This window comes from Streptomyces sp. S.PNR 29 (genome assembly GCF_030386795.1).
In the GTDB taxonomy this organism is placed as follows: domain Bacteria; phylum Actinomycetota; class Actinomycetes; order Streptomycetales; family Streptomycetaceae; genus Streptomyces.
The window spans coordinates 287,391-341,500 of sequence record NZ_JANUQM010000011.1 but is presented as its reverse complement, the minus strand read 5'-3'; the positions used below and the strand labels follow the sequence as shown (position 1 = coordinate 341,500).

The 54,110-nt window shown below is 70.1% G+C and carries 47 protein-coding genes and 1 pseudogene (1 of these 48 only partly in view); 10 read left to right on the top strand and 38 right to left on the bottom strand.

Annotated elements, in window-relative coordinates; all coding sequences use genetic code 11:
- Window positions 1–518 precede the first annotated feature (518 nt).
- Window positions 519–989, bottom strand: a pseudogene (locus NW895_RS28645) (DUF5655 domain-containing protein); the annotation flags it as partial.
- Between the two features lie 142 nt (window positions 990–1,131).
- On the opposite strand from NW895_RS28645, the gene NW895_RS28640 reads away from it, so the two are divergent.
- Window positions 1,132–1,284 (top strand): hypothetical protein, encoded by a 153-nt coding sequence (locus NW895_RS28640; protein ID WP_289939129.1) that lies wholly within the window; start codon window positions 1,132–1,134, stop codon window positions 1,282–1,284.
- Between the two features lie 641 nt (window positions 1,285–1,925).
- On the opposite strand, the gene NW895_RS28635 is transcribed toward NW895_RS28640, so the two are convergent.
- From NW895_RS28635 to NW895_RS28585, 11 genes are all read right to left on the bottom strand, one after another.
- Window positions 1,926–2,888 (bottom strand): amidohydrolase family protein, encoded by a 963-nt coding sequence (locus NW895_RS28635; RefSeq protein ID WP_289939128.1) that lies wholly within the window; start codon window positions 2,886–2,888, stop codon window positions 1,926–1,928.
- 238 nt (window positions 2,889–3,126) lie between these two features.
- Window positions 3,127–4,740, bottom strand: a complete 1,614-nt coding sequence (locus tag NW895_RS28630) for a cation acetate symporter (protein WP_289939127.1) — start codon at window positions 4,738–4,740, stop codon at window positions 3,127–3,129.
- 568 nt (window positions 4,741–5,308) lie between these two features.
- Entirely contained in the window at window positions 5,309–6,466 is a 1,158-nt protein-coding gene (locus NW895_RS28625) for an NAD(P)/FAD-dependent oxidoreductase (RefSeq protein ID WP_289939126.1), read from the bottom strand.
- A complete protein-coding gene (locus NW895_RS28620) occupies window positions 6,463–6,660 on the bottom strand; it encodes a ferredoxin (RefSeq protein ID WP_289939125.1) in 198 nt (65 codons plus the stop codon). Before NW895_RS28620 ends, NW895_RS28625 begins: the two co-directional genes overlap by 4 nt.
- Before the next feature lie 42 nt (window positions 6,661–6,702).
- Window positions 6,703–7,887, bottom strand: a complete 1,185-nt coding sequence (locus NW895_RS28615; protein ID WP_289939124.1) for a cytochrome P450 — start codon at window positions 7,885–7,887, stop codon at window positions 6,703–6,705.
- A 220-nt stretch (window positions 7,888–8,107) separates the two neighbouring features.
- Window positions 8,108–10,264, bottom strand: a complete 2,157-nt coding sequence (locus tag NW895_RS28610; RefSeq protein ID WP_289939123.1) for a SpoIIE family protein phosphatase — start codon at window positions 10,262–10,264, stop codon at window positions 8,108–8,110.
- An 84-nt stretch (window positions 10,265–10,348) separates the two neighbouring features.
- Window positions 10,349–10,702 carry a DoxX family protein gene (locus NW895_RS28605; protein ID WP_289939122.1) on the bottom strand — a complete coding sequence of 118 codons (354 nt, stop codon included), beginning with the start codon at window positions 10,700–10,702 and terminating at the stop codon, window positions 10,349–10,351.
- The gene (locus NW895_RS28600; protein WP_289939121.1) at window positions 10,699–12,666 is read right to left on the bottom strand and encodes an acetoacetate--CoA ligase; all 1,968 of its coding nucleotides are present in this window, start codon (window positions 12,664–12,666) and stop codon (window positions 10,699–10,701) included. The genes NW895_RS28605 and NW895_RS28600 overlap by 4 nt, the downstream gene beginning before the upstream one ends.
- Window positions 12,663–14,246, bottom strand: coding sequence for a bifunctional 3-(3-hydroxy-phenyl)propionate/3-hydroxycinnamic acid hydroxylase (locus NW895_RS28595; protein WP_289939120.1), 1,584 nt, complete (start codon window positions 14,244–14,246; stop codon window positions 12,663–12,665). The genes NW895_RS28600 and NW895_RS28595 overlap by 4 nt, the downstream gene beginning before the upstream one ends.
- Before the next feature lie 12 nt (window positions 14,247–14,258).
- Window positions 14,259–15,197, bottom strand: a complete 939-nt coding sequence (locus NW895_RS28590) for a fumarylacetoacetate hydrolase family protein (RefSeq protein ID WP_289939118.1) — start codon at window positions 15,195–15,197, stop codon at window positions 14,259–14,261.
- Window positions 15,198–15,227: 30 nt separating this feature from the next.
- Window positions 15,228–16,373, bottom strand: a complete 1,146-nt coding sequence (locus NW895_RS28585; RefSeq protein WP_289939117.1) for a VOC family protein — start codon at window positions 16,371–16,373, stop codon at window positions 15,228–15,230.
- A gap of 135 nt (window positions 16,374–16,508) precedes the next feature.
- On the opposite strand from NW895_RS28585, the gene NW895_RS28580 reads away from it, so the two are divergent.
- Window positions 16,509–17,189 (top strand): TetR/AcrR family transcriptional regulator, encoded by a 681-nt coding sequence (locus NW895_RS28580; protein ID WP_289939116.1) that lies wholly within the window; start codon window positions 16,509–16,511, stop codon window positions 17,187–17,189.
- Between the two features lie 331 nt (window positions 17,190–17,520).
- Here NW895_RS28580 and NW895_RS28575 read toward each other — a convergent pair whose 3' ends face one another.
- Genes NW895_RS28575 through NW895_RS28535 form a run of 9 tightly spaced genes read right to left on the bottom strand, consistent with a single transcriptional unit; the run spans window position 17,521 to window position 25,654 of the window.
- Window positions 17,521–17,916 (bottom strand): SRPBCC family protein, encoded by a 396-nt coding sequence (locus NW895_RS28575; protein ID WP_289939115.1) that lies wholly within the window; start codon window positions 17,914–17,916, stop codon window positions 17,521–17,523.
- A 56-nt stretch (window positions 17,917–17,972) separates the two neighbouring features.
- Window positions 17,973–19,433 (bottom strand): aldehyde dehydrogenase family protein, encoded by a 1,461-nt coding sequence (locus NW895_RS28570; RefSeq protein ID WP_289939114.1) that lies wholly within the window; start codon window positions 19,431–19,433, stop codon window positions 17,973–17,975.
- A 44-nt stretch (window positions 19,434–19,477) separates the two neighbouring features.
- Window positions 19,478–20,263: an SDR family oxidoreductase gene (locus NW895_RS28565; protein WP_289939113.1), complete on the bottom strand. Its 786-nt coding sequence runs from the start codon at window positions 20,261–20,263 to the stop codon at window positions 19,478–19,480.
- Window positions 20,264–20,274: 11 nt separating this feature from the next.
- Window positions 20,275–21,123, bottom strand: coding sequence for a fumarylacetoacetate hydrolase family protein (locus NW895_RS28560; RefSeq protein WP_289939112.1), 849 nt, complete (start codon window positions 21,121–21,123; stop codon window positions 20,275–20,277).
- Window positions 21,120–21,992 (bottom strand): fumarylacetoacetate hydrolase family protein, encoded by an 873-nt coding sequence (locus NW895_RS28555; RefSeq protein ID WP_289939110.1) that lies wholly within the window; start codon window positions 21,990–21,992, stop codon window positions 21,120–21,122. The genes NW895_RS28560 and NW895_RS28555 overlap by 4 nt, the downstream gene beginning before the upstream one ends.
- On the bottom strand, window positions 21,989–22,606 hold the full coding sequence (locus tag NW895_RS28550; RefSeq protein WP_289939109.1) for a carboxymuconolactone decarboxylase family protein: 618 nt from the start codon (window positions 22,604–22,606) through the stop codon (window positions 21,989–21,991). The genes NW895_RS28555 and NW895_RS28550 overlap by 4 nt, the downstream gene beginning before the upstream one ends.
- Before the next feature lie 59 nt (window positions 22,607–22,665).
- Entirely contained in the window at window positions 22,666–23,454 is a 789-nt protein-coding gene (locus tag NW895_RS28545) for an SDR family oxidoreductase (RefSeq protein WP_289939108.1), read from the bottom strand.
- On the bottom strand, window positions 23,454–24,110 hold the full coding sequence (locus NW895_RS28540) for an MBL fold metallo-hydrolase (RefSeq protein WP_289939107.1): 657 nt from the start codon (window positions 24,108–24,110) through the stop codon (window positions 23,454–23,456). Before NW895_RS28540 ends, NW895_RS28545 begins: the two co-directional genes overlap by 1 nt.
- Before the next feature lie 8 nt (window positions 24,111–24,118).
- A complete protein-coding gene (locus tag NW895_RS28535) occupies window positions 24,119–25,654 on the bottom strand; it encodes a carotenoid oxygenase family protein (RefSeq protein WP_289939106.1) in 1,536 nt (511 codons plus the stop codon).
- Window positions 25,655–25,851: 197 nt separating this feature from the next.
- Between NW895_RS28535 and NW895_RS28530 the strand changes: the two genes are divergently transcribed.
- Both NW895_RS28530 and NW895_RS28525 read left to right on the top strand, forming a co-directional pair.
- Complete coding sequence (locus NW895_RS28530) at window positions 25,852–26,802, top strand: LysR family transcriptional regulator (protein ID WP_289939105.1); 951 nt, start codon at window positions 25,852–25,854, stop codon at window positions 26,800–26,802.
- Window positions 26,803–26,937: 135 nt separating this feature from the next.
- Window positions 26,938–27,510, top strand: coding sequence for a MarR family transcriptional regulator (locus NW895_RS28525; protein ID WP_289939104.1), 573 nt, complete (start codon window positions 26,938–26,940; stop codon window positions 27,508–27,510).
- A 15-nt stretch (window positions 27,511–27,525) separates the two neighbouring features.
- Here NW895_RS28525 and NW895_RS28520 read toward each other — a convergent pair whose 3' ends face one another.
- The 10 genes from NW895_RS28520 to NW895_RS28475 form a co-directional block, all read right to left on the bottom strand.
- Window positions 27,526–28,236: a gamma-glutamyl-gamma-aminobutyrate hydrolase family protein gene (locus NW895_RS28520; protein ID WP_289939102.1), complete on the bottom strand. Its 711-nt coding sequence runs from the start codon at window positions 28,234–28,236 to the stop codon at window positions 27,526–27,528.
- On the bottom strand, window positions 28,233–29,723 hold the full coding sequence (locus NW895_RS28515) for an aldehyde dehydrogenase (RefSeq protein ID WP_289939100.1): 1,491 nt from the start codon (window positions 29,721–29,723) through the stop codon (window positions 28,233–28,235). Before NW895_RS28515 ends, NW895_RS28520 begins: the two co-directional genes overlap by 4 nt.
- Window positions 29,724–30,172: 449 nt before the next feature.
- Window positions 30,173–31,633 (bottom strand): APC family permease, encoded by a 1,461-nt coding sequence (locus NW895_RS28510; RefSeq protein ID WP_289939099.1) that lies wholly within the window; start codon window positions 31,631–31,633, stop codon window positions 30,173–30,175.
- Between the two features lie 309 nt (window positions 31,634–31,942).
- Window positions 31,943–32,602, bottom strand: coding sequence for a TetR family transcriptional regulator (locus NW895_RS28505; RefSeq protein ID WP_289939098.1), 660 nt, complete (start codon window positions 32,600–32,602; stop codon window positions 31,943–31,945).
- 62 nt (window positions 32,603–32,664) lie between these two features.
- Complete coding sequence (locus NW895_RS28500; protein ID WP_289939097.1) at window positions 32,665–33,510, bottom strand: fumarylacetoacetate hydrolase family protein; 846 nt, start codon at window positions 33,508–33,510, stop codon at window positions 32,665–32,667.
- A gap of 11 nt (window positions 33,511–33,521) precedes the next feature.
- Window positions 33,522–34,457, bottom strand: coding sequence for a 3,4-dihydroxyphenylacetate 2,3-dioxygenase (locus tag NW895_RS28495; RefSeq protein ID WP_289939096.1), 936 nt, complete (start codon window positions 34,455–34,457; stop codon window positions 33,522–33,524).
- Window positions 34,450–35,916, bottom strand: coding sequence for an aldehyde dehydrogenase (locus tag NW895_RS28490; protein ID WP_289939095.1), 1,467 nt, complete (start codon window positions 35,914–35,916; stop codon window positions 34,450–34,452). Before NW895_RS28490 ends, NW895_RS28495 begins: the two co-directional genes overlap by 8 nt.
- A gap of 25 nt (window positions 35,917–35,941) precedes the next feature.
- The gene (locus tag NW895_RS28485) at window positions 35,942–36,754 is read right to left on the bottom strand and encodes an acetoacetate decarboxylase family protein (RefSeq protein ID WP_289939093.1); all 813 of its coding nucleotides are present in this window, start codon (window positions 36,752–36,754) and stop codon (window positions 35,942–35,944) included.
- A 12-nt stretch (window positions 36,755–36,766) separates the two neighbouring features.
- Entirely contained in the window at window positions 36,767–37,975 is a 1,209-nt protein-coding gene (locus NW895_RS28480; RefSeq protein ID WP_289939091.1) for an FAD/NAD(P)-binding oxidoreductase, read from the bottom strand.
- Between the two features lie 3 nt (window positions 37,976–37,978).
- Window positions 37,979–38,167 carry a ferredoxin gene (locus tag NW895_RS28475; protein WP_289939088.1) on the bottom strand — a complete coding sequence of 63 codons (189 nt, stop codon included), beginning with the start codon at window positions 38,165–38,167 and terminating at the stop codon, window positions 37,979–37,981.
- A gap of 351 nt (window positions 38,168–38,518) precedes the next feature.
- Between NW895_RS28475 and NW895_RS28470 the strand changes: the two genes are divergently transcribed.
- The 4 genes from NW895_RS28470 to npdG all read left to right on the top strand — a co-directional run bounded on the left by NW895_RS28470 (window position 38,519) and on the right by npdG (window position 43,102).
- Window positions 38,519–39,874 carry a glutamine synthetase family protein gene (locus NW895_RS28470; protein ID WP_289939087.1) on the top strand — a complete coding sequence of 452 codons (1,356 nt, stop codon included), beginning with the start codon at window positions 38,519–38,521 and terminating at the stop codon, window positions 39,872–39,874.
- Window positions 39,875–39,906: 32 nt separating this feature from the next.
- Window positions 39,907–41,223 (top strand): cytochrome P450, encoded by a 1,317-nt coding sequence (locus tag NW895_RS28465; protein WP_289939086.1) that lies wholly within the window; start codon window positions 39,907–39,909, stop codon window positions 41,221–41,223.
- 112 nt (window positions 41,224–41,335) lie between these two features.
- Window positions 41,336–42,274 carry a TIGR03619 family F420-dependent LLM class oxidoreductase gene (locus NW895_RS28460; protein ID WP_289939084.1) on the top strand — a complete coding sequence of 313 codons (939 nt, stop codon included), beginning with the start codon at window positions 41,336–41,338 and terminating at the stop codon, window positions 42,272–42,274.
- A 99-nt stretch (window positions 42,275–42,373) separates the two neighbouring features.
- Window positions 42,374–43,102, top strand: coding sequence for an NADPH-dependent F420 reductase (gene npdG / locus NW895_RS28455; protein ID WP_289939082.1), 729 nt, complete (start codon window positions 42,374–42,376; stop codon window positions 43,100–43,102).
- A gap of 249 nt (window positions 43,103–43,351) precedes the next feature.
- Here npdG and NW895_RS28450 read toward each other — a convergent pair whose 3' ends face one another.
- Together NW895_RS28450 and NW895_RS28445 are read right to left on the bottom strand one after the other, a co-directional pair.
- Complete coding sequence (locus tag NW895_RS28450; protein WP_289939147.1) at window positions 43,352–44,053, bottom strand: FAD-dependent oxidoreductase; 702 nt, start codon at window positions 44,051–44,053, stop codon at window positions 43,352–43,354.
- 142 nt (window positions 44,054–44,195) lie between these two features.
- Window positions 44,196–45,332, bottom strand: coding sequence for an aldehyde dehydrogenase family protein (locus NW895_RS28445; RefSeq protein WP_289939081.1), 1,137 nt, complete (start codon window positions 45,330–45,332; stop codon window positions 44,196–44,198).
- Here NW895_RS28445 and NW895_RS28440 point away from each other — a divergent pair.
- Window positions 45,303–45,797 (top strand): LysR family transcriptional regulator substrate-binding protein, encoded by a 495-nt coding sequence (locus tag NW895_RS28440; RefSeq protein ID WP_289939080.1) that lies wholly within the window; start codon window positions 45,303–45,305, stop codon window positions 45,795–45,797. The two genes, NW895_RS28445 and NW895_RS28440, sit on opposite strands and share 30 nt — an antisense overlap.
- A 256-nt stretch (window positions 45,798–46,053) precedes the next feature.
- On the opposite strand, the gene NW895_RS28435 is transcribed toward NW895_RS28440, so the two are convergent.
- From NW895_RS28435 to NW895_RS28420, 4 genes are all read right to left on the bottom strand, one after another.
- A complete protein-coding gene (locus NW895_RS28435) occupies window positions 46,054–47,877 on the bottom strand; it encodes an alpha-L-fucosidase (protein ID WP_289939078.1) in 1,824 nt (607 codons plus the stop codon).
- 732 nt (window positions 47,878–48,609) lie between these two features.
- Complete coding sequence (locus tag NW895_RS28430; RefSeq protein WP_289939075.1) at window positions 48,610–49,710, bottom strand: FAD-dependent oxidoreductase; 1,101 nt, start codon at window positions 49,708–49,710, stop codon at window positions 48,610–48,612.
- Window positions 49,707–49,892, bottom strand: a complete 186-nt coding sequence (locus tag NW895_RS28425; protein WP_354670113.1) for a ferredoxin — start codon at window positions 49,890–49,892, stop codon at window positions 49,707–49,709. The genes NW895_RS28430 and NW895_RS28425 overlap by 4 nt, the downstream gene beginning before the upstream one ends.
- A gap of 102 nt (window positions 49,893–49,994) precedes the next feature.
- Window positions 49,995–51,476: an aldehyde dehydrogenase family protein gene (locus NW895_RS28420; protein ID WP_289939071.1), complete on the bottom strand. Its 1,482-nt coding sequence runs from the start codon at window positions 51,474–51,476 to the stop codon at window positions 49,995–49,997.
- Window positions 51,477–52,071: 595 nt separating this feature from the next.
- On the opposite strand from NW895_RS28420, the gene NW895_RS28415 reads away from it, so the two are divergent.
- On the top strand, window positions 52,072–53,241 hold the full coding sequence (locus tag NW895_RS28415) for a cytochrome P450 (RefSeq protein ID WP_289939070.1): 1,170 nt from the start codon (window positions 52,072–52,074) through the stop codon (window positions 53,239–53,241).
- 215 nt (window positions 53,242–53,456) lie between these two features.
- Here NW895_RS28415 and NW895_RS28410 read toward each other — a convergent pair whose 3' ends face one another.
- Window positions 53,457–54,110 carry the final stretch of an RICIN domain-containing protein gene (locus tag NW895_RS28410; RefSeq protein WP_289939069.1) on the bottom strand. The gene runs 942 nt beyond the window's last position, so the window shows 654 of its 1,596 coding nt (coding positions 943–1,596); its start codon lies off the right edge, out of view; the stop codon is at window positions 53,457–53,459.

The window sequence follows — 54,110 nt, the reverse complement described above, 5'->3', positions numbered from 1 at the left end:
TCGACAAGCACGCCGCCGCGTTCCGCGACAGCGTCCCTGTCCTGCGCCCACCGCGGCCGTAGACGGCCGTTCGCGGGCTCTCGGGAACCATGGGCCGCGGCCGTGAGCTCCCGGGTCAGGGCGGCGGCGTCCCGCAGTGGGGTGAGCGCATCCTCCAATGCGCCCTCCTCGCGATCGCGACGGAAGTAGGCCGCCGGGTCAAGGCATTCACCGACGGCGCGGCAACGACCCCGTATCAACTGGCCGTTGGCAGCCGCCGCGCACTGGGACCCCCTGCACACGCTCCGGACCCGCTGGCACCACGCCGGCGCACCGGTACCGGCGACCAGGCCCACGCCCTCCAGAGCGTCGGCGCCGCCACGGGCGGGGCCGCCACCGACAACGGGTCCGTCCCCTTCGCGCATCTTCCGTTGAGCTCCACCGCCACTGCCCGCGCGCACGCCGAGAGGAACTGCCATGGCAACGTCGACAGTTGCTCAGCCACGCACTCGAGCACGTCACAGACGCACGCGGAGGGGCTATGCCGCCGCGTAGCTGGCGCGGAATAGGCCCATAGCCCGCTCCACGTCCCGCTCGGACCGCAACTGCACCTCCAGGTCGCCCATCCCGTGGTGGCCGAGCCCTGTCACGTCCAGGGTGAAGCCGGGCATGAGGTCGATCTCCTTCGGGTCGGCCTTGAGATAGACGAGGAGCTTGGTCTTCTGCGGGGGACAGACGCAGGCAAAGTTCCGCTGGCGCTGATACGCCCAGTACTGCTTGCGCTGCACCCAGCTGGCGCCGTCCCGGAGGCCGAGCAGCACCTCATCGACCGCCTCGGCCAACTCGGCGAGCCCTCCGCCCTGCCTGCAGGCCGGCCGCAGCCTGTCCGCGCTCGGGTGAATCCGCCTGCCGGCTGGCATCCGCCCCGTGACGGAAGCCACGGTCTCAAGCCTGATCAGCTCCCTGCCGAAGAAGCGGTAGCGGAGCAGGTCGATGCTGCACCGTCGGTCGGGGGCCGCGGCCAGCAGATCGGTCATGGAACGTAAGCGGAGTCTTGACGAGTGTCAACAGTGTTCCCATACTCATCGGTAACCGGTCGGGGCCGGTGCTTGTCCGATGCCGTCATTCGTCGCGCGAAGGAAGCCGAACCCCATGACCCTGCTGGTGAAATCCCTGTTGACCTGCGCTTGTGCAGTCACCCTCGCCGTTGGCCTGTCCTTGGGGATCGTCCATACGCTGTCCGCGGCACCTCAGCAGCCCAACGTTCCCCTCGTCTCGTTCCCGGACGGAACTCCGACGCCGTGATCCGCGGGCGGCTCGCTGTCGACCGCCGCGACACCCGCCCAGGTCACCGGGGCGGGTCTCGGCTCCTCCGTATCCATCCTCGGAGTACCTGTCGGCCAGGTTGAAGTTCGGCGACCAGACCCGGGGATCCGGGCCCCACGCCCGGCTGTGTCACAGGCCGTGTCGCGCTGTCTCAAGAACAACGGCGGCATGAAGCCGTCGACCCGGGAGAAGATCGACCGGCGTTCCCGCGGAAGCGGGCTACCCGCCGAACCCCCATCGCACGGTCCATGCGGACCCGGCGGACCGACCGCATCATGCTCGTGTTGCCGAGCTGACGGGGTCTCATGCCCATGCCGATGCTGAGCCCCGGCGGTCCGAGGACGTGCTGTCGTTCGCCCCCGCGGTGCCGCCGGTGCCGAAGTAGCCCAGTCCGGTGGCAGGTTGGCCGGCACCGGGGAGCCGTCGAAGGCATACCGCAGCTCTTCAGGGAGGGCCTGCGCGCTGAGCCGGCCGGCACGGGCGTCACGGTCGCTGTGCTGTACCCGGGGCCGGTGCGCACCGACTCGTCCCCACTCGGCGGAACCGGATGAGTTGCAAGAGAAAGCACCTCAGGCGCTTGGGCGAGATCCATGGGGGGCAGGACTCGGGCGTGGCCCCAGCTACGGCTGCGGCGCGAACCGAGGGAAGAGGGCGGAGGCGGTGTCGCGCAACACCGACTGCCATTGCTCCGTGCTCAGTACCGTGCTGGATACGAGCGTTTCCGCCAAGCCGTGGACCACCCAGTCCGGCGTGTAGGGGTAGTCGCTTCCGTAGAGGATGTGGTCGGTGCCCGTCAGCGTCAGCAGAGCGGGCAGTTGCCGTGGCAGAGGGAAGCCGGCGAGGTCGTAGTAAAGCCGACGCAGGGCGCCTAGAACGTCCACGGGCGGATCGCCCGTGGAGAACGCGAAGGCCGCGACGCGGTCGGCGACTGCCGGAAGAGCGGCTCCGGCATGAGGGACGATGAAGCGGATGCGGGGATATCGGTCGAGGACGCCGTTCAGGACCAGATTGGTGACGGCGCGGGTGGTCTCGAAGGGGAACTCCAGCATGGGGCGCGCATGCCCCATAGTCGTGGCTTCCCAGCATGGCGGTGACGTGGGATGCAGGAAGACGACGGCGGAGCGTTCGTCGAGTTCGGCCAAGAGCGGCTCGTAAAACGGATCGCCCAGGTGACGCCCTGCGTAGTGGGTGTGGAGCGTGATGCCGTCGGCTCCGAGTTCGTCAAAGGAATGTCGCGTCTCGGCAAGTGCGCCGGGCAGATCGGGCAGCGGAAGCGTGGCCAGAAGGCCGAAACGGTGGGCGTGATCGTGGACGAGGGCCGCGCCTTCCTCGTTCACCACCCGGGCCAGCTCCCGGGCGGCCCTGTCGTCGCCATAGTGCACGCCGGGGGATGAGACCGACAGAAGAGCTGCCGCGATACCCGCCCCGTCCATCACGGACAGGGCGTCTTCGGGGCTCCAAGCCGGGATGGCGGCCATGCCGTCGGGCCCACCGTGGCCCGCCTTCTCCATCTCCGCACGCAGTCGCGGCGTGATGAAGTGGGCGTGCACATCAATGGCTCCCTTGAGGGGAGGCTCGGGCATCATCTGATCTTTCCCTCCACGGATGGGGACGGAGGCGCTGAGGCTGGGGTCGTTGGCGGTGGCGGGGCCTGGACATGCCAGAAGAACTCGTTTCGGGGACGGGCAGGAGAGCACGCAGACCGCTGAGCCAAGTCGCAGCCCCCGATCACCGGATGCCGCGATGCCCCCGGCCCCGCCAGGCCCAGTGAGCTGCTGCTCCGACGTGAACCGCGCGATGTCGGTGTCATCCCACAGCACCTCACTGTGGGGTGATCGGCTTGTGACCGATCAGCAGTGCGGTCTGCATCTCGACGTAGCGGTCCTGATCTGCGTGCGACCGACGGCTGAGCAGACTGCCCGCCCAGCCGAGGAAGAACCCGACGGGGACGGTTATCAGAGCGATGTTCTGCAGCGGGAACCAGTGGAAGTCCCGGTCGGGGAAGAGGGCTACGGGGCTGCCGGAGACAGCAGGGCCGAATGCTTCGAGGACAACGCAGCACGCCAGTGATCCGTAGAGCGTCCACAGCAGTCCGGTTCTGGTGAAGCCCTTCCAGAAGAGGCTGTACACCAGTGCGGGGAGAACCACTGAAGCGGTCAGCGCGGCGGCGAACAAACTCAGGACCACGATGCTCCAGTGGTGCAGCACAACAGCCAGGTACACGCTGACCAGGCCGAAAATCATCACCGCCGCGCGTGCCACGTTCACTTCGCTGCGTTCACCGCCGCCGCCTCGACGGCCCACCCGGGCGTACTGGTCGTGCGCCAGCGACGCGGAGGCGGCCATGGTGAGCCCGGCTACGGTGCCGAGGACGGTGACGAACGCGGCGCAGGCGACCATGGTGAACAACAGCCCGGTGCTGCTTCCGGCAAGGTTGTCGGCGAGCAGGAACAGCGCTGTGTTTCCCTGCGGGTCGTGCGCGGCGATGACGTTGGCGCCCAACGTCGCCGCCGCGCTCAGCCCGGTGAGAACCATGGCGCCGTAGAACAGCGTGATCATGACGACGGCGGCAGTGGAGGCCCGTTTGGCCGCCGGCCCGTTCCGGGAAGCGCTCACCCTCAAAACGATGTGCGGAAACACGGCAGACCCCAGGATGACGGTGACGCACAGCGAGACCAGATCCAGTCTGCCCGTCAGCGTGTCCCCGTACAGCAGGCCGGGGGCGTAGAAGGACTGCGCCCCGCCACGGTGGCCGGGAGCGGTCTCCAGCAGGGTGCCCAGGTCCCAGTGGGCACGGCTGAGGGCGGCCCAGCTCACCGCCAGAACCGTGCCGAAGACGAGGATCACCTTGACGATCTCGATCATGCTGCTGCCTCGCATGCCGCCGAACGCGGCGAAGGAGACGATCAACGCTCCGATGAGAGCCGTGCAGACCTCGGCGGCACCCGGCCTGTTCAACCCGAGGACGTATGCCGTCACATCACCTGCCACCGTGAGCTGTACGACCATCACCGGCAGGCATACGGCCACCGTGATCACGGTGCCCGCGACCCTGGTCGCCGTGCCGGTCACACGGCTTTCCAGGACGGCACCGAGGGTGAAACGCCCGGTGTTGCGCAGGGGTTCGGCCAGCAGGAGAAGCACGCCGAGTGAGGCGATGGCGCTGATGGCGACCACCATGCCGTCGTAGCCCGCGAGGGAAACGGCGCCGACGGAGCTGAGCAGGGCGGTGGTGAAGATGAAGTCGCCGGACAGCGCCAGAGCGTTTTTCGTCACGGACAGGGACCGGTTGGCGGTGAAGAAGTCGGCGACCGTGTCGTTGTCCATACCCGCGACCAGGCAGAGCAGGAGGGAGACGATGACGACCAGCAGGAATGCCATCAGGGGTGCGAACAGGCCGGAACCGCCGGCCGCGAGGACCGCGCCGGACGTCACGGTCTCCTCCCCCAGGGGGCCGACTCGGACGCCGCAGCCCGGCCACGCAGTTCCTCGGCCCTTGGGTCGCAGTGGACGCGACAGGCACGCTCGTACCAGAGGGCTGCGACCACCAAGGTCAGCGCAGCGGTGCCGAGCACCAGCAATCCGAGGGTGAACGGGCCGGACACAGGGGTGGCCAGGTCGATCCCCGGGACCAGGTCGAGCAAGAGAGGAACGCCGGCAGCGGCCAGGTTGAGCACGAGCAGGCGGACCCTGAGCCGCCCTGAGGTCCTTCGCAGGTGCTCCAGAGCAAGGTGGTGAGTGGCTGCTTCCAGTGTTCTGGAACCGGGCGGACGGTCTTGGATGTACATGATGATGCGCGGCTCTCTGGATGGAGGGAGGTCGAACTTCCGGGTTGTCTGGGCCTGTGAGCGCAGCATTCGGCGCGCCGCGGCAGGCGTAGTACTCGATCAAGTCGGGCTTGTCCCCGGGGGCTGGGTTGATCGGCCGGGTGCGCCGCGGAAGAGCGCCCCGGCCATGCCCGCGCCCCGTGGCTTCCCTACGTCGCGACGCTCATCTGCCGCCGTCACCGTGACGGCGGCGAAGACGTGGCGGCCAAGGCCCGCAGCGCGGCGACCGGTTTGCGCATTCCGTAGGCGACCGCCGTCGACGTTCCGTCGGCATGGCTCCAGGTCAGCAGCGCGCGCCCGTCGGCCACGCTGCCCTGCACCGTGGTCGGTTCGCCGAGGAGCGGCAGGCGGCCGACGATCTTGACGGTGAGACCGGCGACCTCGGTCCAGAAGTAGTCGTCCTGCGCTGGTCCCGGCGGTGGGAGACCGAGAGCGGAGGCCGCCGCGGTCCTGCCCTGGGCGACGGCGTTGGACCAGAAGGGCGCACGCCGTTCGGGCCGGGTGCCGTCGCCGCGGAGGTAGGTGACGTCGCCGGCGGCGAACACGCCGGGCACGGTGGTGGCGCAGGCATCGTCGATGCCGACGCCGAGGCGGTCGGCGAGGCCGGTCCCTGCCAGCCAGCCGGTGCTGGGTACTTCTCCGGCGCAGGTGACCACCAGGTCCGCGGTGAGTTCGGTGCCGTCGGGGAGCGCCACGCCGCTCACGGGGTCGCCGGTCAGGGTGGCGAAGCCGGTGGCCTGTATGAAGCGGATGCCGTGTGCTGAGGCGCGTGCGGTGATCTCGGCGGACAGGTGGTCGCCGAGGATGCGTTCCAGCGGCCGGTCGGCGTCCACGACGGTGACCGGGATGCCGCGGGCGGCGCAGGCGCTGGCCACCTCCATGCCGAGGAAGCCGGCGCCGACCACGATCGCCGAGCCGGCGTCCGCCAGGCGGGCGCGGAGCAGGCGGGCGTCGTCCAGGGTGCGCAGGACGAGTTCGCCCCGCTGCCCGGGGGCGGCGAGCCGGCGGGCGTCCGCGCCGGTGGCGACGATCAGCGCGTCGTAGCCGACCTGGCGGCCGTCGGCGGTCGTGACGGTGCGGCGCCGGGTGTCGGCGGCGACGGCGGGCGAGCGGATGACGTCGGCGTCGAGGCCGTCGAGGGCCAGGCCCAGGGTCTGGTCCGCGGCCGGGTCCTTCAGGACCACCTTGGACAGGGGCGGGCGGGAGTACGCGCCGTGTTCCTCTGCGCCGATGATCGTGAGGGGTCCGGTGTGGCCGAGAGTGCGCAGGTGGCGGGCGGCGGTGGTGCCGGCGAGTGACTCGCCGACGATGAGCACCGAGCGCGGTGCGGTCATGACAGGAATCGCAGGGCGGCGACCGGACAGGCATTGACGGCCGCGCGGGCGGCGGGCTGATGCTCGTCGGGGACGTCGGTGCCCTCGAAGCGGTAGGTGAGTTCGGCGTCGTCGTCCAGGCTGAAGATGTCTGGGGCCTGGTCGGCGCACAGGCCGTGGCCTTCGCAGCGTGGATGGTCGACGGAGATCTTCATGGTGCTGTCCTCAGCTGTCCTCGAACGGGCGAGCGGCGGGGTTCAGGCGGGTATGAGTTCGAGCGGCAGGCGCTCGAGACGGTGGATGACGTTGTTCAGGGCCCACTCGGGTGTGCCGGTCGGCTCGATGCGGTCGACGCGTTCGATCAGGGCGCGGAGCATCGCGGAGGTTTCCAGGCGGGCCAGGCCCTGACCGGCGCAGCCGTGCGTGCCCTGCCCGAAGCCGAGTTGGCGGGCGGCGTCCCGGCGGATGTCGAAGGTGTCCGGGTCGTCCCACTCCAGCGGGTCGCGATTGGCGGAGCCGTAGAGGACCAGCACCCGGGAGCCCTTGGGGAGGGGCACGCCCGCGAGTTCCGTGTCGCAGGCGGCAGTGCGGGAGAAGGCGCGGATCGGGGATTCGTAGCGGACGATCTCGTTGACCGCTTTCGGGACCAGGTCCGGGTCCGCCTTCAGCAGGCGCCACTGTTCGGGGTGGGTGGCGAACAGGTACAGAGCGCTGGAGATGGCGCTGATCGTGGTGTCCAGGGAGGGTGCCAGATAGTCGATCATCATGGTGACGCACTCGGCGGGCATGATCCGGCCCTCGTCGGACGCGCGCAGCAGGTCGTGGCCCATGCTGCCGTCCAGCACGGACCGGTCGCGGACGACACCGCGGGCATAGCGCATCATGCCGAGGGAGGCGGGGAGGGTGCGCACCGCCTGGCGATTGAGCGGACCCAGGGCGTCGAAGGTGGCGCCGGCCCAGCGCAGCAGGTGCTCACGGCCCTGCCGGGGCCAGCCGACCAGGTCGGGGACGACCGACATCGGCAGCGCCGTGGCGACCTCGACGGCATCCACCGTCCGGCGGGCGACGGCTCCCGCGACCACGGCGGCGGCCTGCTGGTCGACCGTGTCCTGCATCGTGCGCAGCGCCCTGGGAGTGAGGCGGTGCGCGAGGAGGGAGCGGCGGCGGGCGTGCTCATCGCCGTCACTGAACAGCGTGGTGCCCTGGCCCACGCGGTTGGCGACGGGGTTCAGACCGACACCGCCCGAGGAGACGAAGGTGTCGTCGTCCAGCAGTACCTGCTTGCACTCGGCGTATCGCGGCAGGGCGTAGACCTTGTGCTTGCTCAGCCACACCACGGGGCCGAGTGCGCGCAGCGCTGCGTAGTGCGGATAGGTGTCGCGGATGGCCGACGCCGAATACAGGTCGGGGTGGTAGACGGGAATCTCCGTACGCATGGGCATGAGGAGCCCTCCTGAAGAAACTGTGAGAAGCGTGGACGGCTGACGAGAGCACGGCCTCGGGCGCAAGGGTGAGTGCCCGCTCCTCATCCCGTTGCGCGGGCGGGCGCCGTCAGTGCAGCAACGCCATGATGAGGAAATACTCAAGCCTGATGGAACGCATCGTCAAGGGTTACGACAGAGAAGAGCGATGGTTTCATCAGAACTGCGGGTTTCCTTGCCGTTAAAGGAACGAGGCCGGGTCCGAGAGCCCGGCGTGCTTCTCCTCGCCCAGCTCGGCCCAGACCGTCTTGCCCTGCCGGGCATGGCGCGTTCCCCAGCGCTCGGCGAGCTGGGCGACGAGGAGCAGGCCGCGTCCGCCCTCGTCGAACGCGCGGGCCCGGCGCAGGTGGGGGGTGGTACTGCCGGCGTCGGACACCTCGCACAGGAGGGACTGATCACGGATCAGGCGCAGGCGGATGGGGGGCCGGCCGTAGCGGACGGCGTTGGTGACCAGTTCGCTGACCACCAGTTCGGTGATGAAGTCGAGGTCCCCCAGTCCCCAGGACGACAGCCGCCGGATGGCGCTCGAACGGGCCCGGGCGACGGCTGCCGGGTCGGCGTCCACGTCCCAGGCGGCGACTTGGTGGTCCCCCAGGGTGCGGGTGCGGGCGAGCAGCAGGGCGGCGTCGTCGTGGGGTCGGCCCGCGGGCAGCAAGGCCTGGAGCACGGTGTCGCAGGCGGCCTCAAGGGATGCGGAGGGCTGTGCGAGGGCGTGGCGCAGGAGGGTGAGGCCTGCCTCGATATCGCGGTCGCGGGCTTGGACCAGGCCGTCGGTGTACAGGGCCAGGAGACTGCCTTCGGGCAGGTCGACCTCCGCCGCCTCGAACGGCAGTCCGCCCAGGCCCAGCGGCGGGCCGGACGGCAGGTCCAGAAGATCGGCGGTTCCGTCGCCGCTCACTACGGCGGGCAGCACGTGCCCCGCGCGGGCCAGGGAGCAGCGGCCGTCGACGGGGTCGTAGACGGCGTACAGGCAGGTGGCGCCGATGTCCCCGGCCACTTCCCTGTCCGGGTCGGCCGAGGCTTCGGCGGACAGGCGGATGACGACGTCGTCCAGGTGTGTCAGCAGCTCCTCCGGCGGCAGGTCGATGTCGGCGAGGGTGCGGACCGCGGTGCGCAGGCGCCCCATCGTGGCGGCGGCGTGAATGCCGTGGCCGACCACGTCGCCCACGACCAGGGCGACCCTGGCTCCGGACAACGGGATCACGTCGTACCAGTCGCCGCCCACACCGGCCTGACCACCGGCGGGCAGGTAGCGGCAGGCGACGTCGACGGCGGACTGCTCCGCCGTACGCCGTGGCAGCAGACTGCGCTGGAGAGTGAGGGCCGTGGCACGGGCGTGTGTGTAGCGGCGGGCATTGTCGATGGCCACGGCCGCCCTGGCCGCGATCTCCTGCGCGAGGATCAGATCCTCGTCGTCGAAGGGAGCCGGGCTCCGGTGACGGCAGAACCGCGCGACGCCGAGAGTGGCGCCTCGGGCGCTCAACGGCACCACCAGCGTCGAGCGGGCAGAGTGGATGTCGAGGGCGTCGACCGGATCCGTCGGCGTCGCCGTGTGCCTGGAGGACCGGCCGGTGGCCAGGGCGCGAGCCATGACCGATCCGTCCGAACAGGCGTGAACCGCCCCCAGCCCAACCGCCGGCTCGGGACCGCCTTGCGCCGACGGCGCCTGGGCGACCCGGTGCAGTACGAGGGGGCCCGGCGCCGGGGTGCCGTCCCCGTGGACCACGGAGTCGAGCAGGTCGACGGTGACCAGGTCGGCGAAGTGGTCGAGGGCGAGGTCCGCCAGCTCCTGGGTGGTGCGGGCGATGTCCAGGGTGGTCCCGATGCGCAGGCCGGCCTCGTTCACCAAGGACAGCCGCCACTGCAGTCGCCGGTCACGCTCCTCCTGGAACGCCGTGACACCCTGTTCGGACGCGTCGTCCACGTATCCGTTCGCCATCGCGAGCAGGAGGCGCGTTGCCGCGCTGATCAACTCCGCGTCTTTCGTCAGCCGCGGCATCTCAGCGAGGAGTCTGTCCAGGACGACGCCCTGACCGAGCCGGAAGGCCCGCAACAGCGCTGTGACGGGCGTGCCGTACCGGGCCAGCCGACGTGCACGTTCCAACTCGGCGGGCGGCGGATCTATCTCGCTCGGCTCGATGCCGTGTTCCAGGCCGGCCAGCACGCCGACGACGTGCTCGGTGATGTTCTCGGACGTCATGCGGACGAGATCCGGGTTGCTCCACAGTTCGGGAACCTCACGCCGCAGGCACCGCACCACGTCGGCGATCACCTCGTCCGCCATCGGCCCGAGGTCGCCGGCGACACGGGACACAAGGCTGGCGGCCGTGTACTCCACACTGTCGACGGTACGCCGGACAGGAGGCCCGTGAGCCGTCGGGCATCGACAGCCTCCCGCTCGACGCGGCGCACACCCGGGCCGTCAGCCGGCGACGATCGCCGCCCCGGCGTACGCCACCGCCATCAGGGCCAGTACGGCGGCGGGCAGGGCCCGCACGGGCGGGTCGCCATGGCGCAGGTGAACCACCGCGGCAGCCACCATGAGCACAGCCAGCCCGGCAGCGGCGGCCACCCCGAGCGGGGCCGAAGCCAGGCCGAGCAGCAGGCCGGCGGCTCCCGCCACTTCCAGGGTGCCGATGACGCGGTAGAGACCCGGCGACATGTCGAGATGCGCGGCTGCCTGACGCATGAACGGCACCGCGGCGATCTTCGCCAGCCCCAGGGGGAGGAAGACCAGGGCCAGTGCGACGGCGAGGGTGGTGTGTGCGGTTGTCATGCCGATCTGTCCCTGCGTTCAGCGCCCAGGCGGGCGTAGTAGTCGATGAGGTCGGGGGCATCCACGGTGGCCAGGTTGACGACCTGCTCGACCGGGGCGCCCTGGAGGAGGCGTTTGACGGGGACTTCGAGTTTCTTGCCGGTGCGGGTGTGCGGGATGCCCGGCGCCTCGAGGATCTCGTCGGGGACGTGGCGGGGTGAGGCACCACTGCGGATGGCCTCACGGATGCGGTCGCGGAGGGTGTCGTCCAGGGTCACCCCGGCGGCGGGGACCACGAACAGCGGCATCCAGTAGCCGCCGTCGTCCTCCTCCGCGCCGATGACCAGGGCCTCCGCGATCTCGGGGAGGCGCTCGACGACGTCGTGGATGTCGGCGCTGCCGAGGCGGACACCGTTACGGTTCAGCGTGCTGTCGGAGCGGCCGTGCACGATCACCGAGCCATGGCTGGTGACCGTGATCCAGTCACCGTGCCGCCAGACGCCCGGGTAGGACGAGAAGTAGGCGTCGCGGTAGCGGGTGCCGTCGGGGTCGTTCCAGAAGTACAGCGGCATCGACGGCATGGGGCGGGTGACGACCAGCTCACCGACCCGGTCGACGACCGGGAAGCCCTCGGCGTCGTAGGCGGCCAGCGCGACGCCCAGGTGGGGTGCGGACAACTCGCCTGCCCATACAGGGGTGTTGGGTGCGCTGCCGGCGAAGCCGGACACCACGTCCGTGCCGCCACTGATCGACGCGAGCAGCACGCGGTCGCCGACGTGGTCGCGGACCCAGGGGTAGGCGGAGGCCGGCAGGGTGGAGCCGGTGCAGCCGACCACGCGGATCGACGACAGGTCGTGCGCCGAGGGGTCGATGCCGAACTTGGCCATGCCCAGCAGGTACTGGGGGCTGGTGCCGAAGACGGTCACCCGGTGGCGGGCGGCCAGTTGCCACAGGACGTCGGGCTGGGCGAGGGGCGCCGGGCTGCCGTCGTAGGTGCAGGTGGTGGCACCGGTCAGGAGTGTGGAGGCGACCAGGTTCCACATCATCCAGTGGGTGGTGGTGTACCACAGCAGGCGGTCGCCGGGGCCGAGATCGGAGTGCAGGCCGAGGGTCTTGAGATGCTCCAGCAGGACGCCTCCGTGGCCGTGGACGATGCCTTTGGGCAGGCCGGTGGTGCCGGAGGAGAAGACGACCCACAGGGGGTGGTCGAACGGCACCGGCGTGCAGGTGAGTTCCTCGGTGCGGGTAGCGGCGTCCTCCCAGGGGACGACCAGCGAGGGGTACGCCTTCGACGGCCATGGCAGGCCCACATGGCCCACCAGCAGCGTCGCCTTCAACGTCGGCAGCGCGTGGGCGAGTTCGAGGGTGGCGTCGCGGCGGTCGTGGGTGGTGCCGTTGAAGAGGTAGCCGTCGGCGGTGATCAGGACGGTGGGTTCGAGCTGGGCGAAGCGGTCGGCGGCGGCCATGGGCGCGTAGTCCTGCCCGCACACCGACCACACGGCGCCCAGGCTCGCGGCGGCGAGGAACGCGACGATCGCGTGCGGGGTGTTGGGCAGATAGCCGACCACCCGGTCGCCCTGTCCCACGCCCAGCTCGCGCAGGGTCGCGGCGACGGAGGCGACCTGGGCGCGCAGGTGGCTCGCGGTCACCTCGTAGCAGGAGCCGGTCTCGTCGAGGGCGATGACCGCCACAGCGTCGTCGGCGAGGTTGCGCAGGGCGTGGTGGGCGTAGTTGAGGGTGGCGTCGGGGAACCAGCGGGCGCCGGGCATCCGCTCCTCGGCCAGCACCCGCTCGTACGGCGTGTCCGCGTCGATGTCGAAGTACTCCCACACCGCCCCCCAGAAACCCTCCAGGTCCGTGACCGACCAGCGGTACAGGTCGGCGTAATCGGCGCCGGACATCCCGACATGGCGGGCGAAGTCCATGAGGTGGCTGTCCGCGACGGCCTGCGGATCCGGCGTCATGAAAGGCTCGGGCACGCTCATCGTGTGACGCTCCTCAGCAGGCTGTTGTCGACGGTCCGTTGGGGCGGGTGGGGACTGCGGGTGGTGTGCAGGAGGGACGCCCAGGCGGTGGTGCCGGTGAAGTCCTGGCCCCCGGCGGGGACGACGTCCATGACGACGCGGTCGGGGCGCAGCAGTACGGCGTCCGCGCGGCCGGCGCGCAGCCAGGCGGCGAGTGTGCCGTCGTCGCCGAGGCCGGTGACGGGGATCGCCCGGATGCCGAGTGCGTGGGCGAGGGCGTTCAGCGAGGGCCAGGGATCGGCGGTGGTCAGGATGGTGAAGGAGTCGCCGAGCACCTCGTCGAGGCGGCTGCGCCGTCCGTCGGCGGTGATCCACGGTTGGGGGCAGTGCGTTCCCGCAAGGCCCTTGCGGAGGCGGCGGCGTACGAGGAGTCCCGTGGTCAGGGGCGGGCTGAGGTCGCGGCCGGCCAGTTCGGTCAGGCCGGGTATGCGGCAGGCCGCGGCCAGGGCCCTGCGGCGGATCGCGGCGGCACTGTCCTGGCCGCCGGTCATGGCCCAGCCCATGGCGACCGCGAGCCGGATCACATGCCGGGCGTGCGGCTTGCGCTCAGTCTCGTAGGTGTCCAACAGCCGCTCGTCCCCGCCCTGTCGGAGGACTCGGGCGAGCTTCCAGGTGAGGTTGTAGGCGTCCCGCAGGCCCGCGCACAGCCCCTGTCCGATGAACGGCGGGGTGAGGTGGGCGGCATCACCGAGCAGGAAGACCCGTCCGCTGCGCCAACGGTCGGCGAGGCGGGCCCGGAAGGTGTACTGCGTCTCGCGGACGACCTCGATGTCCCCGTCGTACGAGGGCGGCAGCCACGGCGCGATCAGCTCGCGGACCGGCTCCTGCCCGTCCCGCAGCCGGAACTCCCAGCGGTAGCGGTCCTCGCCGACCCGCATGAAGGTCGCCGGCCGATCCGGGTCGCACACCTGGTCGACCCCCTCCCAGCAGCGCACGTCGGCCGTCGTACGGACGTCGATGACGGTCCAGCGTTCCTCGAAGCGCAGGTCTTCCCATACGGCGCCGATGGCCTCGCGGGTGAGGCTGTTGGCGCCGTCGCAGCCGAGGACCGCCTCCGCCCACAGCTCGTGCTCGCCGTCGTCGTCGCGGTAGGTCACGCGCACGGGGCCGGTGGTGTCCGGGCCGATGCCGGTGACCTCCACGCCGCCGCGCAGTTCGCATTCCGGGTGACGGGCGAGCGCGTCGCGCAGCACGCGTTCCAGCTCGGGCTGGTCGAACATGCTGGTCTGCGGGTAGCCGTGCAGGCCGTTCTCGGTGCGGCGGAACTCGGCCATCACCCGGTGCCGGGCGTCCAGCAGCCGTAGCCCGTTCGCCGGGCGGGCGATCACGGCGAACTCCTGCCCCACGCCCGCCGCCTGAAGGATCCTGCGGACCTCGTCGTCGGTGGCGACGGCACGCGGGAGCGGGTAGACGTCCTGGTGGCGTTCCAGGACGACGCTGCGGACTCCGCGCCGGGCGAGGAGGAGGGCGGCGGTCACACCCACCGGTCCGGCGCCGACGATCACCACGGGTACGTCTGCCCCGTTACGTTCGACGATCATGTGCTTCGGGTCTCATTTCGCGTCCGTGACGGGGGTACGCTGCTCGCCGAGGTCGATCCGGCCGTCCGGGGTCGCGATCGTCGCCGTCATCACGTCACCCGTGTGCAGGTAGTGCGGGTTCTTCGCCTGGGACTTGAAGAAGGCCTTCCATTTGACGGCGGGCGGCAGCAGGGCGCCGATCTTCTCGACCGGTTTCGGCGGGGCCTTCAGCGCTGTGCCACCGGGCGTGCCGGTCAGCAGCAGGTCGCCGGGGTCGAGGGTCTGGAACCGGGCCAGCAGGGTCAGGGCCTGCGCCGGGCGGACGATCATGTCGGCGAGGGTGCGGTCCTGACGCAGCTCGCCGTTGACAAACAGCTTCAGCCGCAGGTCCAGGAGGTGGGCGAAGTCCTCCGGCTCCAGCAGCGCCAGGTACGGCCCGGTCGGTGTGAAGGTGGGGTACGACTTGCTCTCGTAGAACTGCGTCTTGGTCAGCTGCACCTCGCGGGCGCTGATGTCGTTGGTGATCACGAGCCCGGCGACGTACGAGGGCAGGTCCCGCTCCTCGACCACCGTGCCGACGGGCAGGGACGCGCCCATGACCAGGCCCAACTCGATCTCGTAGTCGAGGAACTTCACGTGTGCGGGGCGGACGACGGCCTCGCCGGGGCCGCTGACCGAGCCGGACGCCTTGCGGAAGAAGGCGGGCGGGATGTCACCGGTGAAGCCCGAATCGCGGGCGTGACTGCGGTAGTTGACCATCTGGGCGACCACCCGGCAGGGCGTGGTGACCGGCGAGAGGGCGGCCAGGTCCGCGACGGGCGTGCCCGCGTCGGCCGACAGTGCTGCCTCCCGTACGGCGTCACGGTCGGCGATCAGCTCAGCGGTGGTGACGGCCTTGGTGTCCACGGGGACGGCCCGCTCGCCGCGGACCACCCACCATCCTTCGGCGGTGCGCAGGACATTGGTGCTCATGACAGTACCTTCGTGCGGGGGTTGGGGAGGTCAGGACTTGGCGGCCTTGAGCAGGCCCAGGAGTCGTGCGGGGTCCATCTCGTTGTCGCCACGCAGGGCCTCGATGACGTCGCGGACCCGCTGCGGGGAGGGGCTCGCGCCGAGGAAGTCGCGGGTGGCGGGCGGGCCCCACTGGGCCAGACCGCTGGTCGACATGGGCGCCCAGCCCGGCTCGACGTCGCTGGAGAACAGGTCGCCGTCGGCGAAGTGCTCCAGCATGAAGTGGTCGGGATCGCGCCAGTAGTCGAACAGCTGGCTGCCCTGGATGTGCCGGCCGATGCCCCAACTGCGCTTGTATCCGCGCTCCTTGAGGTACTCGCCGCCGGCGGCGATGGAGTCCAGGTCGGTGACCTGGTAGGCGGAGTGGACGTATCCAGTGCCGGGCCCGAGGTGCATGGCCAGGGTGTGGTGGTCGGCCGGCACGCTGCCCAGGTCGCAGCGGATGAACGCCATCGTGGGACCGCGCCCGCGCTGGCCGTCCAGGAACAGGAAGTCGGACACGATCATGCCGAGGGTGTCCAGGTACCAGTCCAGCGCCTGCGCGAACACCCTTGTCTCCAGCACCACATGCCCCAGCCGCTGGATACGGGAGGGTTCGCGCGGCGGGCGCTGGGTGGCGTTCGTACGACGGTGAGCGGTGCCGAAGTTGAGGAGCAGCGGCCGCTGTTCCGGCAGCGCGGGGAGCTGTTCGCCGCAGTGCACCACCCGCACCGGGAAGCCCGAGGGGTCGAGCAGGTCGACCACCTTGCCGCCGCCGGGAACGTCAGCATCCCGTACGGACGATCCGGTGGCACGGGCCAGCCGGTCCAGGTCGGTCCGCTCGGCGGCCCGGAACGCCGGGCCGATGAACCGGGAGGTGCGCCCGCGCCGGATCACCATGCAGGGTGAGCCCGCGAAGGTGCCCCGCAGCCACAGCTCCCGCTCGGTGCGAGCGGCGATCCCGAACCCGAAGTCCCGGGCGAAGACCTCGGCCCGCTCCAGGTCCGGCTTCTCGAACTCCAGCCACGCCAGGTCGGCCACCTTGATCACCGGGTTCCGGGAGCGGCCGGGGTGTTCGCCGCGCAGGGCGCCGTGTTCGCTGTGCAGGTCCTGGTGGGCAGTCTTGACAGCGGTCCCGTCGACGCGGGTTTCAGACATGGTGCCCTCCGAGCAACATTGCCGTAATGAGGAAATTATCAACTGTGACAACATCGCCGTCAAGAGGTTCGCCAAGGGAAATGATGAATTCATCAGAGCTGCTGCCGCCATCGTTCCCGCGGTTAAACTCTGCGTATGCCTACGTCAGCCCCACCCAGCAACCGGTTCGAGCGGCGCCGCGCCGAGACCCGTCGCGCGCTCATCCACGCCGCGCGGCAGATCCTCGCCGAGACCGGGGACACCAGCGCCAGCATCCAGGCGATCGCCGAGCGCGCGGACGTCGGTTTCGGCTCCTTCTACAACCACTTCGAGTCGAAGACCGAGCTGTTCGAGGCAGCCGTGGTGGACGCTCTGGAGGAGTTCGGCCAGAACTTCGACGAGCGCCTTGCGGGGATCGACGACCCGGCCGAACTCGTCGCCGCGGGCTTCCGGCTCAGCGCCCGCATGGCCGACTCCCACCCCGAGCTGATGCAGGTCCTGCGCCGCCGCGGCCTCGGTCACATCCACTCGGACAACGGCCTGGCCCGGCGGGCACTGCGCGACCTCGAGGCCGGCCTCGCCTCCGGCCGCTTCACCCCCGTCGAGCCGGCGGTCGCCCTGTCCGCACTCGGCGGCACCCTGCTCTCCCTGGTGGAGCTGAGGTTCGCCCGCCCCGACGTGGACGGCGACGAGGCCGCGGTCAACCTGGCCGAGATGGTCCTGCGCATGCTGGGCGTCCCACCGGACGACGCCCACGAGGTCGCCCGGCGCCCCCTCCCCGACCTCGCCTCACCGGCCACTCCTGTCCGGGGAACGACGAGCTCGGCCGGAGAGTGACCGAGCGGCCCGTGCACCATGCGCCGATCGCGCCCCCGGCAGGAGGGTGACGGCGCACAGACGTCGCCGCGTGGGCTGCCCGCCCGACCATTACCTCGCAGCTGCGCTGTTCGACGCGGTCTGCGAGGTGCCAGAGCCGGCGATCTCTGCTACCTACCCGCGATCGGCCTGAGCGTGGTGGCCATGCTCGGCGGACTCGCCGTCAGCCCGTTACTCGGCGGGCCGCCGCGCACAGGAGTGCGGGCCGGTTCGCGTGACCCGGCCCGCACTGGAGTGTCCCGCTGCGTTCACCGCCGCCGGCCCCGCTCGCACCTCGTGCGCCCCTGCCGGGTCAGGGGTGCATGGCGAAGTACCGGGCGATGCCCTCGATCCCCTCGCTCACGGCTCCCTCGACGATGGGTGCCAGCGCCTCGGGAAGGATCTCCTGGCTGTAGACCACGCGTGAGCCGTCCCCGTCGGGAAGCACGTCGATGGTGCCCAGGTGGAAGTCGATGGGCTGGGGCATGCCCTCGACGAACCGGTACTGGAAGCGCCGCAGTTCGTCGTCCTTCGTCACCACGAGGGACTTCACCGTGCCCTGGGCCGTGGTCAGGTGGCGGTGCGTGCCGTCGAAGTGGGCCTCCTTCACGGCCGGGAACCACCGCGGAATCATGCTCACGTCGGTGAGGACGGCCCAGACGCGGTCGGGGTCCTGGTCGACCCGGGTGTCGAAACGGAATGTTGCCATGCGCACTCCTCGGTTGTGGTGTTGGCGGTTTCGGGCAGGCGCCGTACGCGGCGGGATCAGAAGGGGTAGCGGGAGTGCTCGGTGGAGAGGGTGACCCAGCGAGTGTTCGAGAAGGACTCGATGCCCCAGCGCCCTCCGAAGCGGCCGTAACCGGAGGCCGCGAAACCGCCGAAGGGTGCCTGCGGTTCGTCCCCCACCGACTGGTCGTTCACGTGCACGATGCCGGTGCGGACACGGCGTGCCACCTTCAGGCCGTGGGTGCCGTTCTCGGTGAGGATGCCGCAACTGAGGCCGTGCTCGGTGTCGTTCGCCAGGGCCACCGCCTCGTCGTCGTCCGCGAAGGCCCTGACGGCGACGACGGGTCCGAAGGCCTCGGCGTGGTGCAGTTCAGCGTCCTCGGGCAGGTCGGTCAGCACGGTCGCCGGATACAGGGCCCCCTCCGGCCTGCCACCGCCGGTCAGGACGCGCGCGCCCTTGCCGACCGCGTCCGTGACCAGGGCAGCGACCCGCCACGCGGCGGCTTCGTCCACCAGCGGGCCGATGACGGTGCCGGGCAGGCCCGGATCGCCGCTAGGCAGACCGGCGACCTTCGCGGTGAACCGCCGGGTGAACTCGCCGACGAGTGAGGTGTGCACCAGGACGCGGTCGGCGCACATGCAGATCTGGCCGGAGTTCATGAACGCGGCGAACGCGGCGGCGTTCACGGCGTGGTCGAGGTCGGCGTCCTCCAGCACGATCACGGAGTTCTTGCCGCCGAGTTCCAGCACGGCCGGCTTGAGGTGCTCGGCCGCGCGGGCACCGATGACCCGCCCGACACCGGTCGAGCCGGTGAAGTTGACCGCACGGACACGCGGATCCGCGATCAGTTCCCGCGCGATGCCCGCGGCGTCCGCCTTGTCGTTGGTGATGACGTTGAGGACACCGTCGGGCAGTCCCGCGTCGCGCAGCACGTCGGCGACGAACAGGCCGCACGCGATCGGGGCGTCCTCGCTCGCCTTGACCACGACGGTGTTGCCCGCCGCGAGCGGAGCGGCGACCGCCCGGGTGCCGAGGATGACCGGCGCGTTCCACGGCGCGAACGCGGCCACGACGCCGAGGGGTTCGCGGACGGCAAGGCTGAGTCCCCCCGGCTCCTGGGTGGTGAGCACGTCCCCGCGCGGGGCGGTGATCGCGGCGGCGGCCTCGCGCAGCATGCCGGCGGCCACCTGGACGTTGAACAGCGCCCACCCCCGGGTTCCGCCCGTCTCGGCGGCCATCAGCTCAACGGCTTGTTCACGGCGCTCTTCCATGAGATCCGCCGCGCGCAGGAAGATCTCCCGCCGGGCGAAGGGTGCGAGCGCCGCCCACTCGGCGAAGGCGGCATCCGCCGCGTCCACCGCGGCTCGCACGTCCTCGGGGCCGGCCGCGGCGACCCTCGCGTAAGGCTCACCGGTCCAAGGGCTGATGTCGGCGGTGGTCCGACTGGAGACGGCCGGGGTCTCCTTGCCGCCGATCAGAAGATTACGGTCAAGTGGCACGGGTCGTCCTTCTTGGTTGCTCGGGCCGGTGCACGAACTGCGGGTCAGGCGCCGATCATGTTGAAGCCGCCGTCGGCGTTGAGGTACGCGCCGGTCATGTGGACGGCGTCGTCGGTGGCGAGGAAGAGGGCTGTGCCCGCGAGTTCGGCGGGGCCCGGGATGCGGCCCATCGGGGTCTTGGCGATCATGTCCTCGCGGCGGCCGGACTTCCAGTCCGCACGGTTGAGGAGCATCTCGGTCTCCATGAAACCGGGGGCGAAGGTGTTGACCCGCACGGCGGGGGCGAACGCCTGGGCGTAGGACTTGGTGATGCCGAGGAGGCCGTACTTCGCGGCGGCGTACTGCGGGGCGCGTGCGCTGCCGCGGACGATCACGGTGGAGCCGATGTTGACGATCGCGCCGTGGCCCTGCTCCAGCATCCGGGAGCCGAACTCGTGCACGCACAGCATCGTTCCCTTGACGTCCACCGCGAGGATGTGGTCGATGGACTCCTCGGTGAGCTCTCGCCAGGACATCTGGTCGCCCGCCGTGTCACCGACGTTGTTCACCAGCACGTCCAGGCTGCCGAAGCGGCCGAAGACCTCCTCGGCCATGCGAATGACGTCGGCGTGGACGGCGATGTCGGCCTGCACGGTGAACGCCTCGCCGCCGAGGTCCTTGATCCGGGCGACGGTCTTGTCCGCTCCGGCTGCGGAGTTGCGGTAATGGACGGTGACCCGGGCGCCCTCCTGGGCGGCACGTACGGCGATCTCGGCGCCGTAGCCGGTGCCGGCACCGGTCACCAGGACGGTACGGCCTTCGAAGCGGCGAGGAATGCTCTGCTCTGTCATGGGACGTCCCTTCAGGGTTGTACGGCCGTGAAGCGCTGGCGGATCTCGCCGATGCCCTCGATACGGCTGACGAGTTCGTCGTCCTCGGTGAGATATCGGGGTGGATCCATCCGGTTGCCGACGCCGGCCGGAGTGCCGGTGAAAACCAGGTCACCCGGGAAGAGCGGCACCACGGCCGACAGACGGGCGATGAGCTCCGGCACCGGGAAGATCATGGACTTGGTGCGGTCGTGCTGGACGGCCACGCCGTTGAGCAGTCCGGTGATCTCCAGGTCGTCGGGGTCGGTGAACTCGTCCGGGGTGACCAGGACTGGGCCGGTGGGGCCGAAGCCCGGAAACGACTTGCCGAGACTGAACTGGGCGGGCTTGCCTCGCAGTTGCGTGGCGCGTTCGGAGAGGTCCTGGCCGACCGTCAGACCGGCGACGGCCTCCCAGGCCCGGTCCTCGCTCACCCGGTACGTCTCCCGCCCGATGACCGCGACGAGTTCGACCTCCCAGTCCACCTTTCCCGCCGGAAGGGCCACGGTGGTGTGCGGGCCGGTGACGCAGGCCGGGAACTTGGTGAAGACCAGGGGTTCGTCGGGCGGGGTGAAGCCGGCTTCCGCCGCGTGCGGCGGGTAGTTGAGGGCGATGGCGAACACCTGCCGGGGGCGGGGCACCGGTGCGCCGAGTGCGGTGGGGTCGACGGTGATGTCGTAGGCCCGGTCGGGCAGTCTGGCCGCCCACTCGCACAGTCGGGGCCACTCCCCCAGCAGGATCATCGGATCGGTGGGCAACCGTCCCTTCGAGGCCCATCGGACGTCCGCGGCCCGGTCTCCGCGGACCAGGACGGCGCGTCCGCCGAGGACGCCGAGCCTCACCAGTCCACCTTCTGCGGTACGGGGGTGCCGTGGCCCTGCTCCCAGCTGACGACGGGGTTGCGCAGCACGCCGAGGCGTTCGACCTCCGCCTCGACGACGTCACCGGGCTTGAGGTACATGTCCGGGTTGCCGCTGAAGCCAGCGACGCCCTGCACGGTGCCGGTGGTGATCAGGTCGCCGGCGCTGTAGCCCTGGGGGGAGTGGTAGGCGACCAGGTGCGGGATGGAGACGGACATGCGGTTGGTGTTCGACTTCTGCCGGACCACGCCGTTGACCCGCAGCTCCATGTCGAGGTTCTGCGCGTCCGGTATCTCGTCGGCGGTGACGATGTACGGGCCCACCGGGCAGAACGTGTCGATGGCCTTGCAGAAGGAGAAGACGCCGGACTCCATCTCTCGGCGCTGGATGTCGCGCGCGCTGATGTCGTTGAAGACGACGTAACCGGCGATGTGGTCGGGCGCGTCGTCGACGCCGAAGAACTTGCCGGGCTTGCCGATGACCACGGCGATCTCCAGCTCGTAGTCGAGTTCGCTGGTCAGGTGCTCGGGGTAGATCACCGGCTCGTCGGGGCCGACGATCGCGTCGACGTTCTGGAAGAAGACGATGCCCTTGTGCATGGGGTGCGACCAGTCGACGTTCTTCGACTCGTCCTCGTGCTCGCGGAAGTTGCCGGAGGTGTGGAAGAACTTCTTCGGCACGATCGGCGCGCGCAGCGTCACGTCGTCCAGGGCCAGGCGCTCCCCTGTCTCCAGAACCCGGCCGTCACGCTCGAAGTACTCGCGCGTCGAACCGACTTCCAGCGGAATGACGAGCCGCTCCTCCAGCTCCAGCCGCCCGACGCGGCCGTCGTCGAAGGTGATCAGTTTCATGGTGTCCCGCTTTCGGTGTGTGGTGTGTCGCGGTGATCCGCCTGATCCGCCGGGCCCTCTCCGGCGAAGACCCGCAGCTGAAGGGCCAGCAGCGCGTAGTAACCCACCAGGGAGGTGAGTTCGAAGAGGCCTCGCTCTCCCCACGCGGCCACCGTGTCGTGGTACTCCTGGTCGCTCAGCGCACCGGCTCGGGTCAGCGCGGCGGTCGCGAGCAGCGCGGTCCGCTCGGCCGGATCCGGCAGGTCCGGCAGTCCACCGGCGCGCAGGGCGTCCAGCTCTGATTCGGTGACACCGCGGGTCCGGCCCACGGCCTCGTGCGCCTCCCACTCGAAGGCACTCCCCCAGTGGGCGGCGACGACCAGGATGGCCATCTCGCGCACACGGTCGGTCAGGACCGACTCGTAGCGCACCGCCGCCCCGACCGCCTGGACGGCGAGCCCGACGGGCGGACTCAGCAGCATGGCGTTGAACGGGCCGCGCAGCCGTCCCTCCTCGTCGGTGAGGGCGAAGGCCTGTGGTCCGGCGGCCCGGGGGCCGCCGGTGACAGCCCGGTAGACCTCGCTCTGCTGCTCGTCCAGCTCGCCGGGCAGCAGTCCGGCCAGACGCGCGGTCATCCGCGCTCCCTTCGAGACAGGGCCAGGGACGTCCAGGGAAGTCCACAGGAGTCGGGGGCTCAGACGAGCGTGCGGCCGCCGTCCACGTAGAGCACCTGTCCGGTGATGTATGAGGCGCGGGCGGAGGCGAGGAACAGCACGGCTCCGACCACGTCCTCTGGCTGTCCCAGGCGCCCGGCCGGGACCAGAGCGGTCAGCTCCTCACGCATGCCGGGCTTTGCCAGGTACGCGCGGGTCAGCTCGGTCTCCGAGTAGCCCGGGGCGACGGCGTTGACGGTGACGCCCTCGGCGGCCCACTCGCGGGCCATCACCTTCACCAGCTGGTCCAGGCCGCCCTTCGAGGCGGCGTACGGGCCGTGATGGCGGTGGGCGAGCAGGGAGGAGACGGAGGAGAAGAACACCATGCTGCCGTGACCGGCCTCGCGCATCAGCCGGCCCGCGGCGCGTCCGGTCCAGAACGCGGTCGACAGGTTCAGGGTCAGGATGCGGTCCCACACCTCGTCGGGTGTGTCCACCACGGGACGGCGGTCGTTCATGCCCACGGCGTGCACCAGCACATCCAGGCCACCGAGCTCGCGGGCCGCCGTGTCGACCGCCCGCTCGCACGCCTCGGACGACGTCAGGTCCGCGGTGAGGGTCCGTACGACGGCGGCCGCGCAGGCCGGATCGTCGCGCAGGGCCTTGAGGCGGGCCTCGTCCGCGTCGACGACCGTCAGCCGTGCTCCCGCTTCCGCCAGGCCCCGGACGCAGGCGGTGCCCAGTCCTCCGGCCCCGATGACGAGCGCGCCGCGCCCCTCAAGGCTCAGCCACCCGACGGGCGGCCTCTGAATCTGTCTCGACGCAGCCATCACGTGAGCTCGATTCCGGCCTCGGCCGCCACCCGCTGGTAGTCGGTCCCGACGTCCTTCAGGCACACCTCCAGCATGTTGTCCGCCAGCGCGTTCCCGCTCTCGCTGAGACCGCCGTCGTGGATCGACAGAGCCCTGCGGGCTGCGACCTCGCGGGCGTAGTCGATGACTTCGCCCGTCTTGGACCAGGGGCCGTGGACGGGCAGCAGGAGGGTGTCCACCGGGCGCCTGGGAACGGTGAAGGCGTCGCCCGGGTGGAAGACGGTGGCTGTGTCGCTGTCTCCGACGAGGAAGCCGACGTTGGTGACGCGTGGCAGGTCCGGATGGACCACGGCATGCAGTTCTCCGTGCACCTCGACACCGACGCCCTCGATGTCGAAGGCGTCCCCGTCGCCGACCACGGTGACCCGGCCGCCGCCGAGCCCGTCGAGCTGGTCCGCCACGGACCGGTTGGCCCAGATCCGCAGGCCGGGGTCGGCTTCGGCCGCCGCGCGCAGCACGGGCTCGGCGAAGTGGTCCACGTGCTCGTGGGTCACGAGCACGGCGTGGGCACCGTCGAGCGCGTGGGGGTCGGAGTAACTACCGGGGTCGATGACGATGACGACGCCGTGCTGCTCCAGCCGGACGCAGGCGTGGCCGCACCTGATGAGTCGCATGGGCCTGCTCACCTTCCCAGTTCGCTGCCGGGCACCCAGGTGCCGTGGAAGCCGTACCGGAGCCGGAACGGGATCTTCACGGTGGCGATCGGGCCGGCGGCGACATCGAGAGCGTCCAGGATGACCAGGTCGTGTCGCATCTGGTCGCGCCGGCCGACCAGCGCCAGCAGATAGCCCTCGCCCTCGTCGGCGTCCGCGGACTTGGGAACGAACACCGGCTCCTCGGGCGCGGCGTGCTCGCCGCCGGCCCAGATGGCCGTCGCACCGGTGCTTTCGTCGCGGTGGATGATGGAGTTGAAGGGCGGGCCCATGGGACCGAACTCTGGCATGGGCAGATCGGGGTGCATGCCGCCGACCCAGGAGTGCCGGTTCTTCTCCATCAGCACACGGGGGTCGACCCGGGGCATGTCACCGGGCGAGGCGAGGAGCTGCTCGCTGCGGTAGGTGTCGGTGGCGTCGTCCCAGTGGGCGGCCCCCTGGGTGAGGTCGAACGTCCAGCGGTGCAGGAACGGCGGCTGTTCGGGCAGCAGGCCGACGGTCGTCTTCGGGAACTGGGAGAACCAGCCGGACTTGGTGACGAAGTGGTCGCCGACCAGGGTGTCGCCGTCCGTCCAGGCGTTCAGGGTGTGGGTTTCCAGAAGCTGCTCGCTGCGGAACCACCTGATGCCGCTCACGCCCTCGTCGCGGGGGATGATCGCGACGTAGGTCTCCCGGTTCGGGTCCCAGACGAAGTACTGCTCCTCCCTCTTCAGCTGCTCCGGGTCGGCGACCATGGGCGAGATGGTGAAGACGAAGTGGTCCCGGGTGACCAGCCAGTCGTGCACCATCGACGAGTACGGCACCTCGAAGGTCTGGGAGCGGGTGACCTTGCCGTCGGCGGAGATCTCGTGGATGTGGATCTGCTTGTCCGGCAGACCGCTGGCGTTGTACGCGAAGGCGATGAGTTCACCGGTGCGCGGATCGTGCTTGGGGTGGGCGGTGAAGGTGCGGCCCGGGATCTGGCCCGAGAAGTCGTAGACGCCCTTGGTCTCCAGCGTCGCCGGATCCAGCTCGTACGGGAGCGCCGCCTCCTTGAGCGCGAGCAGCTTGCCCGCGTGCCAGATGATCGCGGTGTTGGCGTTGCCGTCGTCGATGCCGGCGACGGACGGGTCGTCGGTGTAGGGGTTGCGGTAGGCCCCGAACAGGGCCTTGCGCGCCTGACGTTCGAGCTGGAAGCGCTGGGTGCGGACATAGCGGGTCTTCAGATCCGCGTGGCCGTTGTCGAACCGCACCATGTGGATCATGCCGTCGCCGTTGATGTACACGTCGTTCGCGAACCGCGGCGGGTACTGGGTGTCCGCGGCGGCGCGGTAGAAGGCACCGTTCAGCTCGGGGGGTATACGGCCCTCGACCTCCAGGTCGTATACGTCCGCCTCGATCCGCGACGGGGCGAAGAACCCCTGGAAATGCCGCGTGTTCGGGAACTGCATGGTTTCCGGAGGCGGCTGGGTGCTCACGGGCTGCTGCCCGGGTGTCCCGTCGGACTGCGTCGTTGCAGTGGCCATGGCTCTCTCCCCTGTGACAAGGTCGGATCAAGCGAAGAATGTGATTGATTCCGTTTGGCTGGCAGCGCACTGTTGCGAGAACGGGGCGCAGTGGAATCTTGGTGAAACCGAGCCGATGGGCTGGTACTGACCATCATGTCCTCGGGCCGTCGTCGGCGTCCAACACTGAAACACGCACGAAATGATCGGAGAATGCGATGGATCTGCGGCAGATGGAATACGCGGTGGCCATCGCCGACGAGCTCAACTTCACCCGGGCCGCGGCCCGCTGCAGCATCGGGCAGTCCGGGCTGAGCCACCAGATCACCCAGCTCGAGCGGGAGGTCGGTGCCCGGCTCTTCGAGCGGACGAGCCGCAGCGTCCGCGTGACCCAGGCCGGGCAGATCTTCGTCGCCTGCGCGCGGCGGGTGCTCACGGCGGTCCAGGAGATGCACGCCGAGATCTCCGCGCTCGACGGGCCCGTGCGAGGGCGGCTGCGGATCGGCTCGGTGACGCTCACGGCGGGGAACATCGACCAACTCGGCCTGCTGCGGGACTACCAGGAGGCCCACCCCGCGGTCGAGGTCACTCTCTCCGACTCCGACGGTGTCCACGCCACCGCCCAGCTCCTCACCGGTGAACTGGAGGTCGCCGTCGTCGCCCTGCACGAGCACCAGCTGCCCCCCGGCATCGCCTACCACCTGCTGAGCGTGGTGCCGCTGGTGGCCGTTGTGGGCCGGCAGCACCGGCTGCGCGGGGCCGGCGTCACCGACCTGGGCAGGCTGGCCGACGAACGCTTCCTCGAATGCGTTCCCGACACGGGCCTGCGCGCTCAGGTGGACGCCGCGTTCGACCGGGCGCGGGCCCGTCGCCGAGGTGTCTGCGCGTTGCGCAGCGCAGGTGATCTCGCCTCACTGGCGTTCGAGGGCATCGGGGTGACCGTCGTCCCCCGCCCCGCGGCGGACGCGATCGTCCCCGCAGATCACGCCGACTGCGTCCTGCGCCTCGACGACCCGCAGGCACTCCAGCCTCTGGCCCTCGTCCACCGTGCCCCGGCTCCGACCTCACCCGCCGCGCAGGCGTTCCTGCGTCTCGCGCTCACCCGCCTGCCCGGGCGGGGAGCACCTGGGCTGGAGGAGGTGTCGGGTGTTCCTGGAGCACCTTCTTGACCTGCGGATTTGCAGATCGAGCCGGCTGTGACCTACCAAGTCGTGCGCGCCTCCGTACAATTTGAGCCCGAACGAACTAGACCTGCTCGCGTCCGACGCCCCGGTCCGACGCCTCCGCGGCCGAAGGAGTGTGCCATGCCCGGCCAACGATCGATCACCGAAGCCGAGAAGCTGGCCGAGGCCAAGCTCGGCGGTATCCCGCTGCGCCGGGAACAGATGGCCGTCGTCGCCAACATCTACCGCGCGGCCTCGACGGTCCGGCAGCACCTGGAGAACTCGGTGCTGCGCGGGGCCGATCTGACCTGGACGGCGTTCGTTGTGCTGTGGGTGGTGTGGGTGTGGGGCGAGTCGGAGACCCGGCATGTCGCGGAGGAGGCCGGGATCTCCAAGGGCACTCTCACCGGCGTGTCGCGGACGCTGGAGGGGCGGGGCCTGCTCCGGCGGACCGGTCATCCGACCGACGGCAGGCTGGTGCTGCTCAGCCTGACCGAGGAAGGCGAGGCGCTGATGCGATGGCTGTTCCCGGCGTTCAACGAGGAGGAGGCCTTCGTCGCCGGGCGGCTCAGCGACGAGGAGTGCCGCAGCGTCGCGGAGGGGCTGCGCCGGGTGGTGCTGCAGGTTGAGGAGCAGGGCGAGGAGCGTCGGCTCGCCCTGCTCGACGGGGCCGAGCCAGCTCCGCGGCGCAGTGGGCGGCGGCCGAAAGCCTGAGCCCCGCCCGACCGCTCAGCGGCCCCCGCGCGCGGCGCGTACGAGGGCGTCGAAAAGCCCCTGCTGTGCCGGATCCCGGTGTGCGGTGTCCTCGGGGTGCCACTGCACGGCGGTGAACCACCCTTTCGTGCCGGTCAGTTCGAGGCCTTCCACGGTCCCGTCGGTGGCGCGCGCGGTGACGGTGAGTCCGGCGCCGAGGCGGTCGACCCGCTGGTGGTGGTAGCAGGAGGCCTCGGCCTTTTCGGAGCCGGTGGCCTGTTCCAGCAGCGTGCCGCGGCGGATCGGCACCGGATGCACGACGTGCCGGTGTTCGCGCTCGGGGCCGCCCATGTCCTGCTCCAGGGCGCCGCCGAGCGCGACGTTCACGGCCTGCAGCCCTCGGCAGATCGCCAGCAGGGGCATGCCCAACTCCAGTGTCCGCCGGGCGACTTCGAGGTCGAAGGCGTCCTGGAGGTCGTCGACGTCGTAGACGCTGTGGTGGACGTCGGCGGCACCGTAGCGGTGCGGGGCGAGGTCGCCGCCGCCGGGGAGCAGGACGCCGTCGAAGCGGGCGAGCCGCTCGGTCACGTCGGCGTCCGCGGGGTCGGCCGGGTGGATGCCCGCCGGTTCGCCGCCCGCCCGCCACACCGCCTCTATCAGGGCGCGGGCGTTCACCTCGGCGGCGTACCGAAGCGCGGAGGTGGTGGCGGAGAAACGGGCGGGGACGGCGATCAGGGGGCGGGTCACAGCTGGATCCAGGTGGTCTTGAGCTCGGTGTACTTCTCCAGGGCGTGCGCGGACTTGTCGCGGCCGTTCCCGGACTGCTTCATGCCGCCGAAGGGGACGGTCAGATCCCCCTCCTCGTAGCAGTTCACCCAGACCGTGCCGGCCTTCAGGGCGCGGGAGACGCGGTGGGCGGTGGCGAGGTCGGAGGTCCACAGTCCGGCGGCGAGGCCGTACTCGGTGTCGTTGGCCAGACGTACGGCCTCGTCGAGGTCGTCGAAGGCGAGGACGGCGAGGACGGGACCGAAGATCTCCTCGCGGGCCAGTCGCATCCCCGGGTCGACGTGGTCGAAGACGGTCGGCTCCAGGAAGCATCCGCCGGTGTCGGTGAGGATGCGGGAGCCGCCCGTGAGCAGACGGGCGCCGTCCCTCAGGCCGGTGTCGATGTGGTCCCGTACGCGCGCGAGGTGCTCCTCGCCGATCAGGGCGCCCATCTCCGTGACCGGGTCGAGGGGATCGCCGATCCGCAGTTCACGGGCCCGGCGTACGACGGCCTCGGTGACGCGTTCGGCGATGGAGGAGTGCACGAGGAGCCGGGAGGGGGCGGTGCACATCTCGCCCTGGTTGAAGAAGATGCCCCAGGCGGCGGTGGCGGCGGCCCGCTCCAGGTCGGGGGCGTCGGGGAGGATGATGTTGGGGGATTTACCCCCGAGTTCGAGCCAGACGCGCTTGAGGTTGGAGTCGGCCGCGTAGTGCAGGAAGTGGCGGCCGACGGCCGTGGAGCCGGTGAAGGCGAGGACGTCGACGTCGGGATGGAGCCCGAGGGCCCGTCCGGCGACGGGGCCGTTGCCGTTGACGACGTTGAGCACGCCGGGCGGGAGTCCGGCCTCGGTGGCGATCCGGCCCAGCAGCAGTGCCGACAGGGGCGAGTTTTCGGACGGCTTCAGTACGACCGTGCAGCCGGCTGCGAGCGCCGGTGCGATCTTCCAACTCGCCAGTGTCAGGGGGAAGTTCCAGGGGACGACGGCGCCGACGACGCCAGCCGGTTCGCGGGTGACCAGGGCGAGGGCGTCGGGGGCGGTGTGCGGGGACTCGTCGGTGAGCTTGTCGGCCAGCTGGCCGTACCAGCGGAAGGTGGTAATGGCGGCGCGCAGTTCGATGTCGTAGGCGTCGGTGATCGGTTTGCCCGTCTCCAGGCTGATGGTGAGCGCGACCTCCTCCCGCCGCTCTTCGAGCAGCCTGGCGATGCGCACGAGCACGCGTCCCCGCTCGGCGGGCGCGCGGCGTGGCCACGGGCCGGCGTCGAACGCCCGGCGGGCGGCAGCCACGGCCGCATCCACCTCGGCGGCGCCCCCGTCGGCGACCTGGGCGAGTACCTGGCCGTCACGAGGCGAGACGGCTGCGAAGACCGCCCCGCCGCCGCTCTCGTCGATGCCGTCGATGTAATGGGCACCGGACAGTTGCAGGGACTTGGCACGGCGCAACCACTCGTCGTGGGTGACGTCCAGCATGGGGGAACCTCCCGAGATCATTCGCGACCAAACATCAATAGGAGCGCAGAGCCGTCGCAAGGGATCACGGAATCGGTTCTGCGTCCGCGTACCCCTGGGGAGGGGCGCCACCGGGCGCGCACCTGTCGCCCGACACGAGCCCGGCCGGAGCCGGCCGGCGTGTTACTGGACCGTCCGCGGGCCGGTGCCGCTCGGCCAGACCTTCGCCTGGGCGTTCCGGCGCTCGGCGGCCGTGGGGAGCCCAGCTTCGGCCACCGCGCTCGTGGGGTGCCGGGAGCCTAGACGGCCCTGCCACGCGAAGCGGTTCGTGCGGTTGATGCGCCACCCCCGGCGAACGGATCACCCGGAGCCCGGCCAAGGAGCCGACGGCTCGGGCGGAGGCCCACCGCCTGGTCGACGGTTCCTCGACCAGGTGGCGGGCTCGGCCCGCTGAGCGGCCGAGACACACCTCAGCCGTCGGCGACCGCGGTCGCCTTTCGGGCCGGCCGGGACGCGGCCACGCCCAGGAGCAGGATCGCCGGGACGGTGAGTTCCAGCCAGATGGCGGTGCTCTGTTCGCCTCCGATGAGCGTGGTGAAGTTCTCGATGATCAGCCAGATCGCGCCGGCGATACCGAGCGCGCCCAGGGCCGGGGCGACCCGCGTGTTCCACGGCCGGGTGTCCAGGTGTCCGCGGTGGAAGAAGACGACCACGGAGAGCGAGGTCAGCAGGTACAGCAGCATGATTCCGAGGACAGCGACCCCGCTGCCCCAGGAGAACAGGGTGAGTACCGGGTCCTGGCCCGCCAGCGCGAACGGGACCACCATCAGGGCCGCGACAGTCGTCTGGACCCAGCCGGCCACGCCGGGCGAGTGACGGCGGTTGATCGCCGAGAGCTTGCGGGGCAGCAGCCCCTCGCGGCTGAGCGAGAAGAGATAGCGGTTGGCGGAGTTGTGGAAGGCGAGGATCCCGGCGAAGAGGGAGGTGACCAGCAGGATCGGGAGGACGTCGTTCACCCAGGCACCGAACAGGTCCGCGATCGGCGCGAAGACGAAGCTCGTCGAGTCACCGCCGGCCAGTGCCTTGCCCGCGGCCTCGCCCGCCTTGGAGGCGCCGTAGGAGGAGACCAGCATCCAGGAAGCGAAGGCGTAGAAGCCGGCGACGACGGCGACGGCCAGATAGGTGGCCCGCGGGACGGTCTTGCGAGGTTCGCGCGCCTCCTCGCCGTAGATCGCGGTGGCCTCGAAGCCGACCATCGACGCCACAGCGAACATCAGCGCGACTCCCGGAGCCCCCTGGAGGGCCTCCGTGGGTGAGAACGACTGGGCGAGGCCGAGCCCCTCCGGTCCGCCGCCCTTGAACAGGGTGACCAGCGCGAAGACACTCAGGATGCTGAACTCCGCCAGCACGAAGACGGCCAGCACCTTGGCGCCCATCTCGATGCCCGCGGCTCCCAGCACCTGGACGATCACCATCGTGACCAGTGCGCAGGCCCACCAGGGCACGTCCACGCCCGTGTGGTGCGCCAGCAGGCCGCTCACGGTCGCCCCGTAGAGACCGTACATGGCCGCTTGGATCGCACAGTAGGCCAGCAGCGCGACTCCGGCGCTACCGGAACCGAGCCGTTGGCCGAGCCCTGCGCGGATGTACATGTAGAAGGCGCCGGCGTCCACGACATGCCGCCCCATGGCCACGAACCCGACCGAGAAGAGCAGGGTGATCACACCGGCCGCCACATAGGCGGCGGGCGCGCCTGGACCGTTGCCGAGAGCGACGGCGATGGGGACGGCGCCCGCGACGCCGGTCAGCGGCGCCTGGGCGGAGAGGACGAAGAAGAGGATGCCCAGCACGCCTAGGGAGTTGGGCTTGAGCTTGCCTGCCGTGGAGGCGTCGGGCGCCGTGTCTGTTCTGGCCGCCGTCGGACTTTCCACTCGGATCACCTGCCAGGAGGGGGACGATTTCATTTCAGGCCAAACGAGTTGCCTCATAGTGGGCTGGAGCTATCCATTTGGCAAGGGGGCGGGAAGGGATTCCCGGCCGGGCTCCGATTCCTTACGGGGCCGTAACCGTCACTTAATCCGCCGAGGGCGCCCTGGCGCTTGGCCACGGCGGCCGTGCCCGCTCGACCGCAGGAGCATCAGGGGCATGGCGTGGAGGCGGGTGGACGCCCACGGAATGGGCCTTGGACGGCAGACGTCCGGAACATCGGGAGGCGCCGGATCGCGGGTTCGGCCGAGGGTCTATTCCGGCGACTCGTCGCCGGTCCGGGCGTCGGTGCGACCGTCGGCGCCGAGCCGTCGGAGCAGGGCCCGCAGTTCCTCGATGGCGGCGTCGGTGCTCCCGGGTCCACCGAAGACCAGCTGATGCAGCACAAGCCCGTCCAGGGCGGCGAACACAAGCCGGGCGAGCGGGCGGCCGGCACCTTCGGGCAGCATGCGGGACACCTCGCGCTGCGTGGCGTCGAAGTACTCGTCGTACAGCGTTCGCAGATGCGGCAACAGTTCGGGGCGACGCCGGGCCTCCAGCAGCAGTTCGTACTGAAAGGCCTGTTTGTCCGGATCGGTGGTGACCATCTCCGATACCCCCGCCGCGAAGTCCGCGGCTTTGCCGGTGCCGGGCTCGAGCGCGCTGGTGTCCAGCGAGGTGCGGATCGCGTGCGCGAGCGCCTCCTCGATGAGAGCGTCCCGGGAGCCGAAGTGGTGCACGACCAAGCCGTGTGTGGTGCCCGCCTCCTCCGCGACCGCCCGGTAGGTGAGCTTGCGCAGCCCGCCCCGGGCCACCACCCGCACGGCGGCGTTGAGCAGGGCCTCGCGACCCTCGCCGTAGTTCATGCGCCGGCGCGGCTTGCGGCCCTCGGAGTCCTCGGGCCCCTGGGGTCCTCCCTCGGCGGATGCGGTCATGCCCGCGACCTTACCCGCCGGGTCCGACACGGCCGTACGCCCGGTCGTCACCTCGAGCACGGTCATCGCCGGGGCGGCCGGATGCCACGGAACTCCCAGTCGCCGCCGAGCGCGGTGGACAGCACCTCCTCGGACTCGGTGGGCTGGGCGCCGACGTCGGCGCGGATGGGGGTCGGGCCGGTGACGATGTGGTTGGTGAGCCGGCCCAGACCCTCGACCTCGACCTCGACCACGTCACCGGGCTGTACGGGGCGGGAGTTGGCGGGAGTGCCGGACAGCAGCACGTCGCCCGGGTACAGGGTGATGGTCCGGGCGATGTCGGCGACGAGGTAGTGCATGTCCCACTTCATCTCGTCGGTCGAACCGTCCTGCACGATCTCGCCGTTGACGTACGTCCGCAGCCGCTTGCCGTGGAAGTCCCAATGCGTCACCAGGCCCGGGCCGAGCGGGCACAGGGTGTCGGAGCCCTTGACCCGGAGCATCGAGCCGGCGTCGGTGTCGCGGAAGTCGTGCAGGCCGTAGTCGTTGGCGATCGTGTACCCGGCGATGTACTCCCCCGCCTGGTCCGGGGGGATGTTCCGCGCGGTCCTGCCGATGACGATGGCGACCTCGCCCTCGTAGTTGAGCCACTTGCAGCCCTCGGGGCGGACGATCGCGCCGCGGTGGGAGTTGAGGGAGGAGGTCGGCTTGTGGAAGTAGGTCGGGGTGTCGGGGAGGTCGATCCGGAACTCGTCGACGCGGCTGCGGTGGTTGAGGTGGACGGCGATGATCTTTGAGGGGACGACCGGGGGCAGGTGCTGCGCCTCCTCGGCCTTGACGCGGCGGCCGTCCCCGGCGACGAGTTCGTCGCCGTCGACGGTGACCTGGACGGCGGCGCCGTCGAGGAGGATGCGGCGGTATTCGGGCATGGCGTAACTCCTCAGATACGGCTGTGCGGGTTGCGGGGTGTGGCGGTCATGGATGCTTGCGTGCCGGTCCAGCCGCCGGCCGGGCGGTCGAACCACAGATGGACCTGTCCGGTGCCGACGGAGTTCTCGTACTCGCCGTACTGGCGGGCCCTGGCGATGCAGGCGCGCTCGCCGAGGGCGCCGGCCATCATCAGGTAGTGGAAGAACTTCGCCTCGGGCTTGAACTTCCAGAACTCGTCCATGGTGTCGAGGACCTTGTCGTGACGGCCCTCCTTGAACCAGGCGATCCGCTCGTAGTCCGCCTCGCGGGCCTCGGGCGTGCGGATGTGGACGGGGTCGCTGGCCTCGTGGTCGCGCAGTTCGCGCAGCGGCCAGAAGGTGTGCGAGAGCGCCCCGGAGGCGATCAGCAGCACGCGCCGCCCCCGGGTGGCGGCGATACCGTCCGCCAGGGCACGGCCGAGGCGCAGATGATCCTCCATGTCCCCGGTCTGGCACACACCGATGGTCACCCACCGCTTGTCCGGCAGCCCCTCCCCCAGGAACTTCCAGAGGTTGATGGTGGCGTAGTAGATCGGCAGGTACGCGTCGTCGATCGCGGTGATCCAGGTGCCGTGCTTGTCGGCGAACTTCGCGATGCTGTGGGCGAGTTCGGGGTCGCCCGCGAAGTCGTACGGCATCCGGCACATCCCCCGCGGCAGTTCCTCGGAGGTGAACAGCCCGGCCCGGCGCGCCTGCGCGGTGACGACGAACTCCACGGTGGTGGCCCAGTGGGAGTCCAGGACGACGACGGTGTCGTAGTCGTCGCGTTCGAAGACGTCCCTGCGGAGCTGGTTCAGGCCGGTGACGAGGGTGATCTCCTTGCCCTCGTTCAGCTCCAGCCGGTCCTCCTCCGGCAGCACGATGGTGGGGACGTGGGCGAGCAGCCCGGCCCCGACGATCTCACCCATGGCTCTGGCTCCATCCCTGCGGGGCGGTCACGGTGTTCTTCAGATCGCAGTAGAAGTCGAAGCTCCAGGTGCCTCCCTCACGCCCGACACCGGAGTGGCGGGAACCGCCGAAGGGGGCCTGGAGGTCGCGGACGAAGAAGCAGTTGACCCACACCGTGCCCGCGACAAGCTGTGCGGTGACGCGCCCGGCTCGCTCGGGGTCCCCGGTGGCGAGGGTGGCGGCGAGGCCGAAGCGGGTGTCGTTGGCGAGGCGTACGGCTTCTTCCTCGGTGCTGAAGGTCTGGAGGGTCAGGACCGGCCCGAAGACCTCCTCCTGCACGATCTCCGAGTCCTGCGCCACATCGGTGAGGAGGGTCGGGGCATAGTACTGACCGTCGTTGCGGTGCCCTCCGATCACGGCCCGAGCGCCGGCGGCGAGCGCCCGCCGCACGAAGCCGTCGATCTTCTCCAGCTGGCGGGGGTGGATGGTGGGGCCGATGTCGGTGGCCTCGTCACGCGGGTCGCCCTGCTTCAAGGCAGTGGCCTTCTCCACGAACCGGCGCGTGAACTCCTCGGCGACCGATTCCTCGACGAGGATGCGGGTGGCCGCGAGGCAGACCTGTCCGGCGTTGTCGTACTGCTCCACCGCGAGGTCGACGGCGAGCTCCAGGTCGGCATCGGCGAACACCAACAGCGGTGACTTGCCGCCCAGTTCGAGGCTGAGCGGGGTCAGGTTCGCGGCGGCGGACGCGGCGATCCGCCGGGCCGTGGGCACAGAACCGGTAAAGCTGATCCGGCGCACGTCCGGGTTCCCGGTGAGCGCGGGGCCGATCTCGGAGCCGTAGCCCTGCACGACGTTGAAGACACCAGGCGGCAGCCCGGCCTCGGCGGCGATGTCGGCGAGCAGCGAGGCGGTGAGCGGGGACCACTCGGCGGGCTTGAGGACGACGGTGTTGCCCGCCGCCAGTGCGGGGGCGACCTTCCAGGTGGCCAGCATCAGCGGCGCGTTCCACGGCGTGATCAGCACACAAGGCCCGGCGGGATCCCAGCTGACGTGATTGGTGTGGCCGCGCGTCTCGAAGTCCTCGTGCTCCAGCTTCAGCAGCCGGTCCGCGAAGAAGCGGAAGTTGTGTGCCACCCGCGGCATCACACCTCGTCGGTGCGAGCGCAGCAGGGCTCCGTTGTCCGTGGTCTCGACGATCGCCAGTTCCTCGAGCCGCTTGTCGACACCGTCGGCGATGGCGTGCAGGAGGCGGGCGCGTTCGGCGCGGGATGTGGCGGCCCAGCCGGGGAAGGCGGCCTTGGCGGCGGCGACGGCGGCGTCCGCCTCGGTCGGCGTACCGCGGGAGATCTCGCCGAGTACGGCACCGTCGATCGGCGAGACGTCGGTGAAGGTGTCGGTGGAGGCGACGCGTTCGCCGCCGATCCAGTGCCGGGTGTCGACGGCGACCCCGGCCACCGTGAGGGTGTGTGCGGTCATGTCCGGTCTCCAGGTCGTGTGGTGGCTACGGTTGCTCGGCGCCCGAGGTACCGGACTCCAGCAGTCGGCCGCCGTCCCAGACGACGCCGACCTGCCGGTAGTACGCGGCGATCGGTTCGCGGATCTCCAGGCGGGCCAGTTCCTCCGTGGGTGCCTCGAACAGCTCCAGCTCGGCATCGCCGCGCCAGGGCCGGCCGCCCTCGAAGGAGGCGGCACCCGACTCGATCAGTTCGTCCAGCGCCAGGCCCTTGCCCTTCTCGATGGAAGGCAGCCAGCGGTGGTGGGCCATGGGATGTCCGTTGACGAAGCCGTTGGTCTCGGACGGCTCCCGCAGGGTGACCACCGCCTGCGCGAGGCGCCGGTCGGCGGCGGCGAGCGTGGCGCCGAAGCGGGCGCCGGCCTCGATGCGCGGGGCGGGACCGTACGGGTGCGGGCGGGTCTGGTGAATCGAGCCGAGCTTCTTCGGGTAGCCCTGGTGCAGGCCGCGAGCGATGGCGAAGTCCTTGTCGACCCAGATGTACACGCAGCGGGTGTAGGTCTGCCCCCTGTACTTGCAGCGGACGACCGCGAAGGCCTCCTTGTACTGGGCCAGCACGGGGTCGAGCAGTTCCTCACCCGAGGCGGAGCAGGACTGCCAGTCGGCCCAGATGAGCGCGACCGCGCCAGGATCCTCGTCCGCCGGCTCCAGGGGCTCGGGGAGCAGTTCGCGGACGCGGGCGGGATCGGTGCGGTACTCGACAGTCAGCAGGTCACCGGAGTAGCGCCACGGCGGGGACGGGATCAGCGACGAGGCTCCCGTCGCCGTCTTGGGATGGAAGTAACCACGGACAGGGGACATGGCGGGAGGTCCTTACGCGGTGAGGGCGGGCTGCTTCAGGAGCTGGGTGCGGTAACGGGCGGCGCTCATGGCGGCGGCCTGGCCGCCGAGAGCCACGACGCCCGCAAGGTGGCCACCGGTGTGGTAGCCGACCAGGACGTCGCGCTCCAGGTCGCCCTCCAGGACCCGCATGTCGTCCTTGCCGAGCACGGGCGCGCCGAAGGACTGCAGCCGGAAGTCGTGCTGGTCGCTCCAGAAGGTGGGCAGGGGAGCGAACGGCGCCAACTCCACGTCGTTGCTGGTGAGATGGGCGACCAGGACTTTCGCCGCGTGCTTGGCGGTGTCGGTGGCGATGGACCAGTGCTCGACGCGGCGGGGGACGTTGTCGTAGCGGGCGTTGGGGAAGCGGGCGACGTCGCCCACCGCGACGACCTCCGGTCGTCCGCCGGCGCGCAGCTGCTCGTCGGTGAGTACACCGTCGGACAGGTCGAGGCCGTTTCCGTCCAGCCACTCGACGTTGGCGACCGAGCCGACCGACTCGACGACCACATCGGCCGGAAGGTCCGTGCCGTCGCCGAGGACGACACCGGTGACACGGTCCCCGCCCTCGAACACGGCGACTCCCGCGCCGAGCGCGAAGCACACCCCGCGCTCCTCGTGCCGCTTCAGCAGTTCATGCCCCAGCAGGTCACCCAGCGGCCCCACCATGGGCAGCGGCAGCGGATCGACTACGGTGACCTCGCGGACGCCGAGCCCTACGGCGGTTGCGGCCACCTCGCAGCCGATGAACCCCGCACCGACGACGACCACGCGCACACCGGGCCGGATCAGTTCGTCCCGCAGGCCCTGGGCGTCGGCGAGCGTACGGACCGTGTGGCGCCCGGCGAGCGGACCGGGGCAGCGCAGCCGCCGGGGCCGCATGCCGGTGGCGACCACCAGGCCGTCGTAGGACAGCGACGAACCATCGTCGAGTTCGACGGTCCGCTCGTCGAGCCGGGCTGCGACGGCCTTCGTCCCCAGTCGCCACTCGACATCGGCGGCGGCTGCCTTCGGTGTGAAGGCCAGCGACTCGAACGGGGCTTTGCCGGCCAGGACCTCCTTGGACAGCGGAGGCCGGTTGTACGGCATGTGCGGCTCATCGCCGACGACGGTGATCGCGCCGGTCCAGCCCGCCGCGCGCAGTTGCTCGGCGGCTCGCAGGCCACCCATCGAGGCGCCCGCGACGAGAATGCGCCCGCTCATGGCTCAGTCCTCGATCCGGATGGCCTGCAGCGGGCAGACGTCGGCGGCTTCCTCGACCTCGTCGCGCAGCGCGTCGTCCGGGTCGGAGACGTACACGAGGTGTCCGTCCCCGTCCATCGAGAAGACGTCCGGCGCGGCGAAGACGCACTGGCCGTGGTCCTGGCACTTGTTCTTGTCGACGACGACCTTCATGGCCGGTCCTCCGGAAGGCGTGGGGTCGGAGCAGGGGAGAGACAGAAAGAGGGGCCCGGTCGCGGTCGGGCCGGGCCCCGGCCAAGGGCCGCGGGATCCGCAGCCTTACTCGTTTGGCTTCAAACAAGATAGGAAGCGGCCTCAGCCGGAGTCAACACCTGTCCGAGTGGATAATTTTTTGTAGCCATCCCCTTGCGGCACAGCGACAGCTCTCCATATCGTTCGATGCCAAACGATTATTCCGGGGGTTGTTCTCCCCCTCCTCGCCCCGGCTCCCGTCCTCTGCGTCCTCCTCGTCCTCAGGACCGCAGGGCACGCGGATGTCCCATCCTTCGACCCAAGGAGACCCCGGTGAGCACATCCGACACCCCAGAGGTCCGCCGGCACATGGAACAGCTCGCCGCCGAGGGCATCGACGTGGTCCGCGTCGTCTATCCCGACCTCATCGGCACCGACCGTGCTCGCGACGTCCTGCTCGGCCATCTGCCCGCGGCCGTCGCACACGGCCTGGCCTTCTGCAAGGCCGTTTACCACACCAGCCCGCAGGGCGACGTCGTCCCGGTCACGGGCGGGCTGGACGCGGGCCTGCCCGACATCGCCGTACGACCGGACCTCGGCACGCTGACCACGCTGCCGTGGGAGCCAGGAGTCGCCACGTGCCTCGGCGAGGTCACCGAGCCCGCCACGGGGAACCCGGCCGCCGAGTCACCCCGCGATCTGCTGCGCGCCGTCCTGGCCCGATACCAGGACCACGGACTGAACCCGATCGTGGGGCCCGAGCTGGAGTACTTCCTGCTGGAGCCCGCCCCTGGCACCCCCACCGGATGGCGGCGCGCCCCGGAGACCGCCGGCGCCGTCTACACCGCCGGGCTGCGTGCCGATCCCGGCAACCACCTGCTGCGCACCCTGCGTCAGCTGCACGAGCTGGGACTCGGCGTCGTCACCGGCAACCACGAGTTCGACGGCGGACAGTACGAGATCAACCTGACCCACTCCGACGCCCTGGACGCCGCCGACCGCGCCTTCCGCTTCAGGGCCGCCGTCAAGGAACTGGCCCGCAAGGAGGGCAAGCTCGCCACCTTCATGGCCAAGCCCTTCCCGGACGCCGGCGGTTCCGGTTTCCACCTCCACTTCTCCTGCACCGGCACCGACGGCCACAACGCGTTCGACGACCCCTCGAACTCCTACGGCCTGTCCGCCACCGCCCGGCACGCCCTCGCCGGCATCCTCACCCACGCCCCCGCCCTGGCCGCCCTGGCCAACCCGACGATCAACTCGTACAAACGCTTCGGCCCTGACACCCTCGCCCCCTGGCTGGTCGACTGGGGCCTGGACAACCGCAGCGCGATGGTCCGCATCCCGCCGGAGCGCGGTTCCTCGGCCCGCCTCGAGCTCCGCCTCGGCGACGCCAGCGCCAACCCCTACCTGCTGATCGCAGGCACGATCGCCGCCGCACTGCTCGGCATCCGGGCCGGCGAAGAGCCGCCCGCGCCCCTCGAGGGCTACGGCTACGACACCACTCGTTCCCCCCTCCTGCCGACGACGCTGTCGGCCGCACTCGATGCCCTGGAGTCGGACACCGCACTCGCCGACGTGCTCGGCAAGGATTTCACCACCTCGTTCCTCACGTACAAGCGCAACGAGATCGAACGCTTCGGACGGCATGTCACCGACTGGGAGTTCACCGAGTACGCCTACCACCTGTAAGCCCCGAAGCTCTCGACCAGGAGACCGCCGTCATGACCCGCCCTGCCGTGCCCGCCGCCCCCACCACCGCCGCCGAGCTGCGTGAGCGCCTCGCCGAGCCCATCCCGCTGGACGAGGTGAACCTCGCCGACCTCGACAACTTCACGGACGCCACCACACCCTGGCGCATGTTCCACACCCTGCGCCACGAGGACCCCGTCCACTGGCAGCCGGAGGAGGCCCCCAATTCCGGCTTCTGGGCGGTGACCCGGCACGCGGACATCGCCCGCGTCGACCGCGACCCCGAGACCTTCACCTCCACGAAGTTCGTCAACCTCGAAGAGGTCGACGACGACCAGATCAAGAAGCGCGCCTCCATCCTCGAACTGGACGGCGTCCGCCACCGGGCCCTGCGCAGCCTGCTCCAGCGCCAGTTCGGCGCGAGCGTCATAGGCAGCTACACCGACTTCCTGCGCGGCCTGACCGCGACCACACTGGATGCGGCCCTCGCCAAGGGCACCTTCGACTTCGTCAAGGAAGTGTCCGCCGACTTCCCGATCAACGTCCTCGCCCGCCTCCTCGACGTACCCCCGGAGGACAACCAGCAACTGATCGACTGGGGCAACCGCATCATCGGCAACACCGACCCCGACTACGCCGACGTCCTGCTGGACAGCGCGGAGAGCGAGAAGTACCGCGACCTGCCGTTCCGCTCCCCCGCCTCCCTCGAAGTCTTCGAGTACGGCCGTGAGCTGGCCCGGCAGCGGCGCGGCGGCAACGGCACGGACCTGGTGTCGAAGCTGGTGAACACCACTCCGAAGGACGGTGTGCCCCTCTCTCCGCAGGACTTCGACAACTACTTCCTGCTGCTGGTGGTGGCCGGCAACGAGACCACCCGGCACACCATCTCCCACTCCATGCTGGCCCTGCTCCAGCACCCCGAGCAGCTGGCCCGCCTGAAGGACGACCCGTCCCTGATTCCCGTCGCGGTCGAGGAGTTCCTGCGCTGGGCCTCCCCCGTCTACCACTTCCGCCGCACCGCCACCCGTGACGTCGAGCTCGGCGGCAAGGGGATCAAGGAGGGCGACAAGGTCGTCATGTGGTTCGCCTCCGGCAACCGGGACGAGGAGGTCTTCGGCAACCCGTACGACTTCGACGTCACCCGCACCGACAACGACCACGTCACCTTCGGCAAGGGCAGCCCGCACCTGTGCCTGGGCAACCTGCTCGCCCGCACCGAGATCCGGATCATGTTCGAGGAGCTCATCCCCCGGCTCTCGGACATCCGGCTGGCCGGTGAGGTGCCGCGCGTGCGGTCCAACTTCGTCAACGGCATCAAGAAGCTGCCGGTCGAGGTCACGCTCGCCTGACCGCCTGGCACAGCGGTCCTGCCCGCTGTGGCCGGCGGCGCGCCGCCGGCCCGGTCGAGTGGCCGCGCCTTTGTCCTGCCCCCCACCACACTTCGACCCGAGGAGCGCCACGATGACCACCCCCCGCATGCAGCTCGTCCTGAGCGAGAACTGGACCATGACCGGCGGCCGCGCGGACCTGCCGACCGTGATCCGCTGGGCCCGCGAGGCCGAGGACGCCGGATTCGACTCCGTCATGATCAGCGAACACATCGTGCTCGGCCCCGACGCTGGAGCACGCGGCGTGATGGGCAACCCCCGTGACTACGCCCTGCCGGGCAACCAGGACCCCCATACCCCGTGGCCCAACTCCCTCATGCTGCTCAGCGCGATCGCCGCTGTCACCGATCGGGTACGCCTCGCCGCGTCGGCGGTCATCGCTCCCCTGCGGCACCCCCTGCTCCTGGCCCGCGAGCTCGGCACCCTCGACCTTCTCTCCGAGGGCCGTCTGATCGTGCTGCCCAACGTCAGCTGGAGCCGGGACGAGTACGCGGCACTCGGTGTCCCGTTCTCCCGGCGCGGCAAGCTCCTCGACGAACACCTGGAGATCTGGGCGAAGCTGTGGGGCCCCTCTCCCGTGTCTCACGAGAGCGAGTACTACCCCTTCCAGGACGTCTACTTCGAGCCCAAGGCCTACCGCCCGGACGGCCCCCGACTGTGCTTCGGCGGCGCGGGCATGCACGACGCGATGGTCCGCAGGATCGTCCGGTACGGCCACGCTTTCAACCCGCTGGGCAAGGTCACGCCCGAGGAGATGCAGACGCTGAAGGCCGCGATGGCCGCCGCGGGTCGCGACATCGCCGACCTGGAGATGATCGGCAGCACCCGCGCCGTGTTCCCCGACGACGACTCCTGCGCCGACCTCGCCGAGGCCCTCGAACCCATTCCCGCGCAGATGGCCCAGGGGTTCACCACCTTCTGCATCAAGCCCTCGCAGTTCACCGACGACCCGAACGGGGTGGGCGCGTTCTGCCGCGAAGTGATGCGCCGCGTGGAGTCCCTGACCGCCTGACGGCGGCGACCGCTGTCCCACATCGCGCCCCGAGCGGCCCAGTCCCGAAAAACGGCACGGGCCGCGGAAGAACGAACCGAACGAGCCAAGGATCACCGCATGACGAATCTCGACGAAGCCGCCGGCACCCGTCCCTCGACTCCGGCTGAAGCCACTCGAAGCGATCCCCATCGTCTCCCTGATGTGTCCGGCCTCGTTGTCGGCATCCTCGGCGGCACCGGCCCGCAGGGACGCGGCCTCGCCTACCGGCTCGCCGGCGCGGGCCAACAGGTCGTCATCGGCTCACGGAACGCCGCCAGGGCTGCCTCCACGGCCACAACCATAGGCGAGGGTGTCCGCGGTGCAGACAACGCCACGACCGCGCGGGAGAGTGATCTGGTGATCGTCGCCACTCCCTGGGAGGGACATGCCGAGCTGTTGACCACGCTCCGCGAAGAACTCTCCGGCAAGATCGTGATCGACTGCGTCAACCCGCTCGGCTTCGACAAGAAGGGGGCCTACGCACTCAAACCCGCGGAGGGCAGCGCCGCCCAGCAGGCTGCCGCCCTGTTGCCGAACTCCCGAGTGACCGCGGCATTCCACCATCTCTCCGCCGTCACGCTGGAAGACCGACGAATCGAGAAAATCGACACCGACGTACTCGTCCTCGGCGACGAACGCGCCGCCACCGACACCGTCCAGGCACTCGCCTCACGCCTCCCGGGCGCACGTGGCGTCTACGGCGGACGGCTGCGCAACGCCCACCAAGTGGAGTCTCTGGTAGCCAACCTGATCTCGGTCAACCGCCGCTACAAGGCCCACGCCGGCCTGCGCGTCACCGACGTCTGACGGGACTTTCCTCTTCGCCGGCCCGGCGGTCGTCGGCGCCCTGGTGACGCTACCGCGCCATCCATGCGAAGGCCGAGGCCACCGCCGGCCCGGACCGCTCAGCTCCGGCGGCTGCTGCCCGAAACCACCGCGATGCACCGTCGCCCCACCCGTCCGCCACTCACGGGCCCGGCTCGAACACTGCTGCCCGTCCAGGGCACGGACCTGACGTCGCTCGGAAATGCCCGCCGCCCGCCCGTGCACGACCCGTCACGCGACGGAGGCGAGCTGCCGGAGCTTGCGGACCGGCATCGTGTGGTTCACGGTCGCCGCCGCACCGGCCGACCAGCGCAGAAGCATCGAACTGTCGTCGACGTCGACCAGATCCGGTTCACCGAGTCCGGCCGGTTCCCCGGCGACCTTCACCTCGACGCCGAACTGGTTGGTCCAGAAGTACGAGGGAAGAGCCGCCCCGGCCACGTCCTCCCCCAGCAGTGCGGCCGCCGCCACCCGCGCCTGCTCCACCGCGTTGGTCCAGTGCGGACGGCGGCACGTTCCCCGGACCACCGCCGCATCTCCCGCCGCGACGATGCCGTCCGCGACGCGGCCGCGGGAGTCCGTGACCACACCGCCGTCGAGTGTCAGGCCGGAACCGGTGAGCCAGTCGACGGCGGGTACGTCCCCCACCGCTGACACGATCACGTCGGCTGTGAGAACGTCACCGTCGGCGTCGACGCCCTCCAGTGCGTGGGATCCGACCAGCCGGACGCCGCCCGGCACCGCCCTGAGCACCACTCCGTGCTCACGCGCGGCACTCGCGATCACCTCGGCGAGCACCGGTCCGAGCACCCGGCGCAGCGGCGGATCCCGGTCGACCACCGTGACCTGCAGGCCGAGGGTGCGGCACGTCGATGCGATCTCCATGCCCAGCAGCCCCGCTCCGATGACCAGGACGCTGCGAGCGCGCCTCAGGTCCTCGCGCAGCCAGCAGCCGTGGCGCGACAGATAGACCGGAGACGGGTGTGGTGGTCAAGATCATCCTTGGTTCCTGTCCGCTGTGTGGTCAGCGGGCCGGCCCGGGACCTACCCCCGGGGCCGGCGCGTCGTCGGACCTTCAGAAGGGGTAAGAGGTGTGCTGGGTGGCCAGGGTGATCCAGCGGGTGTTGCTGAAGGCCTCGAGGCCCCAGCGGCCTCCGAAACGGCCGTAGCCGGAGGACTTGACACCACCGAACGGCGCCTGGGGGTCGTCGGCGACGGACTGGTCGTTGATGTGGACGATGCCGGTACGAAGCCTGCGGGCCACCCTGAGGCCGTGCGTGCCGTTCTCGGCGATGATGCCGGCGGTCAGACCCTGGTCGGTGTCGTTGGCCATCGCGACGGCCTCGTCATCGGTGGCGAAGGTGTCGACGACGCAGACCGGCCCGAACGTCTCCGCGCCGTACAGGTCGGCGTGAGCGGGGACCGCGCTGAGGACGGTCGCCGGGTGAGAGGCACCTTCGATCTCGCCGCCGACGAGTACGGTGGCGCCCTTGGCGACCGCGTCCTCGACCAGGGCGGCGATCCGCTGTGCAGCGAAGAGTCCGCATCGCTGGTCGGGGTCCGTGTTGACCAGCGGGCCGATCACCGTAGCCGGGTCGGTGGGATCGCCGAACGGCAGTGCGGCGACTTTGGCCGTGAACTTGGCGATGAACTCCTCGGCGAGCGACTCGTGTACGAGGATCCGCTCGGCGGACATGCAGATCTGTCCGGAGTTCATGAACGCCGCGAAGGCGGCGGCGTCGACCGCGTAGTCGACGTCGGCGTCGTCCAGGACGAAGAGCGCGTTCTTGCCGCCCAGTTCGAGGAGCGCGGGCTTGAGATGGCGAGCGGCCTGCTCGCCGATGATCCGCCCGACATGCGTCGAGCCGGTGAAGTTCACCGCGCGTACCCTCGGATCGGCGATGAGGGCTTCGGCGATTTGAGGAGCGTCGGCGGGGTCGTTCGTGATCACGCCGGCATCACGCAGCACGGGTGCGTTCCACGGGGAGGACGCGGCTACCACGCCCAAGGGTTCGCGCACCGCGAGGCTGAGGGCGCCGTCGTGCCACAACCGGGTCGCGCCCACCTCACCGACCATCACGTCCACGACGTGCTCGCGCCGCTGGTCCATCAGGTCGGCGGCATTGACGAAGATCGCCCGGCGGGTGAACGGGTCCAGCCTCGCCCAGTCCTCGAACGCGGCTTGGGCGGCGTCGTCGCCCTGCACGAGCATCAGTTGCCCCCCGGCATCGCCTACCACCTGCTGAGCGTGGTGCCGCTGGTGGCCGTTGTGGGCCGACAGCACCGGCTGCGCGGGGCCGGCGTCACCGACCTGGGCAGGCTGGCCGACGAACGCTTCCTCGAATGCGTTCCCGACACGGGCCTGCGCGCTCAGGTGGACGCCGCCTTCGATCGGGCGCGGGCCCGTCGCCGAGGTGTCTGCGCATTGCGCAGCGCGGGTGATCTCGCCTCACTGGCGTTCGAGGGCATCGGGGTGACCGTCGTACCCCGCCCGGCGGCGGACGCGATCGTCCCCGCAGATCACGCCGATTGCGTCCTGCGCCTCGACGACCCGCAGGCGCTCCAGCCTCTGGCGCTCGTTCATCGTGACCCGGCGCCGACCTCACCCGCCGCGCAGGCGTTCCTGCGTCTCGCGCTCACGCGCCTGCCCGGTCGGGGAGCACCTGAACTCGAGTAGGTGCGAGCTCGGGCTGTTTCCGGGGAGCGGTGACGGGCTGGAGTCCGAGCCACCCGATGGGGCCCCGGCGGCTCTGCTCCGCAGGCAGCGGTGACGTCGTCCGCACGACGACCGCGGACTCGACAGCCGCCGCAACACAAGAGAGGCTCGATAAGCCGTTCTCGGACGTCGATCCGGATCGACGGACTTGCACTGAGGGAGCCGGTCGCGGCCGTCTCGCGGCCCCGACCGGCTCCCTCAGCCGTTCACCAGGTGCTCAGCCGACCTTGGTGGCGGTCCACCGCTGGGTGGGGCCGGTGTTCTTGGTGTACTGGATGACCGGGTTGCCTTCCTGGGTGGTGTTGGCGTTGTCCAGCGCCTTACCACTGGCCCGGTTGACGAGCTGGTACGCGCCGTTGCCGAGCGAGATGATGGCCCACTGCTGCTGCCGCTGCCAACTGCTGTTGTCGGTCCGCTGCACCACCGTCGAGGTGTCGGAGGTGCTGTTGTTGTTGTCGAGCGCCTTGCCGCTGTGGACGGAGACCAGCTTGTAGTAGCCGTGGCCCAGGTCGGTGACCCTCCACTGCTGGGTGGGGCCGTTGTTGGGGGTCCACTGGACGCACTGGTTGCCCTCGGTGGTGGTGTTGGCGTTGTCGAGGGCCTTGCCGCTCTGGGCGCAGACGAACGTGTAGACGCCGCCCGGGAGGACGGCCGGCATGCCGGTGACCTCCACGCAGACCACGGAGTCGTTCGCGTTGGGGGCGGTGGCCGGCACCTGGACGTTGATCTGGCCGCCGCTGACCGAGTAGTTGAGCGAGACGGAGGGGTTGTTCAGCAGGTAGACGCGGTTGATCGTGTTGTACACCGCGGGGATCTGCAGGGTGCCGTTCGTGGGCCAGGTGAAGACGTGGGCGAAGAGCTTGCCGCTCTTCTTGGTGATCCTGCCCCAGGACGGCTCGGTGGCGAAGGGGCTGCCGCTGGTGCCGTGGACGCTGTCGGAGTAGGTCGCCATCCAGGAGGCCACGCTGTTCAGGATGTTCACCTGCTGCTGTGGGACGTGGCCGTCGTTCGCGGTGCCGTCGGCGTTGAGGCCACCGTCGGGGCCGATGTTCAGCAGGTAGTTGCCGTCCCGGGAGATGCAGGTGACCATCTCCTGGATGAAGTACTGGGGCGACTTGTACCAGGTTTCCTTGTCCGCGTTGTAGCCCCATGCGTCGTTCATGGTGGCGCAGTACTCCCAAGGGCGGTCCATCGGCTCGGTGGGGAAACCGAACTCCGCGACCGCGTAGTCGCCCATGCCGTAGTCGCGCTTGACGCGTTCGTTGACGATGACGTTCGGCCAGGTCTGGGTCAGCCAGTTGTACAGGCTCTGGCCGTCGGCCTGGGTCCACCAGTCGACGAGGGTGGGCGTGGAGGGGTTGCCGCACCAGTCGCCGTCGAACCACAGCAGGGCCGGGTTGTAGGCGTTCATCAGCTCCGTCAGCTGGGCCTTCATGTCGTTGATGTAGTTGGTGCGGGCAGTCATCGACGACATGGTGGACCAGCCGTTGTAGATCGTCTGCGAGGGGTGGCACCAGTCGAGGATCGAGTAGTAGAGGCAGAACTTGAGGCCCCGGGCGTCGCACGCGGCCTTCAGCTCGCCCAGCAGGTCGCGCTGGAAGCCGATGTAGTCGCGCAGGTTGTACAGCTTGGTGCCGGTGGTGTCGGTGAAGCTGGGGACGTTGGAGTCCCACATGCCGAAGCCCTCGTGGTGCTTGGCAGTGATCACGATGTACTTCATGCCGGCGTTCTTGGCCAGATCGGCGATCTGATTGGCGTTGAAGCTGACCGGGTTGAACCCCTGGGTGACCTGCGTCTGCCAGGCGGACTTGGTCCAGCCTTCGGTGCTGAACGCCCACTCGCCCTTCCGGTGGTGCGCGTAGGACCCGAAGTGGATGAACATCCCGAAGCGGGCCTGGTACCACCAGTCCAGCTTCGAGGAGATGGAGTATGCCTCGGCGGTGGCGGGCCACAGGGCCTGCGGCAGACCGAACGCCACGGTACCGCCGGCGAGCGCGGCGGCCTTGATCAGCGAGCGTCGGCTCAGGGGTGCGGAAGACATGTGCGGCTCCTGGTGAAGCGAGGGGATGCCGGCCGCTTGTCTGCACACAACACCGACAGCGGACTACGGCGGCTCATGCCCGGCCGAGCTCGAAGTGGCCTCGTTGGACATCGGATGTATTAACGGGCATCGCCGCCCCGCTTGTCCAGAGTTCCAGCCGATTCAATCCGATGACCCTCACATTCGCGTGATCTTCGATGGTGGGACGCCCGTATGTAGATGACTAGATGCCCCTATACATAGGAGGTATGCGAGTCCTGATGAGGCGGTGGTCAGCAGTCCCGGGTAGTGCTCCAGCGGTTCTGTGCGGGTGTGGACGGAGGAAGCGGTGCCGACGCGGGGGAAGTCGTCGCGGGCACCACTGCCTTCGATGACGGAGCGGCTCGCGGCCCCGGGGGTGCCGCATGCGTCGACGGCGGCTACCGCGAGCACTGGGCCCAGCACGCCGCCGCTCTTGGCATCGACATGTCGAGCGGACCCGAGGTCCAGGCCGTCGGGGTCCCGCGTGTCGGGCGTGCACCGAGGTGGGCTGTGCGGTCACTGAGCGACCGCCCCAGCAGTGTGGACAGCGCGGGCCAATGTCCACCCGCCAGGAGTGGATCTGCTGCATCGCTCGGCTCAGCTACTCCGCCAGGTCGCGGGTGCGCCGGTAAAAGGGGCGTCGCCGGCGGCGCACACGTCGGCACACTGGTGGCGCAGGACCCTATCCCCTGCCCGCACGTGCACGACCCGTCACGCGACGGAGGCGAGCTGCCGGAGCTTGCGGACCGGCATCGTGTGGTTCACGGTCGCCGCCGCGCCGGCCGACCAGCGCAGAAGCATCGAGCTGTCGTCGACGTCGACCAGATCCGGTTCACCGAGTCCGGCCGGTTCCCCGGCGACCTTCACCTCGACGCCGAACTGGTTGGTCCAGAAGTACGAGGGAAGAGCCGCCCCGGCCACGTCCTCCCCCAGCAGTGTGGCCGCCGCCACCCGCGCCTGCTCCACCGCGTTGGTCCAGTGCGGACGGCGGCACGTTCCCCGGACCACCGCCGCGTCCCCCGCCGCGACGATGCCGTCCGCGACGCGGCCGCGGGAGTCCGTGACCACACCGCCGTCGAGTGTCAGGCCGGAACCGGTGAGCCAGTCGACGGCGGGTACGTCCCCCACCGCCGACACGATCACGTCGGCGGTGAGAACGTCACCGTCGGCGTCGACGCCCTCCAGTGTGTGGGATCCGACCGGCCGTACTCCGGCGGGCACCGTCCTGAGCACCACTCCGTGCTCACGCGCGGCACTCGCGATCACCTCGGCGAGCACCGGTCCGAGCACCCGGCGCAGCGGCGGATCCCGGTCGACCACCGTGACCTGCAGGCCGAGGGTGCGGCACGTCGATGCGATCTCCATGCCCAGCAGCCCCGCTCCGACGACCAGGACGCTGCGAGCGCGCCTCAGGTCCTCGCGCAGCGCCGCGCAGTCCGCGAGCGTGCGCAGCACCCGGTCTCCCGACATCCCAGGAGGGCTGAGCCGCCGGGCCCGCCCCCCGGTGGCGATCACCAGACCGTCGTAGGGCACCGGCTCGCCACTCTCGAGGATCACCCGGCGTGCCCCGGTGTCCAGCGAGACAGCCCTGGCGCCGCGCCGCAGTACGACGCTGTCGTCGAGGGGCGGCAGTGCGGTGGAGGCGTCCGTTGCCTCGCCGGACAGCACGGTCTTGGACAGGGGAACCCTGGTGTAGGGCTGCTCCGTCTCCGCGCTCAGGAGCGTGACCGTCCCGTCGAAGCCCCGCACGCGCAGCCAGCTCGCGGCGGTCACCGCCGCGATCGAGCCACCCACGACGACGATCCGCTTCATGACGTCGACCGCAGGGCCGCGACCGGGCAGGAACGCACCGCCGCGAGGGCGGTTGCGTCGTCGTGGTCGGCGCCGGGGACCAGTTGCACCATTCCGTCGTCGTCCACCCGGAACACCTCCGGTGCAATGGCCTCGCAGACAGCGTGCCCCTCACAACGGTCAGGAACGAGTTCGATGCTCACGGTCAAGCCTTTCCCGTAGTAACGGTGACCGGCAGGCTGTCCAGCCCGCGGATCACATTGTTCAGGTGCCGGCGCGGCGGGCCGGCGCGTCGCCGGAGCCCTTCAGAAGGGGTAGGAGGCGTGCTGGGTGGCCAGGGTGATCCAGCGGGTGTTGCTGAAGGCCTCGATGCCCCAGCGGCCTCCGAAACGGCCGTAGCCGGAGGACTTGACACCACCGAACGGCGCTTGAGGGTCGTCGGCGACGGACTGGTCGTTGATGTGGACGATGCCGGTACGAAGCCTGCGGGCCACCCGGAGGCCGTGCGTGCCGTTCTCGGTGATGATGCCGGCGGTCAGACCCTGGTCGGTGTCGTTGGCCATCGCGACGGCCTCGTCATCGGTGGCGAAGGTGTCGACGACGCAGACCGGCCCGAACGTCTCCGCGCCGTGCAGGTCGGCGTGAGCGGGGACCGCGCTGAGGACGGTCGCCGGGTGAGAGGCACCTTCGATCTCGCCGCCGACGAGTACGGTGGCGCCCTTGGCGACCGCGTCCTCGACCAGGGCGGCGATCCGCTGTGCTGCGAAGAGTCCGCATCGCTGGTCGGGGTCCGTGTTGACCAGCGGGCCGATCACCGTAGCCGGGTCGGTGGGATCGCCGGACGGCAGTGCGGCGACTTTGGCCGTGAACTTGGCGATGAACTCCTCGGCGAGCGACTCGTGCACCAGGATCCGGTCGGCGGACATGCAGATCTGTCCGGAGTTCATGAACGCCGCGAAGGCGGCGGCGTCGACCGCATAGTCGACGTCGGCGTCGTCCAGGACGATGACCGCGTTCTTGCCGCCCAGTTCGAGGAGCGCGGGCTTGAGATGGCGAGCGGCCTGCTCGCCGATGATCCGCCCGACATGCGTCGAGCCGGTGAAGTTCACCGCGCGTACCCTCGGATCGGCGATGAGGGCTTCGGCGATTTCCGGAGCGTCGGCGGGGTCGTTCGTGATCACGTTGAGGACCCCGTCGGGCAGTCCGGCATCACGCAGCAGGTCCCCGATCAGGAGCCCGGCGGACAGAGGAGCCACTTCGCTCGGCTTCAACACGACCGTGTTACCGGCGGCAAGGGCAGCGGCCACCGCCCGGGTCCCGAGAATGACGGGAGCGTTCCACGGGGAGAACGCGGCCACCACGCCCAAAGGTTCGCGCACCGCGAGGCTGAGGGCACCGTCGTGCTGCGTGGTGAGCACCTCGCCCCGGGGGGCGGTGATCAGAGCGGCCGCCTCGCGTAGCATCGCGGCGGCCAGTGTCACGTTGAACGAGGCCCACAACCGGGTCGCGCCCACCTCACCGACCATCACGTCCACGATGTGCTCGCGCCGCTCCTCCATCAGGTCGGCGGCCTTGACGAAGATCGCCCGGCGGGTGAACGGGTCCAGCCTCGCCCAGTCCTCGAACGCGGCTTGGGCGGCGTCGACGGCGCTGCTGACGTCCTCGACGCCGACCGCGGCCACGGTGGCGTACATCTGTCCGGTGGAGGGGTTGATGACGGGCGTGGTGCGCCCGGAGTGCGCACCCTTCTCTTTGCCGTCGATCAGCAGTTCACGGGTGATGACCATCTGGGCGGCTCCTTTGCCGGGACGGTTGCTGCGTGGGTACGAGGGAAACTCGTCGGTCCACCGGATCGGTCTCCGCACGCACGGGAGACAGCCGGCCCTGCAGGACCGGTCCAGGTGCTTGGGCCGACGTCATCTGCGAGGAGGTTCCGGGCTCCGCGGATCCTGGGTCGTGGATGGCGGGAAACGGCCGGGACGCGGGCCGCCGGAGCGGTCGATGCCCCTCGCCCGTGAGGGGCATGCCGTTCTCTTCGGATCCTGCGCGTCGGCTGTCCGTTGTTGCTGTCCCTCGCTGATGATGCTGCTCAGCGGGCCACGAAGTCCAACACGGATGCCGACACGCAGCCATCGAAGATGACGTTGATCGCCGCGACTCGACATCGAATTCTTCGATCATTACGTGCGCGATTCAGTGTTGGACCCCGGCCCGTGCCCATGGGCAGGATCGATGGAACAGCGAACGTCATGGGCGAATCGGCCGGCGTCGTCGTGCCGCCACGCCCGTGGGAACTACCGGTTCACTCACAGCGGATGCGCACCGTGACAGACGCGCCGGCTGACCCGGCGGCCGTCAACCTTGGAGCCAATGATGCCCTCAATGACCCTGCCCTCGAGCGACGTCGACCTTTTCGCCACGGACACACTTCTCGATCCCTATCCGGTGTATGCGCGCCTACGGGATGCGGGACCGGTGGTCCGGCTCAGCCGGTTCGACGCGTGGGCGTTGCCGCGCTACGAGCAGGTCAGTGCCGCGTTGCGTGATCACGAGACGTTCAGCTCCGCGTCCGGAGTGGGCTTCGCGGACGGGATGAACGAGCTCATGGCCGGCGGTGTGCTGGCATCCGACCCGCCCCACCACACCACCCTGCGCGGCATCCTCTCCCGCATGCTGATGCCCCGGGCGCTGCGGGACCTCGGTCCCTCGGTGACCGCCGCGGCGGAAGAGATCGTCGACCGCTTGGCGGCCGGTGCGGAGTTCGACGCGGTGTCCGACCTGGCGGAGGTATTCACTCCGAGGTTCGTCGCCGATCTCATCGGTCTTCCCGAGGAAGGCCGCGACCGGATCCTTGAGTTCGGCGCCTCCACCTTCGAGGGTCTGGGTCCCTTCGGGGAGCGCACGCCTGCCGCGATACGACAGCAGCAGGCTCTGATGGACTACGTCACCACCACCGCCGCCAAGGACCGGCTTGCCGAAGGCGGTCTCGGCGCCCGCGTCTGGGAGGCGGTCGACTCGGGCGAGATCGACGAGGCCGCCGCGATCACCCTCATGATGGCGTTCCTCGTCACGGGCATGGACACCACGATCCTCTCCTTGGCGGCCGCCGTCCGGCTGTTCGCCGAACACCCTGACCAGTGGGACGCGCTGCGCGCCGACCCGTCCCTGGTGCCCGCCGCCTACCTCGAGGTTCTGCGCATCGCGTCTCCGGTCACCGTTTTCAGCAGGGTGACCACCAGGGACTGGGAGTGCGACGGCGTCACCATTCCCGCGGGCGATCGTGTCGCCGTCATGTTCGCCTCCGCCAACCGCGACGAACGCAAGTGGGATGACCCGGAGCGCTTCGACATCACGCGGAAGCCTTCCGATCACCTGACCTTCGGCGTCGGCATCCACGCCTGTGTCGGCCAGAACCTGGCCAAGCTGGAGGCGCACGCCCTCCTCACGGCACTGCTGGCACGGGTGCGCCGGTTCGAGATCGGCAAGCCCGAGTTCATCGTGAACAACACCCTGCACGGGCTCAGCAAGTTGCCCTGCCGGATCGTCACCTGAGCGAGCCACGGGAACGCATCCCCTCCGGGGCTCATCGCCGCCGGGCTCCTGGGCCCGTCCACTTGGAAGTGCTGCACCCACTGGCCGGCTCTCCCCAAGGAGCCCGCCACGACCCGGTGGGCCGGAATCCATCAGCCGGATTCCGGCCACCGTCGTCACCGACCCCGCCTGACGAGCCCGGTGGGCGAAGCGCGCGATCTGAGGCTCGCTCGCGCCTAGCGCAGCATGGAAAGATCGATGGCGTTCGCCATGGCCGCCATTCCGGCGTCGTTGGGGTGCAGATGGTCGCCGCTGTCGTAAGCCGGAAGCATCCGGGCGTGGTTGTTCGGGTCCCGGATGACGGCGTCGAAGTCGACGACCGCGTCGAACGCGCCACTGGTGCGGATCCAGTTGTTCACCGTTGTCCGGATGCCGGCCTGTGCACTGCTCTGCGAGGAGTAGGGCAGCATGGTGCCGCCGATGATCCTCACGCCGGCGGCGTGTGCCTGCGCGATGATGTCCTGGTACCCGGCGATCAGCTGGTCGACGGTGAGGGAGGGGTTGTTGTTGATGTCGTTGATGCCCTCCATGAAGATCACGCTGCGTACTCCGGGCTGACCGAGGGCGTCGTGCGCGAACCGGACCCTGCCGGCCAGGCCCTGGGGAGCCCAGCCGGCGTCGGCGCGCACCATGTTGCCGCCGATGCCCGCGTTGGCGACAGCGAACCGCTGGCCGCCGCTCTCCGCCTGCAGCCGGGCGGCCAGGCGGTCCGGCCAGCGCCGGTTGGCGTCGAAGGTGGTGCTGGCGCCGTCGGTGATGGAGTCGCCGAAGGCCACCACGGTTCCGGTGGTCACGGCGGCCGGCACGACGTCCACGCCCGACAGGTAGTG

Excerpts from the sequence above, each read along its gene's own strand:
- NW895_RS28430 (WP_289939075.1), bottom strand. The coding sequence starts at position 49,710 with ATGAAGCGGATCGTCGTCGTGGGTGGCTCGATCGCGGCGGTGACCGCC.
- NW895_RS28640 (WP_289939129.1), top strand. The coding sequence starts at position 1,132 with ATGACCCTGCTGGTGAAATCCCTGTTGACCTGCGCTTGTGCAGTCACC.
- npdG (WP_289939082.1), top strand. The coding sequence starts at position 42,374 with ATGACGAATCTCGACGAAGCCGCCGGCACCCGTCCCTCGACTCCGGCT.
- NW895_RS28565 (WP_289939113.1), bottom strand. The coding sequence starts at position 20,263 with ATGACAGAGCAGAGCATTCCTCGCCGCTTCGAAGGCCGTACCGTCCTG.
- NW895_RS28575 (WP_289939115.1), bottom strand. The coding sequence starts at position 17,916 with ATGGCAACATTCCGTTTCGACACCCGGGTCGACCAGGACCCCGACCGC.
- NW895_RS28465 (WP_289939086.1), top strand. The coding sequence starts at position 39,907 with ATGACCCGCCCTGCCGTGCCCGCCGCCCCCACCACCGCCGCCGAGCTG.
- NW895_RS28600 (WP_289939121.1), bottom strand. The coding sequence starts at position 12,666 with ATGAGCGTGCCCGAGCCTTTCATGACGCCGGATCCGCAGGCCGTCGCG.
- NW895_RS28580 (WP_289939116.1), top strand. The coding sequence starts at position 16,509 with ATGCCTACGTCAGCCCCACCCAGCAACCGGTTCGAGCGGCGCCGCGCC.
- NW895_RS28475 (WP_289939088.1), bottom strand. The coding sequence starts at position 38,167 with ATGAAGGTCGTCGTCGACAAGAACAAGTGCCAGGACCACGGCCAGTGC.
- NW895_RS28480 (WP_289939091.1), bottom strand. The coding sequence starts at position 37,975 with ATGAGCGGGCGCATTCTCGTCGCGGGCGCCTCGATGGGTGGCCTGCGA.
- NW895_RS28445 (WP_289939081.1), bottom strand. The coding sequence starts at position 45,332 with ATGCTCGTGCAGGGCGACGACGCCGCCCAAGCCGCGTTCGAGGACTGG.
- NW895_RS28625 (WP_289939126.1), bottom strand. The coding sequence starts at position 6,466 with ATGACCGCACCGCGCTCGGTGCTCATCGTCGGCGAGTCACTCGCCGGC.
- NW895_RS28500 (WP_289939097.1), bottom strand. The coding sequence starts at position 33,510 with ATGCCCGAATACCGCCGCATCCTCCTCGACGGCGCCGCCGTCCAGGTC.
- NW895_RS28495 (WP_289939096.1), bottom strand. The coding sequence starts at position 34,457 with ATGGGTGAGATCGTCGGGGCCGGGCTGCTCGCCCACGTCCCCACCATC.
- NW895_RS28420 (WP_289939071.1), bottom strand. The coding sequence starts at position 51,476 with ATGGTCATCACCCGTGAACTGCTGATCGACGGCAAAGAGAAGGGTGCG.
- NW895_RS28550 (WP_289939109.1), bottom strand. The coding sequence starts at position 22,606 with ATGACCGCGCGTCTGGCCGGACTGCTGCCCGGCGAGCTGGACGAGCAG.
- NW895_RS28595 (WP_289939120.1), bottom strand. The coding sequence starts at position 14,246 with ATGATCGTCGAACGTAACGGGGCAGACGTACCCGTGGTGATCGTCGGC.
- NW895_RS28515 (WP_289939100.1), bottom strand. The coding sequence starts at position 29,723 with ATGCTGGACGTCACCCACGACGAGTGGTTGCGCCGTGCCAAGTCCCTG.
- NW895_RS28535 (WP_289939106.1), bottom strand. The coding sequence starts at position 25,654 with ATGGCCACTGCAACGACGCAGTCCGACGGGACACCCGGGCAGCAGCCC.
- NW895_RS28590 (WP_289939118.1), bottom strand. The coding sequence starts at position 15,197 with ATGAGCACCAATGTCCTGCGCACCGCCGAAGGATGGTGGGTGGTCCGC.
- NW895_RS28620 (WP_289939125.1), bottom strand. The coding sequence starts at position 6,660 with ATGAAGATCTCCGTCGACCATCCACGCTGCGAAGGCCACGGCCTGTGC.
- NW895_RS28435 (WP_289939078.1), bottom strand. The coding sequence starts at position 47,877 with ATGTCTTCCGCACCCCTGAGCCGACGCTCGCTGATCAAGGCCGCCGCG.
- NW895_RS28615 (WP_289939124.1), bottom strand. The coding sequence starts at position 7,887 with ATGCCCATGCGTACGGAGATTCCCGTCTACCACCCCGACCTGTATTCG.
- NW895_RS28635 (WP_289939128.1), bottom strand. The coding sequence starts at position 2,888 with ATGCCCGAGCCTCCCCTCAAGGGAGCCATTGATGTGCACGCCCACTTC.
- NW895_RS28540 (WP_289939107.1), bottom strand. The coding sequence starts at position 24,110 with ATGCGACTCATCAGGTGCGGCCACGCCTGCGTCCGGCTGGAGCAGCAC.
- NW895_RS28490 (WP_289939095.1), bottom strand. The coding sequence starts at position 35,916 with ATGACCGCACACACCCTCACGGTGGCCGGGGTCGCCGTCGACACCCGG.
- NW895_RS28485 (WP_289939093.1), bottom strand. The coding sequence starts at position 36,754 with ATGTCCCCTGTCCGTGGTTACTTCCATCCCAAGACGGCGACGGGAGCC.
- NW895_RS28605 (WP_289939122.1), bottom strand. The coding sequence starts at position 10,702 with ATGACAACCGCACACACCACCCTCGCCGTCGCACTGGCCCTGGTCTTC.
- NW895_RS28555 (WP_289939110.1), bottom strand. The coding sequence starts at position 21,992 with ATGAAACTGATCACCTTCGACGACGGCCGCGTCGGGCGGCTGGAGCTG.
- NW895_RS28530 (WP_289939105.1), top strand. The coding sequence starts at position 25,852 with ATGGATCTGCGGCAGATGGAATACGCGGTGGCCATCGCCGACGAGCTC.
- NW895_RS28460 (WP_289939084.1), top strand. The coding sequence starts at position 41,336 with ATGACCACCCCCCGCATGCAGCTCGTCCTGAGCGAGAACTGGACCATG.
- NW895_RS28585 (WP_289939117.1), bottom strand. The coding sequence starts at position 16,373 with ATGTCTGAAACCCGCGTCGACGGGACCGCTGTCAAGACTGCCCACCAG.
- NW895_RS28545 (WP_289939108.1), bottom strand. The coding sequence starts at position 23,454 with ATGGCTGCGTCGAGACAGATTCAGAGGCCGCCCGTCGGGTGGCTGAGC.
- NW895_RS28415 (WP_289939070.1), top strand. The coding sequence starts at position 52,072 with ATGACCCTGCCCTCGAGCGACGTCGACCTTTTCGCCACGGACACACTT.
- NW895_RS28505 (WP_289939098.1), bottom strand. The coding sequence starts at position 32,602 with ATGACCGCATCCGCCGAGGGAGGACCCCAGGGGCCCGAGGACTCCGAG.
- NW895_RS28525 (WP_289939104.1), top strand. The coding sequence starts at position 26,938 with ATGCCCGGCCAACGATCGATCACCGAAGCCGAGAAGCTGGCCGAGGCC.